This is a genomic window from Luteococcus peritonei (assembly GCF_039526385.1).
Taxonomy (GTDB): Bacteria; Actinomycetota; Actinomycetes; order Propionibacteriales; family Propionibacteriaceae; genus Luteococcus; species Luteococcus peritonei.
The window spans coordinates 55,427-111,119 of the sequence record NZ_BAAAIX010000027.1 but is presented as its reverse complement, the minus strand read 5'-3'; the positions used below and the strand labels follow the sequence as shown (position 1 = coordinate 111,119).

Annotated in this window: 53 protein-coding genes, 4 tRNA genes and 1 riboswitch (2 of these 58 cut by a window edge); of the genes, 38 read left to right on the top strand and 19 right to left on the bottom strand. The window is 70.9% G+C overall.

Annotated features, from left to right (window positions below; all coding sequences use genetic code 11):
* The 5 genes from ABD073_RS11565 to ABD073_RS11545 all read left to right on the top strand — a co-directional run.
* Positions 1-970 carry the 3' portion of an AAA family ATPase gene (locus ABD073_RS11565; protein WP_343874772.1) on the top strand. It extends 152 nt beyond the left edge of the window, so the window shows 970 of its 1,122 coding nt (coding positions 153-1,122); the start codon falls outside the window, past its left edge; its stop codon occupies positions 968-970.
* A 4-nt stretch (positions 971-974) separates the two neighbouring features.
* On the top strand, positions 975-2,045 hold the full coding sequence (locus tag ABD073_RS11560; RefSeq protein ID WP_343874771.1) for a DUF58 domain-containing protein: 1,071 nt from the start codon (positions 975-977) through the stop codon (positions 2,043-2,045).
* A 5-nt stretch (positions 2,046-2,050) separates the two neighbouring features.
* Positions 2,051-3,016 carry a VWA domain-containing protein gene (locus ABD073_RS11555; RefSeq protein ID WP_343874821.1) on the top strand — a complete coding sequence of 322 codons (966 nt, stop codon included), beginning with the start codon at positions 2,051-2,053 and terminating at the stop codon, positions 3,014-3,016.
* Between the two features lie 5 nt (positions 3,017-3,021).
* Positions 3,022-3,984: a VWA domain-containing protein gene (locus ABD073_RS11550; protein WP_386751683.1), complete on the top strand. Its 963-nt coding sequence runs from the start codon at positions 3,022-3,024 to the stop codon at positions 3,982-3,984.
* 94 nt (positions 3,985-4,078) lie between these two features.
* Positions 4,079-4,783: a YggS family pyridoxal phosphate-dependent enzyme gene (locus ABD073_RS11545; protein WP_343874769.1), complete on the top strand. Its 705-nt coding sequence runs from the start codon at positions 4,079-4,081 to the stop codon at positions 4,781-4,783.
* 18 nt (positions 4,784-4,801) lie between these two features.
* Here ABD073_RS11545 and ABD073_RS11540 read toward each other — a convergent pair whose 3' ends face one another.
* Positions 4,802-5,599 carry a carbon-nitrogen hydrolase family protein gene (locus ABD073_RS11540; protein WP_343874767.1) on the bottom strand — a complete coding sequence of 266 codons (798 nt, stop codon included), beginning with the start codon at positions 5,597-5,599 and terminating at the stop codon, positions 4,802-4,804.
* A gap of 31 nt (positions 5,600-5,630) precedes the next feature.
* Here ABD073_RS11540 and ABD073_RS11535 point away from each other — a divergent pair, with 31 nt between their 5' ends.
* The gene (locus tag ABD073_RS11535; RefSeq protein ID WP_343874765.1) at positions 5,631-6,281 is read left to right on the top strand and encodes a GntR family transcriptional regulator; all 651 of its coding nucleotides are present in this window, start codon (positions 5,631-5,633) and stop codon (positions 6,279-6,281) included.
* Positions 6,282-6,316: 35 nt separating this feature from the next.
* On the opposite strand, the gene ABD073_RS11530 is transcribed toward ABD073_RS11535, so the two are convergent.
* Positions 6,317-7,639, bottom strand: coding sequence for an MFS transporter (locus ABD073_RS11530; RefSeq protein ID WP_343874763.1), 1,323 nt, complete (start codon positions 7,637-7,639; stop codon positions 6,317-6,319).
* Between the two features lie 139 nt (positions 7,640-7,778).
* On the opposite strand from ABD073_RS11530, the gene ABD073_RS11525 reads away from it, so the two are divergent.
* Entirely contained in the window at positions 7,779-8,462 is a 684-nt protein-coding gene (locus ABD073_RS11525; RefSeq protein WP_343874762.1) for a DUF2848 domain-containing protein, read from the top strand.
* 124 nt (positions 8,463-8,586) lie between these two features.
* On the opposite strand, the gene ABD073_RS11520 is transcribed toward ABD073_RS11525, so the two are convergent.
* Positions 8,587-10,500, bottom strand: coding sequence for an alpha/beta hydrolase family protein (locus tag ABD073_RS11520; RefSeq protein ID WP_343874761.1), 1,914 nt, complete (start codon positions 10,498-10,500; stop codon positions 8,587-8,589).
* Between the two features lie 119 nt (positions 10,501-10,619).
* Between ABD073_RS11520 and ABD073_RS11515 the strand changes: the two genes are divergently transcribed.
* Positions 10,620-11,117, top strand: coding sequence for a DUF3145 domain-containing protein (locus ABD073_RS11515; RefSeq protein ID WP_343874759.1), 498 nt, complete (start codon positions 10,620-10,622; stop codon positions 11,115-11,117).
* A 3-nt stretch (positions 11,118-11,120) separates the two neighbouring features.
* Here the strand turns inward: ABD073_RS11515 and ABD073_RS11510 are convergent, their stop codons facing one another.
* The 7 genes from ABD073_RS11510 to ABD073_RS11480 all read right to left on the bottom strand — a co-directional run bounded on the left by ABD073_RS11510 (position 11,121) and on the right by ABD073_RS11480 (position 17,370).
* Positions 11,121-11,843, bottom strand: a complete 723-nt coding sequence (locus tag ABD073_RS11510) for a phosphotransferase (protein WP_343874758.1) — start codon at positions 11,841-11,843, stop codon at positions 11,121-11,123.
* On the bottom strand, positions 11,840-12,361 hold the full coding sequence (locus tag ABD073_RS11505; protein ID WP_343874757.1) for a GNAT family N-acetyltransferase: 522 nt from the start codon (positions 12,359-12,361) through the stop codon (positions 11,840-11,842). Before ABD073_RS11505 ends, ABD073_RS11510 begins: the two co-directional genes overlap by 4 nt.
* Before the next feature lie 101 nt (positions 12,362-12,462).
* Complete coding sequence (locus tag ABD073_RS11500; protein WP_343874755.1) at positions 12,463-13,734, bottom strand: beta-ketoacyl-[acyl-carrier-protein] synthase family protein; 1,272 nt, start codon at positions 13,732-13,734, stop codon at positions 12,463-12,465.
* A gap of 90 nt (positions 13,735-13,824) precedes the next feature.
* The gene (locus tag ABD073_RS11495; RefSeq protein WP_343874753.1) at positions 13,825-14,070 is read right to left on the bottom strand and encodes an acyl carrier protein; all 246 of its coding nucleotides are present in this window, start codon (positions 14,068-14,070) and stop codon (positions 13,825-13,827) included.
* Between the two features lie 78 nt (positions 14,071-14,148).
* Entirely contained in the window at positions 14,149-15,135 is a 987-nt protein-coding gene (locus ABD073_RS11490) for a beta-ketoacyl-ACP synthase III (RefSeq protein WP_343874752.1), read from the bottom strand.
* 1 nt (position 15,136) lies between these two features.
* Positions 15,137-16,087, bottom strand: coding sequence for an ACP S-malonyltransferase (locus tag ABD073_RS11485; RefSeq protein ID WP_343874751.1), 951 nt, complete (start codon positions 16,085-16,087; stop codon positions 15,137-15,139).
* Positions 16,088-16,257: 170 nt separating this feature from the next.
* Entirely contained in the window at positions 16,258-17,370 is a 1,113-nt protein-coding gene (locus tag ABD073_RS11480) for a PucR family transcriptional regulator (RefSeq protein WP_343874820.1), read from the bottom strand.
* Between the two features lie 166 nt (positions 17,371-17,536).
* Here ABD073_RS11480 and ABD073_RS11475 point away from each other — a divergent pair, with 166 nt between their 5' ends.
* Positions 17,537-18,571, top strand: a complete 1,035-nt coding sequence (locus tag ABD073_RS11475) for a PHP domain-containing protein (RefSeq protein ID WP_343874750.1) — start codon at positions 17,537-17,539, stop codon at positions 18,569-18,571.
* On the top strand, positions 18,568-19,281 hold the full coding sequence (locus tag ABD073_RS11470) for a ThuA domain-containing protein (protein ID WP_343874748.1): 714 nt from the start codon (positions 18,568-18,570) through the stop codon (positions 19,279-19,281). Before ABD073_RS11475 ends, ABD073_RS11470 begins: the two co-directional genes overlap by 4 nt.
* A gap of 30 nt (positions 19,282-19,311) precedes the next feature.
* Here ABD073_RS11470 and sepH read toward each other — a convergent pair whose 3' ends face one another.
* Positions 19,312-21,084 carry a septation protein SepH gene (sepH, locus tag ABD073_RS11465; RefSeq protein WP_343874746.1) on the bottom strand — a complete coding sequence of 591 codons (1,773 nt, stop codon included), beginning with the start codon at positions 21,082-21,084 and terminating at the stop codon, positions 19,312-19,314.
* A 168-nt stretch (positions 21,085-21,252) separates the two neighbouring features.
* Between sepH and hemH the strand changes: the two genes are divergently transcribed.
* From hemH to ABD073_RS11450, 3 genes are all read left to right on the top strand, one after another.
* On the top strand, positions 21,253-22,302 hold the full coding sequence (hemH, locus tag ABD073_RS11460; RefSeq protein ID WP_343874744.1) for a ferrochelatase: 1,050 nt from the start codon (positions 21,253-21,255) through the stop codon (positions 22,300-22,302).
* 37 nt (positions 22,303-22,339) lie between these two features.
* Complete coding sequence (locus tag ABD073_RS11455; protein ID WP_343874742.1) at positions 22,340-24,421, top strand: S9 family peptidase; 2,082 nt, start codon at positions 22,340-22,342, stop codon at positions 24,419-24,421.
* Positions 24,422-24,669: 248 nt separating this feature from the next.
* Positions 24,670-24,966: a DUF4193 domain-containing protein gene (locus ABD073_RS11450; RefSeq protein WP_343874741.1), complete on the top strand. Its 297-nt coding sequence runs from the start codon at positions 24,670-24,672 to the stop codon at positions 24,964-24,966.
* A gap of 94 nt (positions 24,967-25,060) precedes the next feature.
* Here the strand turns inward: ABD073_RS11450 and ABD073_RS11445 are convergent, their stop codons facing one another.
* The gene (locus ABD073_RS11445) at positions 25,061-25,357 is read right to left on the bottom strand and encodes a DUF4235 domain-containing protein (RefSeq protein WP_343874739.1); all 297 of its coding nucleotides are present in this window, start codon (positions 25,355-25,357) and stop codon (positions 25,061-25,063) included.
* A 116-nt stretch (positions 25,358-25,473) separates the two neighbouring features.
* On the opposite strand from ABD073_RS11445, the gene ABD073_RS11440 reads away from it, so the two are divergent.
* The 4 genes from ABD073_RS11440 (at position 25,474) to ABD073_RS11425 (ending at position 27,643) form a co-directional block, all read left to right on the top strand.
* On the top strand, positions 25,474-25,941 hold the full coding sequence (locus ABD073_RS11440) for a DUF3093 domain-containing protein (RefSeq protein ID WP_343874738.1): 468 nt from the start codon (positions 25,474-25,476) through the stop codon (positions 25,939-25,941).
* Positions 25,938-26,414 carry a dUTP diphosphatase gene (gene dut, locus ABD073_RS11435; protein WP_343874737.1) on the top strand — a complete coding sequence of 159 codons (477 nt, stop codon included), beginning with the start codon at positions 25,938-25,940 and terminating at the stop codon, positions 26,412-26,414. Before ABD073_RS11440 ends, dut begins: the two co-directional genes overlap by 4 nt.
* A 99-nt stretch (positions 26,415-26,513) precedes the next feature.
* Positions 26,514-27,245, top strand: coding sequence for a DUF3710 domain-containing protein (locus ABD073_RS11430; protein WP_343874735.1), 732 nt, complete (start codon positions 26,514-26,516; stop codon positions 27,243-27,245).
* Positions 27,245-27,643, top strand: a complete 399-nt coding sequence (locus tag ABD073_RS11425; protein ID WP_343874733.1) for an OB-fold nucleic acid binding domain-containing protein — start codon at positions 27,245-27,247, stop codon at positions 27,641-27,643. The genes ABD073_RS11430 and ABD073_RS11425 overlap by 1 nt, the downstream gene beginning before the upstream one ends.
* A gap of 36 nt (positions 27,644-27,679) precedes the next feature.
* Here the strand turns inward: ABD073_RS11425 and ABD073_RS11420 are convergent, their stop codons facing one another.
* A complete protein-coding gene (locus ABD073_RS11420; RefSeq protein ID WP_343874732.1) occupies positions 27,680-28,342 on the bottom strand; it encodes a potassium channel family protein in 663 nt (220 codons plus the stop codon).
* A gap of 21 nt (positions 28,343-28,363) precedes the next feature.
* Positions 28,364-29,011, bottom strand: a complete 648-nt coding sequence (locus ABD073_RS11415; RefSeq protein WP_343874819.1) for a potassium channel family protein — start codon at positions 29,009-29,011, stop codon at positions 28,364-28,366.
* A 138-nt stretch (positions 29,012-29,149) separates the two neighbouring features.
* On the opposite strand from ABD073_RS11415, the gene ABD073_RS11410 reads away from it, so the two are divergent.
* The 6 genes from ABD073_RS11410 (at position 29,150) to dxs (ending at position 38,391) form a co-directional block, all read left to right on the top strand.
* Positions 29,150-31,156, top strand: coding sequence for an APC family permease (locus ABD073_RS11410; RefSeq protein ID WP_386751681.1), 2,007 nt, complete (start codon positions 29,150-29,152; stop codon positions 31,154-31,156).
* Between the two features lie 47 nt (positions 31,157-31,203).
* Positions 31,204-32,403, top strand: coding sequence for a class I SAM-dependent RNA methyltransferase (locus ABD073_RS11405; protein ID WP_343874731.1), 1,200 nt, complete (start codon positions 31,204-31,206; stop codon positions 32,401-32,403).
* Positions 32,404-32,470: 67 nt separating this feature from the next.
* On the top strand, positions 32,471-32,665 hold the full coding sequence (locus tag ABD073_RS11400; RefSeq protein ID WP_343874730.1) for a DUF6767 domain-containing protein: 195 nt from the start codon (positions 32,471-32,473) through the stop codon (positions 32,663-32,665).
* Positions 32,666-32,860: 195 nt separating this feature from the next.
* Positions 32,861-35,677, top strand: coding sequence for an aconitate hydratase AcnA (acnA, locus tag ABD073_RS11395; protein WP_343874729.1), 2,817 nt, complete (start codon positions 32,861-32,863; stop codon positions 35,675-35,677).
* 183 nt (positions 35,678-35,860) lie between these two features.
* On the top strand, positions 35,861-36,340 hold the full coding sequence (locus ABD073_RS11390) for a hypothetical protein (protein WP_343874727.1): 480 nt from the start codon (positions 35,861-35,863) through the stop codon (positions 36,338-36,340).
* A 146-nt stretch (positions 36,341-36,486) separates the two neighbouring features.
* The gene (gene dxs / locus ABD073_RS11385) at positions 36,487-38,391 is read left to right on the top strand and encodes a 1-deoxy-D-xylulose-5-phosphate synthase (protein WP_343874725.1); all 1,905 of its coding nucleotides are present in this window, start codon (positions 36,487-36,489) and stop codon (positions 38,389-38,391) included.
* A 4-nt stretch (positions 38,392-38,395) separates the two neighbouring features.
* Here dxs and ABD073_RS11380 read toward each other — a convergent pair whose 3' ends face one another.
* Both ABD073_RS11380 and ABD073_RS11375 read right to left on the bottom strand, forming a co-directional pair.
* The gene (locus ABD073_RS11380; RefSeq protein WP_343874724.1) at positions 38,396-39,685 is read right to left on the bottom strand and encodes an HRDC domain-containing protein; all 1,290 of its coding nucleotides are present in this window, start codon (positions 39,683-39,685) and stop codon (positions 38,396-38,398) included.
* The gene (locus tag ABD073_RS11375; RefSeq protein WP_343874722.1) at positions 39,682-40,272 is read right to left on the bottom strand and encodes a DUF3000 domain-containing protein; all 591 of its coding nucleotides are present in this window, start codon (positions 40,270-40,272) and stop codon (positions 39,682-39,684) included. Before ABD073_RS11375 ends, ABD073_RS11380 begins: the two co-directional genes overlap by 4 nt.
* Positions 40,273-40,393: 121 nt before the next feature.
* Here ABD073_RS11375 and hemE point away from each other — a divergent pair, with 121 nt between their 5' ends.
* The 4 genes from hemE (at position 40,394) to ABD073_RS11355 (ending at position 44,359) form a co-directional block, all read left to right on the top strand.
* Positions 40,394-41,437: a uroporphyrinogen decarboxylase gene (gene hemE, locus ABD073_RS11370; protein ID WP_343874816.1), complete on the top strand. Its 1,044-nt coding sequence runs from the start codon at positions 40,394-40,396 to the stop codon at positions 41,435-41,437.
* Between the two features lie 29 nt (positions 41,438-41,466).
* On the top strand, positions 41,467-42,207 hold the full coding sequence (gene hemQ / locus ABD073_RS11365; protein ID WP_343874720.1) for a hydrogen peroxide-dependent heme synthase: 741 nt from the start codon (positions 41,467-41,469) through the stop codon (positions 42,205-42,207).
* A gap of 79 nt (positions 42,208-42,286) precedes the next feature.
* Positions 42,287-42,418: riboswitch (FMN riboswitch) on the top strand.
* Between the two features lie 83 nt (positions 42,419-42,501).
* Positions 42,502-43,299, top strand: a complete 798-nt coding sequence (locus tag ABD073_RS11360) for an ABC transporter permease (RefSeq protein WP_343874717.1) — start codon at positions 42,502-42,504, stop codon at positions 43,297-43,299.
* A 22-nt stretch (positions 43,300-43,321) separates the two neighbouring features.
* The gene (locus tag ABD073_RS11355) at positions 43,322-44,359 is read left to right on the top strand and encodes an ABC transporter substrate-binding protein (RefSeq protein WP_343874715.1); all 1,038 of its coding nucleotides are present in this window, start codon (positions 43,322-43,324) and stop codon (positions 44,357-44,359) included.
* A 49-nt stretch (positions 44,360-44,408) separates the two neighbouring features.
* On the opposite strand, the gene msrB is transcribed toward ABD073_RS11355, so the two are convergent.
* Entirely contained in the window at positions 44,409-44,864 is a 456-nt protein-coding gene (gene msrB, locus ABD073_RS11350) for a peptide-methionine (R)-S-oxide reductase MsrB (protein WP_343874713.1), read from the bottom strand.
* Between the two features lie 43 nt (positions 44,865-44,907).
* Here msrB and ABD073_RS11345 point away from each other — a divergent pair, with 43 nt between their 5' ends.
* On the top strand, positions 44,908-45,972 hold the full coding sequence (locus ABD073_RS11345; RefSeq protein WP_343874710.1) for a DNA polymerase domain-containing protein: 1,065 nt from the start codon (positions 44,908-44,910) through the stop codon (positions 45,970-45,972).
* 126 nt (positions 45,973-46,098) lie between these two features.
* Complete coding sequence (locus ABD073_RS11340) at positions 46,099-46,953, top strand: PPK2 family polyphosphate kinase (RefSeq protein ID WP_386778151.1); 855 nt, start codon at positions 46,099-46,101, stop codon at positions 46,951-46,953.
* Between the two features lie 58 nt (positions 46,954-47,011).
* On the opposite strand, the gene ABD073_RS11335 is transcribed toward ABD073_RS11340, so the two are convergent.
* Both ABD073_RS11335 and ABD073_RS11330 read right to left on the bottom strand, forming a co-directional pair.
* Entirely contained in the window at positions 47,012-47,815 is an 804-nt protein-coding gene (locus ABD073_RS11335; RefSeq protein WP_343874705.1) for a sirohydrochlorin chelatase, read from the bottom strand.
* A 438-nt stretch (positions 47,816-48,253) separates the two neighbouring features.
* A tRNA-Val gene (locus tag ABD073_RS11330) sits at positions 48,254-48,325 on the bottom strand.
* Between the two features lie 608 nt (positions 48,326-48,933).
* Here ABD073_RS11330 and ABD073_RS11325 point away from each other — a divergent pair.
* From ABD073_RS11325 to ABD073_RS11285, 9 genes are all read left to right on the top strand, one after another.
* Positions 48,934-49,006 (top strand) — tRNA-Gly (locus tag ABD073_RS11325).
* Positions 49,007-49,049: 43 nt separating this feature from the next.
* Positions 49,050-49,120: transfer RNA gene (locus ABD073_RS11320), tRNA-Cys, on the top strand.
* Position 49,121: 1 nt separating this feature from the next.
* Positions 49,122-49,196, top strand: a tRNA-Val gene (locus ABD073_RS11315).
* Positions 49,197-49,356: 160 nt separating this feature from the next.
* The gene (locus tag ABD073_RS11310; protein ID WP_343874703.1) at positions 49,357-50,463 is read left to right on the top strand and encodes an ATP-grasp domain-containing protein; all 1,107 of its coding nucleotides are present in this window, start codon (positions 49,357-49,359) and stop codon (positions 50,461-50,463) included.
* A 122-nt stretch (positions 50,464-50,585) separates the two neighbouring features.
* Complete coding sequence (thrS, locus tag ABD073_RS11305) at positions 50,586-52,607, top strand: threonine--tRNA ligase (protein WP_343874701.1); 2,022 nt, start codon at positions 50,586-50,588, stop codon at positions 52,605-52,607.
* 51 nt (positions 52,608-52,658) lie between these two features.
* Positions 52,659-53,216 (top strand): HIT family protein, encoded by a 558-nt coding sequence (locus ABD073_RS11300; protein WP_343874814.1) that lies wholly within the window; start codon positions 52,659-52,661, stop codon positions 53,214-53,216.
* Entirely contained in the window at positions 53,216-53,884 is a 669-nt protein-coding gene (gene pgsA / locus ABD073_RS11295) for a phosphatidylinositol phosphate synthase (protein WP_343874699.1), read from the top strand. Before ABD073_RS11300 ends, pgsA begins: the two co-directional genes overlap by 1 nt.
* Entirely contained in the window at positions 53,881-54,735 is an 855-nt protein-coding gene (locus tag ABD073_RS11290; protein ID WP_343874697.1) for an LpxL/LpxP family acyltransferase, read from the top strand. The genes pgsA and ABD073_RS11290 overlap by 4 nt, the downstream gene beginning before the upstream one ends.
* A protein-coding gene (locus tag ABD073_RS11285; RefSeq protein WP_343874694.1) for a glycosyltransferase family 4 protein crosses the window boundary here: on the top strand, positions 54,732-55,693 show its 5' portion. Its footprint extends 151 nt past the window's final position; the window shows 962 of its 1,113 coding nt (coding positions 1-962); the start codon lies at positions 54,732-54,734; its stop codon lies off the right edge, out of view. The genes ABD073_RS11290 and ABD073_RS11285 overlap by 4 nt, the downstream gene beginning before the upstream one ends.

Here is a 55,693-nt window from a genome sequence, read left to right as displayed (position 1 = left end):
CAAGGGCCACATCCTGCTGGAGGGTGTGCCCGGCGTCGCCAAGACCTTGGCGGTGCGCTCCTTCGCGACGGTGGTGGGCGGCGAGTTCGCCCGCGTCCAGTTCACCCCCGACCTGGTGCCCTCCGACATCGTCGGCACCCGGATCTACTCCGCCTCCAAGGAGGAGTTCGACATCGAGCTGGGCCCGGTCTTCGTGAACTTCGTGCTGGCCGACGAGATCAACCGCGCGCCCGCCAAGGTGCAGTCCGCGATGCTCGAGCTGATGGCCGAGAAGCAGGTCTCCATCGCCGGCCACACGTACCCGGCCAAGAAGCCCTTCATCGTGATCGCCACCCAGAACCCGGTGGAGTCCGAGGGCGTCTACCCGCTGCCCGAGGCCCAGCGCGACCGCTTCCTGCTCAAGGTGGACGTGCCCTACCCGCGCGGCAACGAGGAGTTCGAGATCCTGCGCCGGATGTCGGTCACCCCGCCGGAGCCGGTCAACGTGCTCAACCCGGACACCGTGATCCAGCTGCAGGACATGGCCAGCAATGTCTTCGTGCACAACCTGGTGGCCGAGTACATCGTGCGCCTGGTGCTCGCCACCCGCACCCCGGCCGAGTTCGGCATGCCGGATCTCACCAATGTGATCCAGATCGGCTGCTCGCCGCGCGCCACGCTCGGCCTGGTGGCCGCCGCCCGCGCGCTGGCCCTGATTCACGGCCGCGACTACGTGCTGCCCACCGACGTGCAGGCCGTCGCCCCCGACGTCATGGCCCACCGCCTGGTGCTGGGCTTCGACGCCGTCGCCGACAACATCGCGCCGGCGCAGGTGGTGGAGCGCATCCTGGCCATGGTGCCGCCGCCCACCCCGGTCTGGAACGAGCAGACCCGCCAGGCCTCCCACCAGCAGCACTCGGTGCAGCCCCCCGCCTCCGCCCCGCAGGTGCCGCAGGCGCCGGCACCGCAGGTCCAGAACGAGCAGTCCTGAGCCGATGTCGCTCCCGTCCTCCAAGCCCGGCTTCGCGGCCCCGGCCCGTCGCACCGACCTCGACGTCGGTGCCGCGGGCAGCGTGCTCGCGCCGCCCACCGGAGCCACCCTGCCGCTCGGCAAGCTGGCCCCCGAGGCGGCCCTGCGTCGCCTGGAGCTCACCATCGTGCGTCGTCTGGAGGGCTTCCTGCACGGCGACCACCAGGGCCTGCTGCCCGGCCCCGGCTCGGACAGCAATGACGCGCGACCCTACGTGCCTGGCCAGGACGACGTGCGCCGGATGGACTGGGCGGTCACCGCCCGCACCACCGTGCCGCACGTGCGCGACACCATCGCAGACCGTGAGCTCGAGGTCTGGGCGCTGCTCGACGTCACCCCGTCGATGAACTGGGGCACCGAGGGTGTCACCAAGCGTGACCTGGGCATCGCCGCCATCGCCACCATCGGCTTCCTGTCCCAGCGGATGGGGGATCGGTTCGGCGGCATGGTCATGCGCCAGGACTCGGTCAAGCGGCTGCCGGCCAGCAGCGGGCGCACCGCCCTGTACGGGCTGCTGCGCACCATGCTCACCGAGCCGATCGTGCCGGATCATGCACCGGGTGACATGACGCTGGCCAGGGGTATCGAGCAGATGGTGCGCACCCAGCGCCGCCGCGGCATGCGCGTGGTGGTCAGCGACTTCCTCACCCCCGGCGACGCCGAGCTGGACCCCGACGTGGAGCCGGAGTGGGAGCGGGCGCTGCGTCGTCTGGCAGTGCGCAACCAGGTGCTCTGCGTCGAGGTGGTGGACTCCCACGAGATCAGCTTCCCCGACGTCGGCGAGATCCTGATCAAGGATCCGGAGACCGACTTCGCCCGCTACGTGAACACCTCGGATGCCGGGGCGCGGGCCCGGATGGACGAGGCCTCCGCGGCGCAGCGCGAGCGGATCCGGATGGCGATGCGCCGTGCCGGCGTGGGCCACATCCAGCTGCGCACGGACCGTGACTGGGTGCAGGACATCGCCCGCTTCGTGCTGGCCTACCGCCGTACCGCCTCGATGCTGCACCAGCCGCCGCAGGGGGTGAGCCGGTGAACCTCGTGACGCTGCTCACCCTGCCGGAGTTCAAGGCGCCGCTGCGGCTGTGGTCGCTGCTGCTGCTCCCGCTGCTGGTGCTGGCCTACCTGGTGCTGCTGCGCCTCAAGGGCCGCACAGGCATCCGCTACACCAATACCGGCGTGCTGGGCGCGGTGCTGCCGCGCCAGTCGCAGTGGCGACGCCACGTGGCCGTGGCGATGAGCCTGTGCTCGCTGGTGGCGCTCAGCCTCGCCTGGGCCCGCCCGATGGGCCTGGAGAAGGTGCCGCGGGAGCGCGCCACCATCGTGGTGGCCATCGACTCCAGCCGCTCCATGATGGCCACCGACGTGAAGCCCAACCGGCTCGACGCGGCCAAGCAGGCCGCCAAGGACTTCGTGAACTCACTTCCCGAGAGCTACAACGTGGCCGTCGTCTCGCTCTCCGGCAGCCCCTCGGTGCGGATGCCGCCCAGCGTGGACCGCGCCGCCACGCTGCGCGCCATCGACGGCATCGACCTGGCCGACGGCACCGCCATCGGCGATGCGATCACCGTCTCGCTCAATGCCGTGAAACAGGCCCCGCTGGGCGAGGACAAGAAGCCCGCGCCCGGCCTGGTGGTGCTGCTCAGCGACGGCACGAACACCCAGGGCAGCGACCCTGCTTCGGGCGCCGCGGCGGCGAAGGCCGCCAAGGTGCCGGTCTACACGATCAGCTACGGCACCTCCACCGGCTACGTCGATCTCGACGGCAAGCGTGAGCGCGTGCCCCCGGATGCCGCCACCCTGAAGCAGGTGGCCCAGGCCACCGGCGGGCAGGCCTGGAGCGCCGGCAGCGCCGACAAGCTCAAGGACGTCTACAAGGACGTGCGCAGCGTGGTGGGCTACGAGGAGGTCCGCAAGGAGCGCACCGCGCAGTACGCGCTCTATGCCCTGGCCTTCGCGACGGTGGCCGCCCTGGGCGCGGTCTCGATGGCAGCGAGGTGGCCGTGATGCCGATGATCCCGATGGCCCTGGAGTTCATGCGGCCTGGGCGGCTGTGGTGGCTGGCGCTGCCGGCCCTGCTCGGCCTGGCCTACCTGCTGCTGGCCAGCCGGCTGCGGCCCACCGGGGCGCGCCAGCGCACCCGGCTCGACCTGGTGATCCCCAAGGACAAGGCCTGGAAGCGCCACGGGGCCGTGGCCCTGGCGCTGCTCAGCCTGTGCTCGCTGGTGGTGGCCTGGGCCATGCCCAAGGCCTACACCGACGTCCCCCGCGACCGCGCCACCGTGGTGATCGCCATCGACGTCTCGCGCTCCATGGTGGCCACCGACGTGAAGCCCAACCGGCTGCGGGCCGCCCAGGACGCCGCGGTGCAGTTCACCCACCAGCTCCCGGAGCGCTTCAACGTGGCCGTGGTGAGCTTCGCCGCCACTGCCCAGGTGGTGGTCCCGCCCACCACCGACCGGGGTGCGGTGGACCGTGCCATCCAGAACCTCGAGGTGGCCCCGTCGACCGCGATCGGTGAGGGCGTCTACTCCTCGCTGGACGCGCTCAAGCTGGTGCCCACGGACCCGAAGCACCCCAAGGAGAAGACTCCCGCCGCCATCGTGCTGCTCTCCGACGGCGCCACCAACATCGGCCGCAACTCCGTCGACGCGGCCATGGAGTCCAAGAAGCAGGAGGTGCCGGTCTACACGATCGCCTACGGCACCGCGGACGGCTACGTGATGGAGGGTGGGCAGCGCCAGCGGGTCCCGGTGAACCACGCGGAGCTGAGCGCCGTGGCGAAGGCCTCCGGGGGCAAGAAGTTCGCGGCCGCCAGCGACTCCGAGCTGAAGGCGGTGTACCAGACCATCGCCCATTCCATCGGCTACGAGAAGGTCTACACCGAGGTCACCGACAAGTACGCCGGACTGGCCTTGCTCTTCGCCGCCCTGGCCGCGCTGGGCGTCATCTCGCTGGGCGCCCGCTGGCCCTGAGCGAGCACCGGTGCTGAGCGCCAGCTGATGGCGTGCCCGGGCGCGGGCAAGCAGCTGGACAGACCACCCTGCCGAGGATGGTTGACTGGTGGGCATGGCTTCCATCCGTGACAACCTCACCACCATCCAGCAGCGCATCGAGACGGCCGCCGCAGCGAACGGTCGCCAGGCCTCCGAGATCCGGCTGCTGCCGGTGAGCAAGACCCACCCGATGGAGATGCTGCGCGAGGCGGCCGCCGCCGGGTACACCCAGCTGGCCGAGAACAAGGTGCAGGAGCTGGTCTCCAAGTCCGCGGCCCTGGAGCCGGGGGAGAGGATCGGTTTCTCCTTCATCGGGCACCTGCAGACCAACAAGGCCCGCCAGGTGGCCGAGCTGGCCGACGAGTTCCAGTGCCTGGACTCGGCGCGCGTCGCCAAGGAGCTGGACAAGCGGCTGCAGCCGCTGGGCAAGCGACTGCCGGTGCTGGTTCAGGTCAACTCCTCCGGCGAGGAGCAGAAGTTCGGCGTCGCCCCCGACCAGGCCGTCGACCTGGTACGCGAGCTGGCCGCCTTCGACGCGCTCGACGTGCGCGGCCTGATGACCGTCGCGGTCAAGGGCCACGAGCAGCAGGTGGCCGCCTGCTTCGAGCGGATGCGCGAGCTGCAGGACCGGCTGCGCCAGGCCCAGGCGCTGGGCTCGGCCTGGGACGAGCTGAGCATGGGCATGTCCGCTGACCTGGAGCTGGCCATCGCGCACGGCTCCACCTGTGTGCGGGTGGGCACCGCCATCTTCGGCGCGCGCGACTGCTCCCAGGCCTGAGCCGCCCGGCCCGGCGGCTCAGGACAGCCGGGCGTTGGCCAGCACCGGCAGGGTCTGGCGTACCTGCTCCACCTCGCCCAGGTCGATCTCGGCCACCAGCAGCTCGGGCGCCTCACCGGCCTCGGCCAGCACCTCGCCCAAGGGGGAGACCACCATGCTGTGGCCCACGCCCGTGGGCGCGCCCTCGACGGCGTCGACGCCGGAGGCCGCCGGCTCGGCCTGGCCGCAGGCGAGCACGAAGCAGGTGGAGTCCACGGCGCGTGCGCGGCAGACCAGCTGCCACTGCTCCACCTTGCCCGGCCCGGCACCCCAGCTGGCGCAGACCAGCTGCACCGTGGCCCCCGCACGGGCGTTGTGCACGAAGAGCTGGCTGAAGCGCACGTCGTAGCAGATCGCCGCCCCCAGCCGGGTGCTGCCCAGCGGGAAGCAGACCGGTTCGGAGCCCGGCTCCACGGTGCGCGACTCCTGGAAGCCGAAGGCGTCGTAGAGGTGGATCTTGTCATAGCCGAAGCGGCCCGAGGGCCCGGCCATCAGCAGGGTGTTGCGCACCCGCGAGCCGTCCTGCGAGGGGGTGAACATGCCCAGCACGACGTGGATGTCGTGCTCGCGGCCCAACTGCTCCACGCGACGGGCGAAGCCACCGTCCAGCGGCTCGGCGATCCCGCCCAGCGGGTGGCCGAAGGCGCACATCGTGGCCTCCGGGAAGACCACCAGCTCGGCGCCCCGGGCGGCGGCCTCGGCCACCCGGGCGGCCACCTGCTCGAGGTTGGCGGCGACGTCGTCAGTGGTGCAGATCTGGGCGAGGGCGACCTTCATGGCTTCTCCTGGGGTGGGGTATACATGGGGGATGGATCACGCTGGCGAACCGCGGCTCACCAGCCGGTTGAGGGCCTACGAGTACCTGCGTGACCGGGTGCTCACCGATGCCGGCCGACGGGGCACCTTCCTGAACGAGGCCGAGCTGGCCGCCGAGATCGGCGTCTCCCGCACACCCGTGCGCGAGGCCTTCCTGCTGCTGGCCGCCGACGGCCTGGTCGAGATGATCCCGCAGCGCGGGGCCTTCATCCCGCGGCTGACGCGACGTGCCGTCGCCGAACTCTTCGAGGTGCGCCAGATGGTGGAGTGCCATGCGGCCAGCACCACGATCGCCCGAGACGAGGTGCCCGGCGGCCGGATGGGTGCCCTGCTGGCCCAGCAGGAGGAGATGCCGGTGGACGCGGAGAACTCGCTGGCCTTCATCGAGCTGGACCGCGACTTCCACCAGGCCCTGGTGGATGCCGCCGGCAATGCCCTGCTCTGTCAGCTCTACGCCAAGCTGCGCTCCCGCCAGGTGCTGGTGGGCGTGGAGGCGGTGTTGCAGCCCACCCGGAGACGGGAGGTGGTCGTCGAGCACCAGCTGATCCTGGACGCCCTGCTCGACGGGGACGAGGAGCGCAGCCATGCCGCGATCATCGCGCACCTGGCCGCGAGCCATGAGCTGGTGCGCCCCTCGCACTGAGCACGAGGCCACGAGGGTGGCGGGCCAGCTGGCGCTCATGCCTGCGCGGCCTGGTCGACCTCGTCCACCACGGCCCGCCCCATGGCCAGGCCCACCAGGGTGACCAGGCAGGCGACCGCGATGTAGCCGGCGATCCAGTAGGCGTTGCCGGCATGGTTCTTCATGAACAGCGCGAACATGGTGGGGGCCAGGCCACCGGCGAAGATGCCGGCGAAGGTGTAGGCCAGCGAGGAGCCGGTGTAGCGCAGCCGGGCCGGGAACTGCTCGGCGATGTGGGCCGCCTGCGGGGCGTACATGAACGAGTGCGTCATCAGCCCGATCACCACGCCCACCAGGGCCAGGCCAAAGGAGCGGGTCTGCAGCATGGCCACGAAGACGAAGGACCACACCGCGCCCAGGGCGCAGGCCACGGCATAGAGCAGCCGCCGGTTGATCCGGTCCGACAGCCAACCGGCGAAGGGCATGGTGAAGACCTGGATCAGGCCTGCGGTCATGGTGCAGATCAGCGCCTGGGTGTTGCTGAGCCGGTTGGGGCCGGTCTGCAGCCAGGTGATGACGTAGACCGCGAAGAAGGCGTAGAGCACGTCGGGGCCGAAGCGGGTGAAGATGGCGCCGAGCAGCGCCCGGCCCTGGGTGCGGAAGACCTCCGTGACCGGTGCCTTGGGTGCCTCGCCCTGTTCGGCGAGCTTCTGGAAGACCGGCGTCTCCTCCAGGGTGCGTCGGATCCACAGCCCGAAGGCCACCAGCACCAGCGAGAGCATGAAGGCCAACCGCCAGCCCCAGGCCAGGAAGGCCTGCTGGGACATCGAGGCGGTCATCACCACCAGCAGCAGGTTCGCCAGGAAGGAGCCCAGCGGGACACCGGTCTGCGCCGCCGAGGCCCACAGCCCCCGCGTGCCGGGCCGCGCGAACTCGCTGGACAGCAGCACCGCGCCGCCCCACTCGCCGCCCACGCCCACTCCCTGCAGGAAGCGCATCAGCACCAGCAGGATCGGCGCCCAGACCCCCGCGCTGGCATAGGTGGGCAGCAGGCCGATCGCGAAGGTGGCCACACCGATCAGGCTCAGCGTCCACACCAGCACCTTCTTGCGGCCCACCACGTCGCCCAGCCGGCCGAAGAAGATGCCACCGATGGGACGGGCCACGTAGCCGGCGCCATAGGTCATGAAGGCCTTGATGGTGTCCATGGCGGGGTCCGCGCCGTGGAAGAAGAGCTTGCTGAAGACGGTGCCGGTGACGGCGCCGAACAGGGCGAAGTCGTACCACTCCAGGGAGGTGCCGGACAGGGAGGCGATGAAGGCCTTGCGCAGGTTGCGCCGTTCCTCCGGTGTCTGTTCCGGCATGACCGCTGCGGACATGGGGTCCCCTTCACTGAGCATCGTTGCCATTGTCCCCGGGTGGGGGCTGTCCCCGAATCGGGGTGTTGTATACATTAGGCATACCAAGCGCGGCCTTCCTAGGGCCTCGCCGAAGAATTCTCGTCGACAGGGGACCAGCATGGACCAGCTCGTTTTCAGCCTTCCCGACGGCAGCACCACCACCGTCGACGTGCGTCGCACCCTGAACGCCGGCTACGCCGGGCGCAACACCGAGGAGGTCCGGGCCCACATCGAGGAGCTGGCGGCGCTCGGCGTGCCCGGTCCCAGCACCGTGCCCACCCTGTACCCGGTCTCCACCTACCTGGCCCAGCAGACCGAGCTGGTGGAGGTGCAGCACGACCGGACCTCCGGCGAGGCCGAGTGGGCGCTGGTCATCACCGAGCAGGGTGTGCTGCTGACCGCCGCCTGCGACCACACCGACCGCGAGCTGGAGGTGCACGGCGTGGCCTGGTCCAAGAATGCCTCGCCCGACGTGCTGGCCCGCGAGGCCTGGTGGCTCGACGAGGTGCGCGACCACCTGGACCAGATCACGCTCAAGGCGTGGGTGACCAGCGACGGCCGCGAGGAGCTGCTGCAGGACTCCTCCTGCGCTGCGCTGCTGACCCCGGACCACTGGCTGGGCGTGCTGCGCGAGATGGGCCTGGACCAGCCCGGGACGGTGCTGGTCTCCGGCACCGTGCTGATGACCGAAGGCGTGGACCAGTTCGCCGACCGCTGGCGCGTCGAGCTGGCGGACCCGCAGACCGGTCGGCGCATCGAGCTCGCCTACGACGTCGAGATGCTCCCCGCACCGGTTGGATGAACCGGTACGGCCCCGCAGCCAGGCCATCCCCCGAGGCCTGGACCGACGACGTGGGCGAGAACGGCCCCGGATCCCTTCCTGGATCCGGGGCCGTTCTGCCGTTCGGGGGGCCTGCCGAAGCGGCTCAGAGGTTCTCGATCTCCAGCCGCGGCACCTCGTCGGCGGGCGTGAAGCCGAAGAGCTGGCTGAAGAAGGACAGCTGGGCCTCCACCACCGCGCGACGGGTGGACAGTTTGCGGAAGCCGTGGCCCTCGCCCTCGAAGAGCACCAGGGCCACCGGCAGCTGCTTGGCGCGCACCGCCTCGGCCATCGCCTCGGCCTGGTTGGGGGGCACCACCTTGTCGTCCAGCCCCTGCAGGATCAGCATCGGGGAGCTGAGCCGCTCGACGTGGTGGATCGGGGAGCGCTCCCGGTAGAGCTCGCGGGCCTCGGGGTAGGGGCCCACCAGGCCGAAGGGATAGCGCGACTCGAACTTGTGGGTGTCGGTGGCCAGCATCTCCAGGTCTCCGATGCCGTAACGGCTGACGCCCGCGGCGAAGACGTCGGAGCTGACCAGGGCCTGCAGCGTGGTGTAGCCACCGGCCGAGCCGCCCTGGATCACCACCCGGCGCTCGTCGGCCAGGCCGCGATCCACGAGGCTGCGCACGGCGTCGACGCAGTCGTCGATGTCGGCCACGCCCCAGCTGCCGCGCAGCCGGTTGCGGTACTCGCGACCGAAGCCGGCCGAGCCAGAGTAGTTCACGTCCAGCACGGCGAAACCGCGTGAGGTCCAGAACTGGAAGCCGGGATTCCACGAACTGGGCGCCATGCCGGTGGGCCCGCCATGGGTGTTGACGATCACCGGCGGCAGCTCACCGGCGGGCAGCTCGCTGTCCGGGCTGGTGGGCGGGTAGTACCAGGCCTGGCTGCGGCCGTGGCGGCCCTCGAACCAGATCGACTCCGGCCGCGAGACCCAGGCCGGGTCGGGCAGCTGCTGGTAGCTGCGCCGTACCACGGTGGCGGCCAGGCTCTCGGGGTCGATGCGCACCAGCTCGTCGCCGCGGTCGGCATGGCTCACCACGGCGAACAGGCCCGCCGGCCCGGCGGCGATCGAGTCGACGTCGGCGAAGCCCTGCTCCAGGCTGCGCAGCCGTCCGGTGGAGACCTCCAGCAGCCCGAGCCGCGCGGCGCCGTCCACATAGGTCATCAGCGCCAGGTGGTCGTCGTCGAGCACCGCCCAGGCCTGGTTGCCCAGCACCCACAGCGGGCGGCACATGTCGTGCGGGGCCACCAGCAGCTGGCGGCAGTCCTCGCCCTCGCAGACCCATGGGTTCCAGAAACCGGACTCGTCGCCCAGGAAGAAGAGCCGGCCGTCACTTCCCCACAGCGGGTGCACCACCGAGACCTGGTCGCCGCCGGCCACCTGCCGGGCCTCGCCCAGGCCGTCGGGGGCGAAGCGGGCCACCATCAGCCGGGTGCCGTCCCAGGGCATGTTGGGATGGCTCCACTCCACCCAGGCCAGCCGGTCGTCCTCGGAGAGCTCCGGGTGGGCGTAGAAGTCAGCGCCGTGGGCCAGCACCGTGCCGCCGTCGGCATTGTCCGAGTCCATGGACAGCGCCACGATCTCGGTGACCGCCTCGCCCTCGGCCCGCTGGTCCTCGCGCACCGCGAGCACCAGCCGGTGCCGGGGCACCACCCGCAGGTCGCCATGGACCAGGCCGGCATCCCCGGTGGTGATGGTGCGCACCTGGCCGGCCTCGGCCAGCTTGACCGTACGGTCGGCGTCGTCGCACCAGGCGATGGTGCCGCCGGCCGCGTGCCAGGCACCGCCGCCGTATTCCTGCACCCGCGAGCGCACGGTCATCGGCGCCGGGGTGATCTCCTGCAGCTCGTCGCCCTGCAGGTGCACCAGCGTGGTGCGCCCGTCCTCCTGGGGCCGGGACTCGAGCCAGAGCACCTGGTCGCCGTCCACGTCCAGGCTGGACAGCGAGGTGGCGGCGCCCAGCAGGGCGTCGACGGTGACGGGGGAGGGCCAGCTTCCGGCGGTCAGGGTGGTCATGGCCCCGACCCTACCCAGTCGGACGTTGGCTTTGCCGGCCGCCGTGATGCACAATCGGGGCATCACCCGTTCCGATCGGCCAGTGTGCAGGGGAAGGCACCACCGACCAGGAGGAATGCATGGTGACGACGACTGGTGGACTGCTCTTCGTCCACTCGACGCCTTCGGCCCTGTGCCCGCACATCGAATGGGCAGTCGGAGGCGTCCTTGGCATGCCCACTCACCTGGACTGGCAGCCGCAGCCGGTGCAGCCCGGCAGCTACCGCGCCGAGCTGGCCTGGCAGGGCCCGGAGGGCACCGGGGCGAAGCTGGCCAGCGCCTTCCTGCACTGGTCCAAGCTGCGCTTCGAGGTGACCGAGCAGGCGCCTGCCGGTGGTGAGGGCAGCCGTTGGAGCTACACCCCCTCGCTCGGCATCTTCCATGCCACCACCGGGGTGCACGGCGACATCCTGGTGCCCGAGGAGCGGATCCGCGCCGCCATCCTGGCCGACGCGGACGGCAGCAAGCCGATCCGGATCGCCCTCGACGAGCTGCTGGGTGTGGCCTGGGACGAGGAGCTGGACATCTTCCGCCAGGCCGAGGCCGACGGGGTGCGGTGGATGCACCGCGCCGGCTGAGCCCTACTCGGCCTGCCAGAGCCAGGTGTAGAAGGCCAGCCGCTCCTGGTCGACCGGGTGGCCGTAGGCCTTGAGGAAGGGCAGCATCCAGCCCGGACCGTAGTTCCAGCCCAGGCTGAGCACGGCGGGGGCCAGGTCGGCATGCCGGTCCGCGAGGCCGAGGCGGCCCAGGTCCACGTAGCCGACGCACTCGGCGTCGGGCCCCAGCAGGAAGTTGGGGCTGCAGGCATCGCCGTGGCAGACCACCAGGTCACCGCGGGCCACCGCCGGCACCGGACGCCGCTCGGTACCGGAGAGCGACGCCAGCCGGTCGTCCACGTCCCAGGTGAAGGGGCAGTCGCGCACCGGCAGGCTGTCGTGGAGGCGACGCAGCGCCCGCCCCAGGGCGGGCACCACCACCTCGGGCCGGGCCCGGTTCGTGGGACTCACGGCATTCTCACCACCCAGGGAGCGGGTGCGCAGCCACTCCAGCTCGCCGTCGCCGCCGTAGGAGACCACCCGGGGCGTGGGCAGCAGACCCGCCACCCAGTCCAGCCGGGCCAGTTCTCCGCGCAGGTCGAACTCGCGGTGCTCCGGCTGCACCTTGAGGTAGTCGGCGGCCTCGCCGCGGCCGATCCGCCAGGTGGTGCCGCCGATCTCGTTGACCCAGACCGCCTCCACCGGGGCGCCGTCGGCCTCCTCGGTGACGATCCAGGGCGCCTCGGGCTGCTCGGTGGGGATGCTCATGCGGTGGCCACCCAGTAGCGACGCTTGGCCTCGACCACGTCCTGCAGCACGCCGCCGGCCTGCTCGATGACCGCGATGGAACCGGTGTTGTCCTCGTCGCAGGTGACCAGGGCGCGTTCGACGCCCAGCGCGGCCAGGTGGTCCAGGCCGGCGCGCATCAGGGCGGAGGCGATGCCACGGCGTCGGGCCGTGGGCCGGACCGCGTAGCCGATGTGGCCGCCGACATGCGCCAGATGCTCGTTGAGCTCGTGGCGGATCGATACCCGGCCCAGCCACTCGTCGTCCTCGACGGCCCAGAGCATGGTGGCCGGGACGAGGCCCTCGGCCGGGTTCGTGGCCTCCTGGCGGCGGGTGCGGCACATCGCCGCGAAGCCCTCCTCGCTGGACACCTGCTCACGCGAGAGCCCGAAACAGCCGGTCCAGTTCCCGCCGCCACCGTCCACGGCGTCGAACTCGTCCCAGGCGGCGAGCAGGGACTCCCGGAAGCCGGGGTCGGGCGGCACGATCTGCACACTCATGGCTGCATTGTGCTGCCTGGCGGGGACCCTGTCGCCTCGACACCCGTGGGACGCAACAGGGCCCCGCACCGCAGTGCGAGGCCCTGCCGGTCGTCCAGCGGTCAGCGGCTCTGGTTCCGGTTGGTGACCACGACGGCCACGTTGTGCCCGCCGAAGCCGAAGGAGTTGTTCACCGCGGCCAGGTCACCGGCCGGCAGCTCGCGCACCGTGGTGGCGATGTCGACGCCCAGACCGGGCTCCAAGTTCTCGACGTTGATGGTGGCCGGCACCTGGCGGGTGTTGAGGGCCATCACCGTGGCGAAGGTCTCGATCGCACCGGCACCGCCCAGCAGGTGGCCGGTCATCGACTTGGTGGAGGTCACCACGATGTCCTCCGCGGCCGAGCCCAGCGCCTTCTTGATCGAGCCGATCTCGGTGAGGTCGCCCTTGGGGGTGGAGGTGCCGTGCGCGTTGACGTGGCGGATGTCGGCCGGGGAGAGGTTGGCCTCCTTGAGACCGCGCACCATGGCGGCGGCCTGGCCGCGACCCGAGGGATCCGGCTCGACGAAGTCGTGGTTGTCGGCGCTGATGCCGGCTCCGGCCAGGGTGCCGTAGATCTTCGCGCCGCGGGCCTTCGCGTGCTCCAGGCTCTCCAGCACCAGGCAGACCGACCCCTCACCCATCACGAAGCCGTCACGACCCGTGTCCCAGGGGCGGCTGGCTGCCTCGGGGGCCTCGTTGCGGCGACTCAGCGCCTGCATCTGGGCGAAGGCGTTGATCGGCAGCGGGTGGATCACGGCCTCGGTGCCGCCGGCCAGCACCACGTCGGCGCGGCCCAGGCGGATCATGTCGATGCCCAGGCTGATCGCCTCGTTGGAGGAGGCACAGGCGCTGACCGGGGTGTGCACACCGGCGCGGGCGCCGATCCTGAGCCCGATGTTCGCGGCGGGCGCGTTCGAGATCAGCATCGGGATGGTGAACGGGCTCACCCGGCGCAGGCCCTTGTCCTTCTGGATGTCCCACTGGGCCACCAAGGTGTTCAGGCCGCCGATGCCGCTGGCGACGCTGACGCCGACGCGGTCCTCGTCGAGGCCGTCGGTGCGCTCGGTGCCGGGCTCGGTCTGCCAGGCGAAACCGGCATCGGTCCAGGCCTCCTCGCCGGCGACCAGGGCGAGCTGGGTGGAGCGGTCCAGGCGACGGGCCTGCACCCGGTCGAGCTTGGCGGCGGGATCACTGATCGCCTCGGCCGCGAAGGTGACGGGCAGGTCCTGGGCCCAGTCGTGCTGCAGGGTGTGGGCGCCGCTGACCCCGTCGAGCATCGCCTGCCAGGTGGAGGGGGCATCTTCGCCGAGCGGCGTGAAGGCGCCGAAACCGGTGATGACAACGGTGGTCATGGTGACTCCAGACAAATGTGGGGTGGGTGGTGGTCGCGGGCGCGGCGCCAGGGCCGCGCCCGCGGTGCCGGTGGTGACCGGCTGCCCGGCTCAGGCCTGGGCGCGCTCGATGAAGGCGACGGCGTCGCCGACGGTCTTCAGGTTCTTGGCGTCCTCATCGGGGATGGAGACGCCGAACTTCTCCTCGCAGGCGTAGATGATCTCCACCATCGACAGCGAGTCGACGTCGAGGTCGTCGGTGAAGGACTTGTCGAGCTGGACGTCCTCGGTGGCCACGCCGGCCACGTCGTTGACGATCTCGGCGAGGTCGGTGCGAATCTCTTCGGTGCTGGCCATGGGGCCCTCCTTGCGTGGTTGGTGTGGTGCTGCTTCAGGTGGCTGCCGGGTGGCGGCCACCGGAACTCGTGGGCTCCCTCAGGGGAGCGTGACCACCTGACCGGCCCAGGCCAGGCCTGCGCCGAAGCCGATCAGCAGTGCGGTCTGTCCGCTGCGCGCCTCACCGGAGGCGAGCAGGGCGTCCATCGCCAGCGGCACCGAGGCCGCCGACGAATTGCCCATGTGGGTGATGTCGCGCGAGACCACGACATCGGCGGGCAGCTTGAGGTGGCGCAACATCGAATCGGTGATCCGGTTGTTCGCCTGGTGGGGGATGAAGGCGTCGAGCTCCTCGGGCGCCAGGCCGGAGGCCTCGAGCACCTCGCGGGTGCGGTCCGCGATGTAGGTGGTGGCCCAGCGGAAGACCTTGGCGCCGTCCATCCGGATGTAGGGGATCTGGCCGGAGTCCAGCGTGGACCAGTCGTCGATGGTGATCACGTCGGCCTGCGCGGGGTCCGAGCCCCACAGGGTGGCGGAGATGCCCGGCTCCTCGGCCGGGCCGACGACCGATGCCCCTGCACCATCACTGAACAGGAAGGCGGTGCCACGGTCGGCCTTGTCCAGCACATGGCTCATGGCCTCCGCACCCACCACCAGCACGTGGCGGGCGGTGCCGGCGCGCACCATCGCGTCTGCCACGCCGAGGCCGTAGCAGTAGCCGGCGCAGGCTGCCGACAGGTCCATCACGGCGGGGCGCGACAGGCCCAGCTGCTGGGCCACCAGGGCGGCCATCGAGGGGGTCTGCTGGGTCCAGGAGATGGAGGCGAGCAGCACGGCATCGATCTGGTCGGGCTGCAGCCCGGAGCGCTCGACGGCGATCCGACTCGCGTCGACGGCCAGGCTCAGCGCATCCTCGCCCTCGGCGGCCCAGCGGCGCTCGACGATGCCGGTGCGCTGCTGGATCCACTCGTCGGAGGAGTCGATCATGGTGCACATCTCGGCGTTGTCCACCACGCGGGAGCCGCGGGCCGAGCCGACGCTCATCACGCGGGAGAAGCGACGCGGCTCACTGGTGCGCAGCGCCATCTCAGGCCTCCGTGGCGGGAGCGCCGGTGGCGCCGTGGCGGGTGACGAAGTCGCGGGCCTCGTCGAGCTGGTCGGGGCTGTTCAGGTTGAACAGCTCGACGCCCTTGAGGTTGCGCTTGGCGATGCCGGTCAGGGTGCCGGCGGGCTGCAGTTCCAGCAGGCCGGTGATGCCCAGGCCCGCCATGGTCTCCATGCAGAGGTCCCAGCGCACCGGGTTGGCCACCTGGTCGACGATCCGGTCCAGGTAGTCGCGGCCGGAGGTCACCGACTGGCCGTCCCGGTTGCTGAGCAGTCGGGTGGCAGGATCGGCGGTCTCCACCTCGGCAGCCAGGCTGCGCAGATGGTCCACGGCGGGCTCCATGTGGACGGTGTGGAAGGCGCCGGCGACGCTGAGCGGGATCAGCCGCGCGCGCTTCGGGGCGTTCTCGGCCAGCTGCTCCAGCTGCTCCACGGTGCCGGCCGCGACGATCTGGCCGGAACCGTTGTTGTTGGCGGGGGTCAGCCCGACGGCCTCGATGGCAGCCAGCACCTCGTCCCGGTCACCACCGATCACGGCCGTCATCGAGGTGGGACGCACCGCGGAGGCCTCGGCCATCGCCCGGCCGCGCTCACGCACCAGCACCATGGCTGCCTCGGGGCCCATCACGCCCACGGCGGCAGCCGCGGTGAGCTCGCCCACCGAGTGCCCGGCGACCACGCCGACCTGCTCGGGAGCAGCACCGTGGTCGAAGAGCTCCTGGTGGGTGGCCAGCCCGGCGGCCACCAGCAGCGGCTGGGCCACCGCGGTGTCGCGGATCGTCTCGGCGTCGGCCGTGGTGCCGTAGCCGGCCAGGTCGAGGCCGCTCACCTCGGCCAGCGCGGCGAGACGCGTGGCGAAGCTGTCCAGCTCCAGCCACGGGGCGAGGAAGCCAGGGGTCTGGGCGCCCTGTCCGGGCGCGACGATTGCAAGCACAGGTCCACCCTGCCGTCTCGGGGCCCACGGTGCAGCGGATGAGGCCACGAAATCGGGCGGGCCGGTGTTGTGAGATCCCCACAAGCGCTGCACGGATCCCCGCGGGGACCGCAGGGCGAGGTTGTGGGAGGCACTGAATCACGCCGGTGGGATTCCCGCCGGCAGGCGGTTCAGACGCCGCGCTGCGCCAGCCGGCCGAGCGTGATGGCGAGCCGCAGCACATAGGCGTCGCGCGCATCGGTGGGGGAGTAGCCGGTGACGTCCTGGATCCGCTTGAGCCGGTAGCGCACCGTGTTGGCGTGCACGAACAGGTCGCGCGCCGTGGCCTCCACCGAGCAGCCGTGGTCCAGGAAGCCCACGCAGGTCTCCAGCAGGTCACCCCCGGCCTCGGCCAGTGGCTGGTAGATCTCACGGGCGAGCTCGCGGCGCGCGTGGCCATCACCGTTCAGCGCCCGTTCCGGCAGCAGCTCGGCCGCGGGCAGGGCGCGGGCGCCCTCGGGCCAGGCCACCGAGGCGCGCAGCCCGCTCACGGCGGCGCGGGCGGAGCGGGGGCTGTCCACCAGGTCGGCCACCAGGGGACCCACCACCACGTGGCCCTCGCCGAAGAACTCCTGCAGCCGGTCCACCATGGCGATCGCGGACTGCTCGTCGTCCACCTGGGGGCTGGAGCCCACCACCACCAGGCTGTCGCCCTGCACGGCGGTGAGCACGTCGAGCCCCAGCTTCCCGGCGGCATGGCGCAGCGAGCTGGTGGAGTCCTCACCGGTGGTCAGTGTCTGGCCCACCGCGACGAAGACCTTGCTGCCGGAGGTCCAACCCAGCGTGGAGGCCCGCGAGACCATCGCCTCGTCGGCCTCGGCGCGCACGATGGAGTCCACCACCAGCGCCTCCATCCGGGCGTCCCAGGCGCCCCGGACCTCCGCCGCGCGGGCGTAGACCTCGGCCGCGGCGAAGGCGACCTCGCGGGAGTAGTGCAGCACCGCGTCCTCCAGCACCGGTCGGTCCTCGGCCGGCAGCAGGCAGAGCTGTTCCTCGACCACCGCGATCGTGGTGCGCATCAGGTCGACGGTCTGGTGCAGCGTGATCTGCCGGGTCAGGGCACGCGGCGCAGCCGCGAAGACGCGGGAGGGCTCGAAGTCGGCCTCCGGGTCGTCGGCCACCCACTGCACGAAGCCGTCGATGCCGCTGCGCGCCACCACCCCGATCCAGGAGCGATGCTCCGCGTCGAGCTCACCGAACCAGGGATGGCGCTCGTCCATGGCCGCCAGCGTCGCGGTGGTCATCCGGGAGGTGGTGGCCGACAGGCGGCCGACCAGCTGGCGACGCTGGGCAGCGTCGGGCACCAGGGCGCGACCGGTACCGGGGGCGGGCTTGCTCGCGGCCTTCTGCTGGACGGTGGGGGTGCTTGGCATGTTGTCCCTCCTTGGCGGACCAGCCTAGTGTGGCCGGATGGGCCACCAGATCGACCACAGCGTGCCGGACTCCCCGCAGCAGGCCTTGCGGGAGATCGGTTTCTGGCTGGAACGCTCTCGCGCCGACACCTACCGGGTCAAGGCCTACCGCCGTGCCGCGGATGCGCTCGACGCCCTGCAGCCCGACGAGCGCGAGGCGCTGGCCCAGGCCGATGCCTGGGGCCAGGTTCCCGGCCTGGGACCCCGCACCGTGCAGGTGATCCGCGAGAGCCTGGCCGGGACCGTGCCCCAGACGCTGGCCGGCCTGCGCCAGGCGGGCGCACCACCACTGGCGAGCTCCGAGCTGCGGACCCTGGTGCGCGGGGACCTGCACAGCCACACCACCTGGTCCGACGGCGGCTCGCCGTTGCCCGAGATGGTGGCCACCGCAGAGTCGCTGGGCCACGACTACCTGGCGGTCACCGACCACTCGCCCCGCCTGACGGTGGCCCACGGTCTGGACGCCGAGCGGCTGGCGGCGCAGTGGCGCGAGATCGACGAGCTGCAGCCGCAGGTGGGGATCCGCGTCCTCAAGGGCATCGAGGTGGACATCCTGGACGACGGCTCGCTGGACCAGTCGGAGCAGATGCTCAGCGTGCTCGACGTCGTGGTGGCCTCGGTGCACTCCAAGCTCCGGGGCGACCGCGAGTTCATGACCACGCGGATGGTGGGAGCGGTGGCCAACCGGCACACCACCGTGCTGGGCCACTGCACCGGTCGCCTGGTGGAGGGGGGACGTGGCACCCGGCCGCCCTCCGACTTCGACGCCGAGGTGGTCTTCGAGGCCTGCCGCCAGTTCGGCGTCGCGGTGGAGATCAACTCCCGGCCCGAGCGGCAGGACCCACCCGACGAACTGCTCGCCCTGGCCCGTGACATCGGCTGCCTGTTCAGCATCGACACCGACGCCCACGCGCCCGGCCAGCTCGACTTCCTCTCCCTGGGCTGCGCCCGCGCCGAGGCGGCCGGCATCGCACCGGAGCGGATCATCACCACCTGGCCGGTCGACGAGCTGCTCGACTTCGCCTCCCGATGAGCACCACGGCGAAGCACTGCCTGGTGCTGTGCGGCGCCGGTCGGTATGCCGACCCCTGGCACGACTTCGCCCGCACCTCCGCCTGCCTGGCCGAGCTCCTGCAGGACTCCCGGACAGCCGGCCAGCGGCTGGTGGTGCGCGTCGTGGCGAGCGATGGGACTGACTGGCTGGCACGGCTCGCGGACGCAGACCTGCTGATGGTCAACACCGGCACCGGCCTCGACCCGGCCGCAGAACTCGCCGAGGACCCGCGCTGGGAGCAGGCCTTCGACCAGCTCGGTACGTGGATGGATGCCGGCGGGGCCGTGCTGGGCTGCCACACCGCGGTGGCGAGCTTCCGCGACTGGCCCGACTGGCCGCGTCGGCTGGGCGGGCGTTGGGTGCGCGGGGTCTCCGGCCACCCGCCCCTCGACGAGGCTGTCTTCCGCGCCGCCCGCGGTGCCGAGGAGCACCCTTTCTGGGACGGACTGGCGACGTCGCCCGGACAGGCTCCTGAGCTGCGGGTGGTGGACGAGCGCTACAGCAACCTGGAGATCGCTCCGGGAGTGGTCCCGGTGCTCTGCCACGGAGAGCCGCGGAGACCGCAGGTGATGGGCTGGACGCACGGCGAGCGCCTGGCCTACGACGGCCTGGGGCATGACCAGCGGTCCTTCGCCACGGCCGCGCGTCGACGTCACCTGCTCAACCAGCTGCACTGGCTGCTGCGCTGAGGCGGATGAGCGGTCCGGGTCGGCCGGCTGTCAGTCCTTCTTCGGTGCAGGGCCGCCGAACATGATCTCGTCCCAGCTGGGCACCGAGGCACGCTTCTTGCGGCTGCGCGGCTTGGCCTTGGGCTTGGCAGCGGGCTCGGGGGAGTCGACCAGGGCATCCTGCTCAGGCATCGCAGCCGCTGGCTGCTCAGCGCCGGGGTCGGGCTCCACCACAGGATCAGGCGCCGCGGCAGGCTCCGCAGCAGGCGCGAGCTCGGCCTGCTCCGCGGCGGCCGCAGCACGCGCCACGGCGCGGGGATCACTGGCCGTGGCCCTGTCGCTCGAGGACTGCACCTTGACCGGCTCCGGCTCGACCACCGGCTCCGGCTCGACCACCGGCTCGGGCTCGGTGACCGCCTGCTGCAGCCCGGCGCGATCCAGTGCCTCGGTGTTCTCCGGCAGGGCATCCTGCTCGGGAACCAGATCGGCCCGCTCGCCGGTGATGGCCACCTGCTCCTCGACGGCCAGGTCCTCCACCACCATGTCGTCCAGCTCCTCGTCCACCGGCTCGGCCAGCGCAACGTCCTCGACGGCCAGGTCCTCGACGACAGTCGGCTCCGGCTCGACAGGGCTCGCGGGGGAGGCCGGCGACGCGGGGGAGTCCGGGGACTCCGGGGAGTCCGGGGACCCTGGGGAGTCAGGCGTGAGGGGAGCGATCGGCTCGTCCTCGGCCACCGGGCCAGCCGGCTCCTCGTCGGCCGCCTGCTGCGGCTCGCGGGACTCCTGCTGGGGGACCTCGTCGGTCTGCTGGGAGGCTGCCGTGGCCTGCTGGTCCTCACTGACCTCGAGCGGCGGCTCGGTCTCGCCCACGGGGGTCCACTCGGCGGCCGCCGGCTCCACCGGGGTGGGCTGCTCCTCGGCCTGGTCCGCCTCCACCCAGTCGAGCTCGGCCACGCCGGGATCCGTCTGCGGGTCGATCACCCTGGGCTCGGAGGTGGGGTCGGCGGGGGCCACGGGATCGGCCAGTCCCGCGTAGATGTTCACCGAGTCCTCGTTGAAGGCGCTCAGCATCTCGTAGAGGGTGTCCATGTCGGAGGTGTTGCCGGGGACGAAGTCGTAGACCCCGTCCACCTGCTCCAGTTCCGGTTCCTGGTAGTCGGTGACGTCCTCGGTCTCCACCACCCGGGCCACCGGCTGGGACTGCGAGGCGGCAGCTTCCTGCGGATCCCCGCCCTGCGGTTCCTGGTCCTGCGGCTCGGAGTGCTGGGCGGCCGGCTGGGGCACCTCCACCAGCGGCACCGAGCCCTGCACCGCTCGCACCAGGGCGAGCTCGTCGTTCAGGTCGATGGTGGGCTCGGCATCGGTGTCGGCCGGCGGGCGGTGGGCGGCCTGCGGGCTCGCGGTCGCCTCGCCGATCAGCCAGCGCGCGTCGTCATTGGCGGCCACGGAGAAGCGGGCCCGCGGGTCGAAGGTGAAGCGCGCCTCGGTCTGCTCGTCGTCGATGCTCCAGCGGCCCACCAGGGTCCAGCGTCGGTCCTCGTTGCGCCAGGCGTCCCAGGTGACGTCCTGCTCCACGTCCAGCCCCAGCGGCTGCAGTCGCTCGGTGGCCACCGCGCGCATCGCCCGGACCGAGCCCGTCTCGCCCCGGCGTCGCACCGGTGACTGCAGCGCGGTGCCGGCCACGTGCTCGCGCTCGGCCAGCACCGGCGCCGCGAAGGGCTCCACCTTGTCCACCGGGACTCCGGCGTCGCGCGCCACGTCCTCCAGCGACTCACCGGACCGGATGCGGGTCTGGATGTCGCGGGGGCTGAGGGCGCTCGTCATGGTGTCTCCAAGGCTGGACTGCGGGACAGGCTGGGCTGTTGGCAGCGGCGTTCGGGGACGACGAGGACGCCTCTGCTCGCCCAAACCTACCGTGCCGGGGCGGGTGGGCGCCCGCAAGCCCGACCGGGGGTGTCAGGACTGTCGGTGGCATCTGGAAAGATCGGTGCCATGAGCGAGAACACCACCGACAGCCACGACGCCATCCTGCTGGTCTCCTTCGGCGGTCCCGAGAAGCCCGACGAGGTCATCGACTTCCTGGAGAACGTGACCCGCGGTTCCGGCATCCCGCGTGAGCGGCTGGCCACGGTGGGGGAGCACTACTACCTCTTCGGCGGCCGCAGCCCGATCAACGACCAGAACAAGGCCCTGATGGCGGCCCTGGAGGCCGAGCTGGTCTCCCGCGGTCACCAGGTGCCGGTCTACTGGGGCAACCGCAACTGGCACCCCTTCATCGACGAGGCGTTGGACCAGCTGGTGGCCGACGGCCGCCGGCAGGTGTTGATGCTGTCCACCTCGGCCTATCCCTCCTACTCCGGCTGCCGCTCCTACCGGGAGGCGCTCGCCGAGTCACTGGCCCGGCTGCCCGATCCGCCCCAGGTGGAGCGGATCGGCCACTACGGGCTGGACGACGGCTTCGTCGCGGCCAATGCCGCTGCCCTGCAGGCTGCCGCCGCGCAGCTTCCCGGCGCGCGCGTGGTCTTCGTGACGCACTCGATCCCCACGCCCATGGAGGACAGCGCCGGCCCCGACGGCCAGGCCTACACCGCCTGGCACCGTGAGGTGGCCGAGCGCGTCTTCGCCCGGGCGGGCCTCGAGGGCGAGTGGGACTTCGCCTACTGCTCGCGCTCCGGGCGTCCCACCGATCCCTGGTTGGAGCCCGACGTGAACGACCACCTGGAGCAGCTGCACGAGCAGGGCATCAACTCCGTGGTGCTGGCGCCGATCGGCTTCATCAGTGACCACATGGAGGTCATCTACGACCTGGACACCGAGGCCCGCAAGACCTGCGAGCGCCTGGGCATCGAGATGGTGCGGGCCGCGACCGCCGGCACCCACGAGGCCTTCGTCCGTGGCCTGGCGGACCGCATCGAGTGGGCCATGGGCGCCCGGGGCCCCGAGGGCCTGTCCGAGCAGGGCAACCAGCTGGGCCGGGCCCGCTGCGGCGGCGAGGGCTGCTGCCGCAACCTGCGCCGGCCCGAGACACCCGCCATCGACTGACCCGGCCAAACCCCGCCCCGCCGTACGAGAGGAAGCCATGACCACCGCACCTGCCGACCTGGACCAGAACCGCGAGAACCGGGCGGAGCCAGAGCTGGGATCGCCCTGGCAGGACCTGCGGGCCTACGTCGCCCTGCCCCGTCTGGTGAGCCTGCACCTGTCTCCCGCGGGCGACCGGCTGCTCGCCGGGGTGCAGACCCTCGACGTCGACCGCACGGCCTACACCACGGCGCTGTGGAGCGTCGACCCCACCGGCGAGCGGCGACCGCGGCGGCTCACCCGGGGCGTGGAGGGGGAGACCGTCGCCGCCTTCCTGCGTGACGGCTCGGTGGTCTTCACCTCCCGGCGGCCCGTGCCCAAGCAGGACGAGGAGTCCAGCGACCAGGACGGCGCCGTGTGGTGCCTGCCCGCCCAGGGCGGTGAGGCCTATGTTCTCGCGCGACGCACCGGCGGTTTCCAGGGCGTGCTGGCGGCCCGTGGGACCGACCGGATGGTGTGCAGCATCGGCATGCGCGCCGGGATCGACGACCTCGCCGAGGACGCCCGTCGGGCCAAGCAGCGCCGCAGCCGCAAGGTGGAGGCCATCCTCCACGAGGGCGTCGGGGTGCGCTACTGGGACCACGACCTGGGCAGTGAGACCACCCGCTTCCTGGCGGCCGACCTGGATGCCGACAGCGAGCCCGAGCTCACCGCCGATGACCTGCGCCTGGTCCACGAGGACCTGGGCCGGGGTCTCGACGACGGTGCCACCCTGAGCTCCGCCGGCGACTTCCTGGTCACCGGCTGGGCGCAGGACCTGCCGCGCGGCGACCGGCGCGACAGCCTGGTGCGCCTCGACCTGGCCGACGGCCGGCTCACCCACCTGATGGCCGACGACCAGGAGGGTGAGTACGAGGGTGCGGTGCTCAGCGATGACGACCAGCTGCTGGCCTGTGTGCGCTCCGTCCCCTCCACCCCCAGCGAGGCCCCGCACGCCTTCCTGCACCTGCTGGACCTGACCACCGGCGAGCACCGCGACCTGGCGCCCGACTGGAAGCGCTGGGGCCACCCACTGGCCTTCAGCCCGGACACCAGCACGCTCTACGTGAGCGCCGACGAGGACGGCGAGCACCCGGTCTTCGCGGTCGACGTGGCCGACGGCCAGGTGCGTCGGCTGACCGACCACGGTGCCTTCAGCAGTGTGCAGCTGTCGCGCGACGGACGCTTCCTGTTCGCCCTGCGCAGCGCCTGGGACGATCCCGGCAGCATCGTGCGGATCGACACCGCCTCGGGCGAGACCGTCGAGCTGTCCGCGCCGGTGGAGTACCCGGAGCTGCCCGGTCGCCTGGAACGGGTGGAGACCACCGCCGCCGACGGCACCCGCGTCCCGGGCTGGCTCGCCCTCCCGGCCGAGGCATCGGCCTCGCAGCCCGCACCCCTGGCCTTGTGGATCCACGGCGGCCCGCTCAATTCCTGGAATGCCTGGAGCTGGCGCTGGTGCCCCTGGCTGCTGGTGAGCCAGGGCTATGCCGTGCTGCTGCCCGATCCCGCACTGAGCACCGGCTACGGCCACGAGATGATCCAGCGCGGCTGGGGACGCTGGGGCGAGGAGCCCTACACCGACCTGATGGCGGCCACCGATGCCGTGGTGGCCCGAGAGGACATCGACGAGCAGCGCACGGTGGCGATGGGCGGCTCCTTCGGCGGCTACATGGCCAACTGGGTGGCCGGGCAGACCGACCGCTTCCGCTGCATCGTGAGCCATGCCAGCCTGTGGAATCTCACCAGCTTCGGTCCCACCACCGATGCCCCCTGGTTCTGGGGCCGCGAACTCAGCCCCGAGATGATCCGGGCCAACTCGCCCCACCAGTTCGCCGACCGGATCACCACCCCGATGCTGGTGGTCCACGGCGACAAGGACTACCGGGTGCCGATCGGCGAAGGACTGTCGCTGTGGTGGGCCCTGGTGCACCATTTCGACGGCCACCCGGCCGAGCTGCCGCACAAGTTCCTCTACTTTCCCGACGAGAACCACTGGGTGCTGAGCCCTCAGCACGCGATCATCTGGTACGAGACCGTGCGGGCCTTCCTGGCCACCCACGTCGAGGGAGCCGAGTTCATACGTTCGGAGGTTCTCTGAGCGGGTGCACGAGACCGGTCGGACCCCTTCTCGTGCCCAAAGCAGGACCGGCCTGCACCCGACTTCCGACCATGTGGTACACATGTGCCTGCCGTCGACGGCCGGCCGGTTTCTGCACACGGGAACAAATGCCGTCTCGACGGTGTTGTGGGGCACGCCGGGGGCCACGGCACCGAGCACCAGGGCACCACGCAGGACCACCAGACTCAGGGCCGCCGGCCATCGGAACGACACTTGGAGGACAAGACATGGCGACTGACTACGACGCGCCTCGCAAGACCGACGAGGAGATGAAGGAAGACTCCATCGAGGAGCTCAAGACTCGTCGCAACGACGCCCAGTCGGGCAAGGTCGACGAGGACGAGGTCGAGGCTGCCGAGAGCTTCGAGCTCCCGGGCGCCGACCTGTCCCACGAGGAGCTCACCGTCCGGGTGCTCCCGCGACAGGCCGACGAGTTCACCTGCGCCTCCTGCTTCCTCGTGAAGTCGGGCAGCCAGGAGGCCGAGCGCAAGGGCAACCTCGTCTACTGCATCGACTGCGTCTGAGCACACCCGGGCGCGCCAGCATGGCGCCTGGACGAGACAAGAGGCCGCACCCCACGGGTGCGGCCTCTCGTCGTCTCCGAGCGGTACGGACGGCTCAGATCTTGATCTTGCTCTTCGAGGCGGTGTCCAGGCGCTCGCCGGTCAGGGCCTCGAAGCGACGGCCCATGAAGCGGTTGAGCACGATCTGGCTGACGCCGAGGCCCAGTCCGCTGGCCAGAGCCCAGATGGCGGCCTCGGTGGCGGGGACGTCGGGATCGTTCGGGTCCGGCGGGTTGTCGCCGGTGGCCACCTTCCAGGCGGCCTTGACGAGCTTCTGCGTGGCGATCGTGGTCACCGCGCCGAGCACCCCGGCGTAGACACGGAATGCGATGTTCTGGCTTGCTGCGGCCATGCGGGCCTCCTCGTGAGTGGGCTGACACCGCCATCGTAGGGCCGTGGTGGGAGCGCGGGCAGCACCGGCCAGGCCGCTGTTCGCCCTGCGCACAACGGGCCGGGTAGTTTTGGCCCATGGCCGAGCAGAGCACCCCCGTCCGACATCGTGAACGCCTGCACGCACCGCTGGGCTGGTGGCTGGTGGCGATCCTGGTGGCCCTCACCCTGGTGGTGGCGGTCTGGGCATACCTGAACATCTGGTTCGGTGCGGCCACCGCGCTCGTCTGCCTGCTGGTGATCGCGGTCGGTCTGCTGGGGTACGGCCACTCGGTCGTCGCCGTCGACGAGCACGGCATCCAGGCCGGGCTGGCGCACGTCGAGTGGCCCTGGGTGGGCCAGATCGAGGTGCTCAACGCCAAGCAGTCGCAGGCCGCACTGGTCTCGCACGCCGAGGCCCGCAACTACCTGCTCACCAGGCCCTACGTGAAGCAGATGGTGCGCATCACCTTGGCCGACCCGGCCGACCCCCACCCGGCCTGGCTGGTCAGCACCCGTCACCCCGCCCGCTTCGCCCGCGTCGCGGAGCAGGTGCGGCCCCGATGAGCGGCGAGCGACCGGTGGACCAGCTGCGCGTCCACCGTCTCGACCCCGGTCTCCCGCTGCCCCGACGGGCGCATCCCGGCGACGCCGGGCTCGACCTGATGTGCACCGAGGACGTCCGGCTGGCGCCAGGGGAGCGATGTCTGGTGGGCACCGGCCTCGCCGTCGCGCTGCCGCACGGCACCGTCGGCCTGGTGCACCCCCGCTCCGGTCTGGCCGCCCGCCACGGGCTGACCGTGGTCAACGCCCCGGGCACCGTGGATGCCGGCTACCGCGGCGAGATCAAGGTCTGCCTGCTCAACACCGACGCCACCGCGGAGGTGGTGCTGCACCGCGGCGACCGGATCGCGCAGCTGCTGGTGCAGCGTGTCGAGCTGCCCGAGCTGGTGGAGGTGGCGGATCTGGACGAGACCGGCCGAGGCACCGGCGGGCACGGCTCCAGCGGCGGCGTGGAGGCCTGGCGCAGCGGTCGGTGAGCCGACGCGGCCCGTGTCCGGCCTGCCCCGGGGTTGGTTGTAGGCTTCCCACTGGCCCCGCGGCGAAGGTCGTCGCGGCCGACGAAGGGGACAAGACCCGTGAACCTTGAGCGCAACGACGACGAGATCGGCACCGACGAGATCGTCGAGGACGAGCAGAGCGCGGCCACCGAGGAGCAGTCCGACGAGCTGCAGGTCGACGACGCCTTCTGGGACGAGCTGGATGCGCGCGACTGGCGCGAGGACGGCCCCTTCGACCTGGACGAGGTGGACCTGGACGCCGACGAGGTCGAGCGCCTCGACTTCGGCAGCCTGGTCATGACCCCCTTCGAGAACATGCAGCTCCAGCTGCAGATCGAGGAGAGCACCCAGCAGGTGCAGGCGGCTCTGGTGATGCACGGCAACTCCGCCATGGAGGTGGCCGTCTTCGCCGCCCCCGCCAGCAGCTCCATGGCTCCCGAGATCCGCCGCGAGATGGTCCAGATGACCGCCGAGCAGGGGGGCGACGCCCAGCTGGCCGAGGGTCCCTTCGGCACCGAGATCCGCCGCGTCATCCCGCTCACCAATGAGGACGGCGAGCAGATGTACCACGTCTCACGCACCTGGTTCGCGCACGGCCCCCGCTGGCTGCTGCGTGCCGTGGTGATGGGCGAGGCCGGCATGACCGAGGGCGTCGACGGCCCCACCGCCGTGCTCTACGAGTTCTTCCGCAACCTGGTGGTGCGTCGCGACGACTCGCCGCGCGTGCCCGGCGACCTGATCCCGATGGATATCCCCGCCGAGCTGGTGGCGCAGGGCGAGCCGCTCCCGCCGGCCGACGACCAGGCCTGATGGCACCGCAGACGGTGACCACCGGCCCGGGGCGTGGCCCCGGGCCGCTTCGCCGTGCCCTGGCACGGCTCACCCGCGAGGACTCACAGATCCAGGCGGAGGGCCTGCGCGAGCAGGCCAGCCGTGCAGGATGCCAGTGCATCGCCCAGGCGCCGCTGCGGCGTCCGGTGCGGATCCGCGGCACCATCACCCAGGTCGCCATCAACCCCCGGGGCGTGAACCGCTGGCTGGAGGCCATCCTGGACGACGGCTCCGGCGAGGTGACCCTGGTCTGGATGGGGCGGCGCCTGGTGCGCGGGATCGAGGCCGGCCGGCTGCTCGAGGTCGACGGTCCGATCAGCATGGTGCGCGGTCGTCGCACCGTCTACAACCCCCGCTACACCCTGCTGGGGCACTGAGGCCCCAGGCCGCTGCGCGCGGGGTCGTCGTCCGAATCAGAAGCGGGGGGAGAGCAGCTCCGCCAGCTCCTCCTCGTGCTCGGTGGCCACCACGAAGAGCAGCTCGTCACCACCCTCCAGAGCTCCCTCGCCCTGCGGGGCCATCGCCCGGCCGTCGCGGATGATCGCCACCAGCACGCAGTCACCGGGCCAAGAGATGTCGCGGATCATGGTGCCCACCACCGGGCTCTGGGCCGGCAGGGTCATCTCCACCAGGTTCGCCTGGCCCTGCTGGAAGGTGAAGATCCGCACCAGGTCGCCGACGCTGACGGCCTCCTCGACCAGGGCAGAGATCAGCCGCGGCGTGGAGACGGCCACGTCGACACCCCAGACCTCGTCGAACATCCACTCGTTGCCCGGATGGTTCACCCGTCCCACGGTGCGCGGCACGCCAAACTCCGTCTTGGCCAGCAGCGAGTGCACCAGGTTGGCCTTGTCGTCACCGGTGGCGGCGATGCAGACGTCACAGGTGTCCAGCCGGGCCTCGGTGAGGGTGTCCATCTCGCAGGCGTCGGCCAGCAGCCATTCCGCCTGCGGCACCGAGTCCGGCTTGATGGCCTTGGGGTCACGGTCCACCAGCAGCACCTGGTGTCCGTTGGCGATCAGCTCGCGGGCGATGGAGCGGCCCACGTTGCCTGCTCCGGCGATGACGACGCGCATCTGTCTCTCCTGGGTTGCCGGTCAGTGCCGGGTGGGGGGCTCGGCGAGGATCTGCTCCACCTCGTCGGTACGGTCCAGCTCGACGGCCGCGTAGAGCAGGTCGCCCTCCTGCAGGATGGTCTCCTCGGTGGGCACCAGGCCGGTGCCGAAGCGCACGATGAAGGGCAGCGGGGTGCGCACGGCACGGCCGATCTGGCCCACCGTGTGACCCACCCAGTCCTCGTGGGCATGCACCTGGACCAGGCGGGCCTGCCCCGAGGGATCACGCCAGACCGGCTCGGAGCCCTCCGGCAGCAGCCCGCGCAGCACCTGGTTGGCCGCCCAGCGCACGGTGGCCACGGTGGGGATGCCGAGCCGCTCGTAGACCTCGGCGCGGCCCTGGTCGTAGATCCGGGCCACCACGTTGAGCACCCCGAACTCCTCACGCACCACACGGGCAGCCAGGATGTTGGAGTTGTCGCCGCTGGAGACCGCGGCGAAGCCGTCGGCCTCATGGATGCCGGCCTTCTCGAGCACCTCGCGGTCGAAGCCGACGCCCTTGACGGTGCGTCCGGTGAAGTCGGGGCCGAGGCGGCGGAAGGCGTCGACATTGGAGTCGATCACGCTGACGCTGTGGCCCCGCTTCTCCAGGCTGCGCGCCAGGCTGGAGCCGACACGGCCGCAGCCCATGATCACGATGTGCACTGTTCCTCCTGGTGCGCACTGCGGACCCTGCTGCCCGCTGGCGAAACGCTATCGCACGGCCGCGGCCGCACCCGCGCGGCACCGGGTGCCGGGGGCCGGGCTGGACAGGTCTATTGTCGGCGCGTGAGTTTTTCGCATGCCGTGAAGCGGATGCTGGTGGGCCGCAAGCTGGCCAGCACCCAGCTGGGGGAGACCCTGCTGCCCAAGCGCATCGCCCTGCCGGTCTTCGCCTCCGACGCCCTGAGCTCGGTGGCCTATGCGCCCGACGAGATCCTGCTGACCCTGTCGCTGGCCGGCATGGCGGGCTTCGCCTTCAGCTGGTGGATCGGCCTGCTGGTGGCCGTGGTGATGGCCGTGGTGGTGCTGAGCTACCGCCAGACGGTGCACGCCTACCCCTCCGGCGGAGGCGACTACGAGGTGGCCACGGTCAACATCGGCCCCACCGCCGGGCTCGTGGTGGCCAGCGCCCTGTTGGTGGACTACGTGCTCACCGTGGCGGTCTCGGTCTCCTCGGGCGTGCAGAATGCCGAGGCGATGCTGCCCTTCCTGGCCGGCCACGAGGGCCCGGTGGCGGCGCTGGTGATCCTGCTGCTGATGGCCATGAACCTGCGCGGTGTGCGGGAGTCGGGCACCGCCTTCGCCGTCCCCACCTACCTGTTCATGGTGGCCATCATCGGGATGACGCTGTGGGGGCTGTTCCGGATCCTGGTGCTGGGCCACGAGCTGCGCGCCGAGACCGCGGACTGGGTGGTGCACTCCAGTGCCCCCTACGCCCAGAACTTCACCGGCCTGCTGATGGTGGCGCTGCTGGCGCGCGCCTTCTCCTCGGGTTGCGCGGCGCTGACCGGCGTCGAGGCGATCAGCAACGGCGTCCCTGCCTTCCGCAAGCCGAAGAGCCGCAATGCCGCCACCACGCTGGGCCTGCTGGGTCTGATCGCGATCACCATGCTGGGTGGCATCATCACGCTGGCCAACCTCACCCGGGTGCACATGCTCGACGTGCGCGGTGGTGCCTGGTTCGTGAAGCCGGACGGCACGGAGGTGCACCACGAGGCCACCACGGTGGTGGGCCAGCTGGCCCGCGTGGTCTTCCAGGACAGCTTCCTGCCGGGCTTCTACCTGGTGGTGCTGCTCACCATGCTGATCCTCTTCCTGGCCGCCAACACCGCCTTCAACGGCTTCCCGACGCTCGGCTCGATCCTGGCCCGCGACGGCTACCTGCCGCGCCAGCTGCACACCCGCGGCGACCGGCTGGCCTATTCCAACGGCATCATCTCGCTGGCCTTCGCGGCCGTCGCCCTGGTGCTCATCTTCAACGCCTCGGTCACCGCCCTGATCCAGCTCTACGTGGTGGGCGTCTTCGTCAGCTTCACCGTGAGCCAGTTCGGCATGCTGCGCCACTGGACCCGCGCGCTGCGCACCGAGACCAGCGCGCCGGCGCGGCAACGGATGCAGCGCTCACGGCTGATCAATGCCGTCGGGCTCACCCTCACCGGCATCGTGCTGCTGGTGGTGCTGGCCAGCAAGCTGCTGCACGGCGCCTATCTGGCGATCATCGCCATGGTGGTGACCTTCCTGGTGATGAAGGCGATCCACCGCCACTACGCGCGGGTGGCCAAGGAGGTCGCGCTCAGCGGGCCGTCGGACCGCGCCCTGCCCAGCCGGGTACGGGCCGTGCTCTTCGTCGGGCAGGTCAACAAGCCGACCATGCGCGCACTCGCCTTCGCCAAGGCCACCCGACCCTCCAGCCTGGAGGCGGTGACCGTGGCCGTCGACGACGAACAGACCCGGGCCCTGCTGGAGGTCTGGGACGACAACCAGGTGGACGTGCCGCTGAAGGTGATCGCCTCGCCCTACCGGGAGGTGACGGGACCCTTCATCGAGCACGTGCGCCGGATTCGTACCGACAACCCGCGCGACGTGGTCAGCGTCTACATCCCGGAGTACGTCGTGGGCCACTGGTGGGAGCAGCTGCTGCACAACCAGACCGCGCTGGTGATCCGCACCCGGCTGCACTTCATGCCGGGCGTGATGACCATCTCCGTGCCCTACCAGCTGCGCTCCTCCCAGGAGGCCGAACAGCGCTACGAGGCCGATGACCCGTCGGCCTGGCGGATGGTGGGCCAGTAGGCTGGGGCGCCCGGCCACCCGGCCGGTGACGAGACGAAGGACCTGCCGTGCCCGATCCCGCTTCCCCCACGCCGCTGCCCGGCAGCGTCGTCGGCCCGCTCGAGGTGGGTCCCGTCGCGCACGGCGGCCACTGCGTGGCACGCCATGAGGGACGCGTGGTCTTCGTGCGGCACGCCCTGCCCGGCGAGCGGGTCATGGTGCGGCTCACCGATGTCTCCCGTCCTTCCTTCTGGCGCGCCGACGCCGTCGAGGTGCTCCAGGCCGACCCGGAGCGCGTCCAGCCGCCCTGTCCGGTGGCCGGTCCCGGTGGCTGCGGTGGCTGTGACTTCCAGCACGTCTCGCCGACCGGCCAGCGCGCGCTCAAGACCGCGGTGGTGCGCGAGCAGTTGCAGCGCCTGGCCGGGATCGACTGGACCGGCTCCGTGGAGGCCGTCGAGCCCATCGAGGGCTGGCGCACCCGGGCGCGCTTCGCGGTGGACCACGACGAGCTGCAGGAGCTGGCGGTGGTGGGCATGCGCGAGCACCGCTCCCACGCCATGGTGCCGCTGCCGGAGCAGGGCTGCATGATCGCCAGCCCCGCCGTGCCCGAGGTGGCGGCGCTGCGGCAGCTGGCGAGCGATGCCACCGGCGACGAGATCCGCGTCGTGGTGCCCACCGACGGCGAGCCGCGCGTGGTGACCGGACGCGAGCAGGGCGCCCAGGTCGTGGTGCAGCGGGTGGGCGGCCGCGACTACCGGGTGCGTGCCGACGGCTTCTGGCAGGTGCACCCGCGTGCCGCCGAGACCCTGCAGCAGGTGGTGCTCTCTCTGCTGCAGCCCCGAGGCGGCGAGCAGGCATTGGACCTGTACTGCGGTGTCGGCCTGTTCGCGGGCGGGCTGAGTGATGCCGGCACCCGTGTGGTGGGGGTGGAGCAGGCGCCGAAGGCGGTCCAGCTGGCCCGCGGCAATGTCCCCGAGGCACGCTTCATCGCCGCTCCGCTGGCCCGTGCGCTGCGCCAGCTGCCCCGGCAGGTGGACCTGGTGGTGCTCGACCCGCCACGCACCGGCGCCGGGGCGCAGGTGGTCACCCACCTGGCGGGCCTGGGTGCCCGGGCGATCGCCTACGTGGCCTGCGATCCCGCGGCCCTGGCCCGCGATCTCAAGACCTTCGCCGAGCAGGGCTACCAGGCGGCCGAGATCCGCGCCTTCGACCTGTTCCCGATGACCCACCACGTGGAGTGCGTCGCCCTGCTCCTGCCAGCGGGCTGAGGCCGGGTCCCGGCCCCAAGGGGACCCCGGCCGAGGGCGGGGGAGCGGGCCGCGCCAGAATGGGTCCATGAGCAAGCCGCAACCCCGGTGCCCGATCCGCGACCAGGAACCCTGCACGCTGTGCCACATGGGTGTGTCCGGACCGCAGGACTGCGGCCTGGTCTACCTGGTGATGGACGATCCCGAGATGCGCGAGCTGTGGCAGGCCAACCGGCTGGCACACCGCCGGGAGCAGGCCGCCGGGGCGGCGCGAACGGCCTAGTCAGCGCCTCACCAATAGGGCACGAAATGGGCACGTAATTCGGCCCTCGCCGCGCTGGAAGCCGACTGGTGGCTGTAGCAGACTGGGCGGTGCACGGATTCGGTCGAATCCATGGTCACGGGAGTTCCACCGTGATATCTTGATGTCAAGAGACTTTGGCGCAGGCGCCAGAGCTAGTCCGATCAGGAGTGATGCATGAGCGTCAACAGTTTTGGAGCCAAGTCCACCCTCGAGGTGAACGGCCAGTCCTACGAGATCTTCCGGCTCGACGCCGTCGAGGGTCACGAGAAGCTCCCGTACAGCCTCAAGGTCCTGCTGGAGAACCTGCTGCGCACCGAGGACGGGGCCAACATCACCGCGGAGGACATCAAGGCGCTGGCCGCCGGTGCCCCCACCGGTGAGCCGGACAAGGAGATCCAGTTCACCCCGGCCCGCGTGATCATGCAGGACTTCACCGGCGTGGCCTGCGTCGTGGACCTCGCCACCATGCGCCAGGCCGTCGCCGACCTGGGCGGCGACCCCGACAAGGTCAACCCGCTGGCCCCGGCCGAGCTGGTCATCGACCACTCCGTCATCGCCGAGTACTTCGGCACGCCGGACGCGCTGCAGCTGAACACCGACGTGGAGTACCAGCGCAACCTGGAGCGCTACAAGCTGCTGCGCTGGGCCCAGGGCGCCTTCGACGAGTTCAAGGTGGTGCCCCCGGGCACCGGCATCGTGCACCAGGTCAACATCGAGAACCTGGCCCGCGTGATCTTCCCGCGCACCGTCGACGGCGTGCTGCAGGCCTACCCGGACAGCTGCGTGGGCACCGACTCCCACACCACCATGGTCAACGGCCTGGGCGTCGTGGGCTGGGGCGTGGGCGGCATCGAGGCCGAGGCCGCCATGCTGGGCCAGCCGATCAGCATGCTGATCCCCAAGGTGGTGGGCTTCAAGCTCTCCGGCAAGCTCAACGACGGCGTCACCGCCACCGACATGGTGCTCACCATCACCGAGATGCTGCGCGCCCACAAGGTGGTCGGCAAGTTCGTCGAGTTCTACGGCCCCGGCGTCTCCGAGGTGCCGCTGGCCAACCGCGCCACCATCGGCAACATGTCGCCCGAGTACGGCTCCACCATCGCCGTCTGGCCGATCGACGACAAGACCGTCGACTACATGCGCCTGACCGGTCGCGACGAGGACCAGCTGGCCCTGGTCGAGGCCTACGCCAAGGAGCAGGGCCTGTGGCACGAGGCCGACAACGAGCCCGTCTACAGCGAGTACATCGAGCTGGACCTGTCCACCGTGGTGCCCTCCATCGCCGGCCCCAAGCGCCCGCAGGACCGCATCGAGCTGTCGCAGTCCAAGTCCGCCTTCCGCGAGGCCCTCACCGCCTACGCCGGCGAGCCGGATCCCGCCCAGCAGGGCAGCCTGGACCGCGCCGTGGAGTCCACCATGGCCGGCTCCGACCCGATCGAGAGCACCCCCGGTGACGTCGACACCTCCGAGCCGCCCGCCGAACTGGGCTCCGAGAGCGTGCCGCAGCGCGCCAGCAAGAAGATCCCCGTGACGCTGTCCGACGGCACCAGCTTCGAGCTGGACCACGGCGCGGTCACCGTCGCCTCCATCACCTCCTGCACCAACACCTCGAACCCGAGCGTGATGCTGGGCGCCGCGCTGGTGGCCAAGAAGGCCGCGGAGAAGGGCCTCAAGCCCAAGCCGTGGGTCAAGACCACCGTCGCCCCCGGCTCCCAGGTGGTCAGCGACTACTACGAGAAGTCCGGCCTGCAGACCTACCTCGACCAGCTCGGCTTCAACACCGTCGGCTACGGCTGCGTCACCTGCATCGGCAACACCGGTCCGCTGATCCCCGAGGTCTCCAAGGCGATCAACGACAACGACCTGGCCGTCACCGCGGTGCTCTCCGGCAACCGCAACTTCGAGGGCCGGATCAGCCCCGACGTGAAGATGAACTACCTGGCCAGCCCGCCGCTGGTGATCGTCTACGCGCTCGCCGGCACCATGGACATCGACCTGGCCAAGGACCCGATCGGCCAGGATGCCGAGGGCAAGGACGTCTTCATGGCGGACATCTGGCCCACCACCCAGGAGATCGAGGACGTGATCGGCGGCTCGATCAGCGCCGACATGTACAAGTCGCGCTATGCCGACGTCTTCACCGGCGACGAGCGCTGGCAGAACCTCGACACCCCCGAGGGCAACCTGTACGAGTGGGAGGACGCCTCGACCTACATCCGTCGCGCCCCCTACTTCGACGGCATGCCTGCCGAGCCCACCGCCGTGGAGGACATCAACGGCGCCCGGGTGCTGCTGAAGCTGGGCGACTCGGTCACCACCGACCACATCTCCCCGGCCGGTTCGATCAAGTCCGACAGCCCTGCCGGCCAGTACCTGACCGAGCACGGCGTGGAGCGCCAGGACTACAACTCCCTGGGCTCGCGGCGCGGCAACCACGAGGTGATGATCCGCGGCACCTTCGCCAACATCCGTCTGCGCAACCAGATCGCGCCCGGCACCGAGGGTGGCTTCACCCGCGACTTCAGCCAGGCCGATGCCCCGGTGACCACGGTCTACGAGGCCTCGCAGAACTACCAGGCCGCCGGCACCCCGCTGGTCATCCTGGCGGGCAAGGAGTACGGCTCCGGCTCCTCGCGCGACTGGGCCGCCAAGGGCACCACGCTGCTGGGCGTCAAGGTGGTCATCGCCGAGAGCTACGAGCGGATCCACCGCTCCAACCTGATCGGCATGGGCGTCATCCCGCTGCAGTTCCCGGAGGGCGAGAATGCCGAGTCGCTGGGCCTGGACGGTACCGAGACCTTCGACGTGACCGGTGTCACCGAGCTCAACCAGGGCGTCACCCCGAAGACCATGAAGGTGAAGGCCACCAAGGCCGACGGCACCGTCGTGGAGTTCGACGGCGTGGTCCGCATCGACACCCCCGGAGAGCGTGCCTACTACCTCAACGGAGGCATCCTGCAGTACGTGCTGCGCCAGCTGATGAAGGGCTGAGCCAGACCGGTTCCACGACAGGGCCGCATCCCGCTTCGACGGGGTGCGGCCCTGCCGCATCTCCTGGCTCGCACAGGCTTTCGAAAAACTGTCAGTGCCGACCTGCAGGCTGGTGGTCGTCGGCGGGGATTGCCCATCGTCCGACCCCGACCTAGTATCGAACATGTATTCGAAGGAGGCGTCATGTCCGCCATGGCATTCAGGCAGTACCCCCAGCAGCAGGGCTCGGGGGAGTTCCATGCCGGTGGCTCCTTGCGCTCTGTGCCTCGCGACGCCCGCCCCGGGGACCGCGGCCAGCAGGTCTACGTGCCGCCGGGCTGGCCGCAGGAGGTGCTGCCGCCCGGCGTGCCGGACTGGGAGCAGAGCGCGGTGGCCTGGCTGCTGGACCAGTGCCCGGCGGACTACCGCGGCTACCCGGTGCTGCGGCGCCATCCGGTGGTGCTGGCCCGCTTCGCGGCCGAATTCGTCGAGGGCCAGATCCGCTCCTCGCGTGAGGCGCTGGCCACGGCCCGCGCCAGCCTGGGGGAGTACGTGGACAATGACGTGCTGGACCGTGCCACCGAGGCCATCCAGTCGGAGGGCGCCCGCCTGGTGCGGGTCCGCCGGGCGGTGATGCTGGTGGAGGAGACGCTGCGCGGCCGCATCTTCCTGCCCCGGCTGTGACGGCCTGCAGCGCCGCACCGGGGTCGCAGCCGACTGCCTCCACGGGGGCGCCCGGAGCCCGGTCGGTCTGCGATTCTGGGCAACACTTGTGCGCGGTCAGCGGAGATGGGCATGGGGCAGGTGTCCACGGACCTAGGATGGTCCCCATGGCTTTGTTGGACCAGATCAAGCAGCCCTCCGACCTGCGAGGGCTGTCGCGCAGCGAACTCGACGACCTCGCACGGGAGATCCGCGCCTTCCTGGTGACCAATGTCAGCCGCACCGGCGGCCACCTGGGCCCCAACCTGGGCGTCGTCGAGCTGACCATGGCCATCCACCGCGTCTTCGACTCCCCGAGCGACCCGGTGATCTTCGACACCGGGCACCAGAGCTATGTGCACAAGATCCTCACCGGCCGCGCCGAGGCCTTCACCGGCCTGCGCCAGCAGGGTGGCCTGTCCGGCTACCCCTCGCGCGCCGAGAGCGAGCACGACTGGGTGGAGAACTCCCACGCCTCCACCTCGCTGAGTTGGGGCGAGGGCCTGGCCAAGGCCTTCCGGCTGCAGGGCGAGCAGCGCACCGTGGTCTCGGTGATCGGCGACGGTGCCCTCACCGGTGGCATGGCCTGGGAGGCCCTGAACAACCTGGCCGTGCAGGACGACCTGCGCATGGTGGTGGTGGTCAACGACAACGGCCGCTCCTACACCCCGACGGTCGGTGGCCTGGCCGCCCACCTGGCGGGCCTGCGCACCGACCGCCGCTACGAGCAGACCCTCGAGGTGGCCAAGCGGGCGATCAACAACGCCCCGCTCTTCGGTCGCCAGGCCTACGACCTGCTGCACGGCATGAAGACCGGCCTCAAGGACGTGCTGGCCCCGCAGGGCATGTTCTCCGACCTGGGGCTGAAGTACGTCGGCCCGGTGGACGGCCACGACCTGGAGGCGCTGGAGCGCAGCCTGGAGGCCGCCAAGAACTTCGGCGGCCCGGTGATCGTGCACTGCATCACCCAGAAGGGCCGCGGCTTCAAGGCCGCCGAGGACAACGAGCAGGACCGCTTCCACGCCGTCGGCAAGATCGACGAGCACACCGGCGAGCCGCTCTCCGCCGCGGTCCAGGCCACCTGGACCGATGCCTTCAGCGACCACATGGTGCGCCTGGGGGAGAAGTTCCCCACCATGGTGGCCATCACCGCCGCCATGCTGCACCCGGTGGGTCTGGGGCGTTTCAGCCAGGTCTACCCGGACCGCGTCTTCGACGTCGGCATCGCCGAGCAGCACGCCGTCACCTCGGCCGCCGGCCTGGCCGCGGGCGGGCTGCACCCCGTCGTGGCGGTCTACTCCACCTTCCTGAACCGCGCCTTCGACCAGATGCTGATGGACGTGGCCATGCACCGTCAGGGCGTCACCTTCTGCCTGGACCGTGCCGGCGTCACGGGACCGGACGGCGCCAGCCACAACGGCATGTGGGACGTGGGCATCTGCGGCCTCGTGCCCGGCCTGCGGCTGTCCAGCCCCCGTGACCGGCAGCGCATGGAGGAGGCGCTGGAGACCGCACTGGGCGTCGACGACGCCCCCACCGTGGTGCGCTGGTCCAAGGAGAAGCTGCCCGACCCGATCGAGGCGCTACGCCACACCGAGGGCATGGACCTGGTGGCCTACGACGAGCAGGCGGAGGTGCTGCTGGTGGGCCACGGACAGTTCGTGGGCCTGGCGCTCGAGGTGGCCGCGCTGCTGGACAAGCAGGGCGTGCGCGCCACCGTCGTCGACCCGCTGTGGTCGCTGCCGGTGAACCCCGCCCTGGTGGACATGGCCGCCCGCCACCAGCTGGTGGTCAACATCGAGGACTCGATGGTGGCCGGCGGCGTGGGTGCCCGCCTCTCGCACGAGATGCGACGGGTGCGGGTGGACACCCCGCTGATGTGCTTCGGCATCCCGCAGCGCTTCCTGGACCACGCCAGCCGTGGCCAGGTGTTGGCCGAGTGCGGCCTCACCGGGCCGGACATCGCCCGAGAGGTGCTGGGCTGCTGGCTCTCGCAGCAGGCGGGACAGCCCGCCGAGCAGCACCAGGCCTGAGCTCTCAGTCCTGCTGGTCGGCCAGCAGCTCGGTGAGCACCGGCACCAGGAAGCCGCGCTGCCAGGCCCGGGCCCCCAGTTCGGCCAGCCGGGCGTCGACGCCGGCCTCGTCGAGCGGGCTGGGCGGAGTGAAGGCGATCCGACGCAGGGTGTCGGGGCTCACCAGGTTCTCCGGCGGCATGCCCAGCTCCTCGGCCATCTCCTGGGTGCGGGGGCGCACGCGGTTCCAGCGGGCGAAGGCCTCGGGATGGCGGCGTTCCCAGCTGCGCGGCGGGGGAGGACCGTCCGGCGTCACGTGCATCGAGGGGTACTGCTTGGGTCCCATCTGCTCGACGCGGGCCAGCGCCTGCAGCCAGTTGTTCTCGTACTGGCGGGCGGTGCGGCGCTTGAAGCCGTTGACGGCGCGCAGCTCGTCCTTGGTGGGCACGTGGGCGGGTCGGGTGGAGGCGGCGCGGGCGGCCAGCTCACAGATCGCGGCGTCCTGCACCAGCCGTCCAGGGGCCTTGTCCAGCTTGACGGCCAGCTCGTCGCGCACGGTCCACAGCTCGCGCACCACGGCCAGCGCCAGCGGGGTGCGCACCTGGTGCATGCCATTGGTGCGGCGCCAGCGCTCGGGGCGGGGCGCCACCTCGTCGGTGCAGTGCTGCACCAGGTGGGCGAACTCCTGGCGGGCCCAGTCCAGCTTGCCCGCAGCCTCGAGCTCGTCGGCCATCTGGTTGCGCAGCTCCACCAGCAGCTCCACGTCGAGGGCGGCGTAGTTCAGCCACTCCTCGGGCAGCGGGCGGCGCGACCAGTCGGCGGCCGAGTGCTCCTTGAGCAGCCGGACCCCGAAGTACTGCTCGATCATCGCGCCCAGGCCCACCCGCGGCAGGCCGAGCAGACGCCCGGCGAGCTCGGTGTCGAAGACGGTGCGCGGCACCATGCCGGCCTCCACCAGGCAGGGCAGGTCCTGGGAGGCGGCGTGGATGATCCACTCGGCGTCGGCCAGGGCCTCGCCGAAGCCGCCCAGCTGGGCCACCTGCTGGCCCTGCTCGAAGGCAGTGGGGTCGACGATGAAGCTGCCAGCACCCTCACGGCGGAACTGGAAGAGGTAGGCCTTGGCGGAGTAGCGGAAACCCTGCGCCCGCTCGGCGTCCACCGCCAGCGGACCGCTGCCGGCCACCAGCGCGGCCTGGGCCGCGGCCAAGGCCTCGGGGCTGTCCACCACCACCGGCAGGCCGTCGCGGGGACGGTCCAGCACCGGCAGCTCGACGGTCTCCTGCGAGTCCTCCTGCGGTACCGTCGTCCCGCTCATCGGGTGCGCCCCTGGCGCGAGCCCAGCATCACGATGCCCTGCGGCAGGCTGGGCAGCCCGGCCGTCATGCACAGCAGGTCCTGCCAGGCGGCCAGGTGCGGGGTCAGACCGGTGGGGCCGTCGATCACCGGGGTCCAGGAGGCGCGGATCTCCACCTCGGCACGGTCCGGCTCGTCCTGCATGCCGCCGAAGCACCGGCTGGAGACGGCGGTCACCGTGCCGGAGGCGGCCAGGTAGTCGGCCCCGTGGTCGGCCAGGGCATCGGTGAGCCAGGACCAGCCCACCTCGGCCAGCAGCGGATCGGTGACCATCTCCAGGTCCACCTCGGCACGCGCGAAGGTGACACAGCGGTGGGTTCCCTGCCAGGCCTCGTTCCCGGCGGGATCGTGCAGCAGCACCAGCCGGCCGTTGCCGACATCCTCGCCGCCGCTCACCACGTCCGCGGCCACCGCCACCGAATGGGGGGCGATGCGTTGCGGGGAAGGAATCTGCTCGATCTCCACCTCGGGACGCCAGGTGAATCCCTCCAGCTCCCGGGTCAGGGCACCAAAGTCTGCATCGGCATCGGGCGGAAAGGGTGAGCTCACAGCCACGAGGTTATGCAACGGGCGCTCCACAACGGGAGAGACTCGCCGCAGTGTGACCCCTTGGACCGGGTGTGGGAAGATCGAACCCGTGACCGCACCCGTAGACCCGACCCCGTCGTCCATGCCGGCCCTGGTGGCCGCGGCCCGAGGCCGGCAGGGCACCCGGCTGCCCGTCTGGTTCATGCGTCAGGCCGGCCGTTCCTTGCCGGAGTACCGCGAGCTGCGCGTCGGCACCCGGATGCTCGACGCCTGCAGCGATCCCGGGATGATCCACGAGATCACCATGCAGCCGGTGCGCCGGCATCGGGTGGACGCGGCCATCTTCTTCTCCGACATCGTGCTGCCGCTCAAGGCCATGGGCGTCGACCTCGACATCGTGGCCGGCACCGGACCGGTGATCGCCCGCCCGGTGCGCACCCGCGCCGACCTGGACCAGCTCGGCGAACTGGACCCCTCACAGGTGGGCTTCGTCACCGAGGCGATCACCAGCCTGGTGGGCGAGCTGGGTGCCACGCCGCTGATCGGCTTCGCCGGCGCACCCTTCACCCTGGCCAGCTACATGGTCGAGGGCGGCCCCAGCAAGGACCACGCGCTCACCAAGTCCATGATGGCCGGCGATCCCGAGCTGTGGGACGAGCTGTGCCGCCGGCTGGCGCAGGTCTCGCGCACCTTCCTGCAGGTCCAGGTCGACGCCGGGGCCCAGGCGGTGCAGCTCTTCGACTCCTGGGCCGGCGCGCTGGCGGAAGAGGACTACCGGGCCCGCGTGCTGCCGCACAGCCAGGCGGTGCTGGGTGGCCTGGAGCGCGAGGTGCCACGGATCCACTTCGGCGTCGGCACCGCCGAGCTGCTGCCCGCGATGGCCGAGGCCGGCACCGAGGTGGTGGGCGTCGACTGGCGCACCCCGCTGGACGTCGCAAGCCGTCGCATCGGGCCCGGGCACGCCGTGCAGGGCAACCTGGACCCGGCCCTGCTGCTGGCGCCCTGGGAGGTGCTGGCGGAGCGCCTGCGCGAGGTGATCCGTCGCGGCGCCGTCGCCCCGGGCCACATCGTCAACCTGGGCCATGGCGTGCCCCCCAGCACCGACCCCGACGTGCTGACCCGCATCGTCGAGCTGGTCCACACCGAGGGCCCGGCACTGCGCGCCGAGGCCGGACACACCGACTGACACCCATCCCGATCCGAGGAGAGAAGAGCATGACAGCAAGCCCCCAGAGCGACCCGCAGGCCGGCATCGACGCCGAGGTCATCAACTCCGACATCAACTACACGATGTACTCGGTCTTCGCGCGCACCAGCGCGGTCTCCGAGACCGCCGCCGCCGACGCGCTGGCCGCCATCGAGCAGGCCACCGAGGGCAAGGGCCTGGTGATCCGGGGCTGGTACGACGTGGCCGGTTTCCGTGCCGACGCCGACCTGATGGTCTGGTGGCACGCCCCGAGCTCCGAGACCCTGCAGGACGCCTACCTCGCGCTGCGCGCCACCGAGCTGGGGGAGAGCCTGGTGCCGGTCTGGTCCCAGGTGGGCCTGCACCGCGCCGCCGAGTTCAACCGCGCCCACATCCCGGCCTTCCTGGCCGGCGAGAAGGCACTGGGCAACATCTGCGTGTACCCCTTCGTTCGCTCCACCGAGTGGTACCTGCTGCCCGACGAGGAGCGCAAGCAGATGCTGCGCGAGCACGGCATGATGGCCGCCCCCTACCCGGACGTGCGGGCCAACACGGTGGCCTCCTTCGCCCTGGGTGACTACGAGTGGCTGCTGAGCTTCGAGTGCGACGAGCTGCACCGCATCCTGGACCTGATGCGCGACCTGCGGGCCGCCGCCGCGCGTCGCCACATGCGCGAGGAGCAGCCCTTCTTCACCGGCCGTCGCCGCGAGCTGTCCGAGATCGTCGCCTCCTGGGGCACCGCCTCCCAGGCCGGCTGCGGCTGCTGCTGACAGCTGTCGGCACCACCCCGGCCACCACGAGCGCCGACGTCATCACGACGTCGGCGCTCGTGCCTATACTGGCCCTTGCTACGTGCTCCGGGGTCGGTGAAAATCCGAGCCGGCGGTGACAGTCCGCGACCCAGATCGAGGCAGCTCGAGATGGTTGATCCGGTGGAATTCCGGGACCGACGGTGAAAGTCCGGATGGGAGGAAGCACGGCGCCTGGCGACGCCCCACGAGTGCGTCCCGGGCCGCCTGCCGACATGCCGTCACCCCGCTCGCGCAGCGCAGCGGAAAGGAATCATGGCACCGGTGACCCAGCCCACCAGCAGGGCGATCTCCACACGCGCGATCATCGCGCCGCTGCTGCTCGCCCTGGTGCTGCTCGCCGCCTGGCAGCTCCTGGTCCAGCTCACCGACTGGCCCGGCTATGTGCTGCCCTCGCCGGGCACCGTGCTGCGACGCCTGGTCAGTGACCTGGCCGGGCCCACGCTGTGGCAGCACCTGGGCCTGACACTGCTGGAGGCGCTGGGAGGCTGCCTGGTCGGCTGTCTGGTGGGCCTGCCGCTCGCGGTGGCCATCCACGAGTCCCGCTGGTTCTCGGCCGCCGTCAACCCCTTCCTGGGCGCCACCCAGGCCGTCCCGGCCATCGCCCTGGCGCCGTTGCTGGTGCTCTGGGTGGGTTATGGGCTGGTGCCGGTCATGCTGCTGTGCGCCGTGATGGTCTTCTTCCCGATCCTGGTCTCCACGCTGGTGGGTCTGCGCCACGTCGACCCCGAGGTGGTCGACGCCTCTCGTGTCGACGGGGCGGGACGCTGGGCCCAGCTGTGCTTCATCGAGGGGCCGCTGGCGCTGCCCAACAGCCTCGCCGGGCTGCGCAATGGCTTCACACTGAGCATCACCGGCGCGGTGGTGGGGGAGATGGTGATGGGCGGCAAGGGCCTGGGCCAGGTGCTGACCGTGCAGCGCGAGGCCATCGACACCGCCGGCATGTTCTCCACCATCATCGTGCTCTGCGCCGTCGCCTCCCTGCTCTACTCCCTGATTCGTCTGGTCGAGCGGCGTTCCCGCGTGGTCAACGCCCAGCGACGCGAGTCCTGATCCCCACGAAAGGTTGACCCCCATGACCCAGCTCTCCCGCCGTGGCCTGGTCGCCGGCGCCCTCGGTGCGCTGGCCCTGTCCGGATGCAATGGCACCGCCGTGCGCCAGGCCGAGCAGTCCGCCAGCCCCAAGGTCTCCACCCCGGGCGCGGGTCTGCCGGCCTGCACCATCGGCCTGACCTACATCCCCAACATCCAGTTCGCGCCCTTCTACTGGGCGCAGGAGAAGGGCCTGTTCACCCGGCGCGGTGCCCGGGTCACGCTACGCCACCACGGCGCCGACGAGGGACTGTTCACCGCGCTCACCTCCGGCCAGGAGGACTTCGTGATCGCCGGCGGCGACGAGGTGGTCCAGGCCAATGCCGAGGGGATGGACCTGGTCACGGTGGCCGGCTACTACCAGCGCTACCCGATCGTGATGATCGTGCGCGAGGACTCCCCGATCACCTCGCTGGCGCAGCTCAAGGGCCGCACTGTCGGCATCCCGGGGGAGTACGGCGAGAGCTGGTTCGGCCTGCAGGTGGCGCTGCGCACCGCCGGCCTGGCGCGCACCGACCTGACCATCCAGTCCATCGGCTACACCCAGCAGGCGGCCCTGGCCACCCGCAAGGTGGACGCCATCGTCGGCTTCAGCAACAACGACGTGGTGCAGTTCGCGACCAACGGTGTGGCGGTCCGCCAGATCCCGCTCGCCGACGAGATCCCACTGGTGAGCTCCTCCATCGTCACCACCCGGGCCACCCTGGAGTCGCAGCCTGAGCTCGTGGAGCAGGTCTGCCGCGGCATCGTCGAGTCCGTGCAGGGGGTGGTCGCGGACCCGCAGGCGGCGATCACCACCAGCATCGCCCACATCCCGGGCCTGGACGCCGCCACCGCCCAGAAGAATGCGCTGACCACCCTGAAGGCGACGATCCCGCTGTGGAAGGGCGAGCAGGAGGTGCCCGAGCTGAAGCTGTCGGCCGACCGATTCGTCGAGATGGCCGACTTCATGCACCAGGCGGGGCTGATCAGCAGGAAGGTGGACGGCTCGAGGGCCGTCGACGCCTCGGTGCTGGCGTGAGCCCCTCCGGGCCGGCCGCACCGGCCCGGGGGGAGCGTGCTCAGGCTGCTCAGGTCTGGTCCGCGGGCTCCAGGGTCAGGCAGACCGAGTTGATGCAGTAGCGCAGATCGGTGGGGGTGTCATAGCCCTCGCCCTCGAAGACATGGCCCAGGTGCGACTCGCAGGCGGCGCAGCGCACCTCGATGCGGGGACGGCCCGGGATCGAGTCATCACGGACATAGCTGACCCGCTCCTCGGCCAGCGGCGCGAAGAAGCTGGGCCAGCCGCAGTGCGAGGAGAACTTCTGGTTGCTGCGGAAGAGCTCGGTGCCGCAGGCGCGGCAGCGGTAGACGCCCTCGGTGGTGGTGTCGGTGTACTCGCCGGTGAAGGGGCGCTCGGTGGCGGCCTGGCGCAGCACGGCGTACTCCAGGTCGTCGAGCTGGGCCCGCCACTCCGCCTCGCTCTTGACCACCTTGCCCACCGGGGCGAGGCCGGTGGTGGGGTCGATGCTGGGATCGCTGGTCATCATGTCCTCCAAGGTCGGGGTCTTTCAGCCTACCCTTGGCCCCATGCCGAAGACTGCCACGATGCTCAGCGTCGCAGACCGCGAGGTCCGCCTGTCCAGCCCTGACAAGGTCTACTTCCCCGAGCTGGGCCTCACCAAGCTCGACCTGGCGCACTACGTGATGGCCGTGGGCGAGGGCCTGCTGGCCGGCCTCTACCGTCGCCCCACCACCATGGAACGCTGGCCCGGCGGTGTCTTCGAGGGCGCCGTGATGGCCACCCGGGCCGACGGCCGTGGGGACGCCTTCTACCAGAAGAAGGCCCCCAAGGGGATGCCGGAGGGCGTCGAGGTGGCCACCGTCACCTATCCCTCGGGCCGCACCGCCGAACAGGTGACCCCGACCCATGTGGCGGACCTGGTCTGGATGCTGAACCTGGGCACCCTGCGCTTCCATCCCTGGCCGGTGACCGCACCGGACACCGAGCACGTGGACCAGCTCCGCATCGACCTGGACCCCCAGCCCGGCACCGGCTTCGCCGAGGTGGCGCGCGCCGCCCTCGAGCTGCGCGAGGTGCTGCAGGAGGCCGGACTCGAGCCGTGGGTCAAGACCAGCGGGGGCCGGGGCCTGCACGTCTTCAGCCGGGTGGAGCCGTGCGACTTCATCGACGCCCGCCACGCCGCCATCGCGGTGGGTCGTGAGCTGGCCCGACGGATGCCGGAGCAGGTGACGGTGAACTGGTGGAAGGAGGAGCGCGGCGAGCGCATCTTCGTGGACTTCAACCAGATGGCGCGCGACCGGCTGATGGCCTCGCCCTACTCGATCCGGCCGGTGCCCACCGCCCAGGTCTCGGCCCCGCTGCGCTGGGAGGAGGTGGAGGGCGTCGACCCCTCCTGGTTCACGGTGCAGACCATGCCGGAGCGCTTCGCCGAGCATGGCGACCTGTGGGCGGGCCTGTACACGGCCACGCCGCGCAGCCTGGCCACGGCCCTGTCCTGGTACGGGCGCGATGCGGAGGCCGGCGAGGGCGAGATGCCCTATCCGCCCGAGTACCCGAAGATGCCCGGTGAGCCGCCGCGGGTGCAGCCCAGCCGGGCCCGCCACCACGACGAGCCTGACGCCACCAGCTGAAATGGCGCCCGTCCGCTGACATCGAGGGTGGCCGTGGGCCATGATGTCTGGATGGCAAAGAAGTCATCGAAGAAGAAGTCGGACAAGTCCAAGGATTCCGGCGCGTCCAAGAAGTCGAAGCAGGGCGTGGTGGGCACCGACACCAGCCTGCGCGATCTGCTGCGGGTCCCCGCCGGCGCGGTCGACGTCGCCGCCCTGGACCCCTCGGCCACCCCGGGCTTCCCGGGCAAGGGGAAGCAGGACGCACCGGCCCAGGCCGAGCTGATCGAGCCGCGGCTGTCCGACCTGCAGGAGCGCCTCTACGCCGCCGGACGGGAGGACTCCAAGGCACCGCGCGTGCTGGTGATCCTGCAGGGCATGGACACCTCCGGCAAGGGTGGCGTGATCCGCCATGCCATCGGCATGGTGGACCCGCAGGGCATCCACCTGAAGGCCTTCAAGTCGCCCACCGCCGCCGAGCTGCGCCACGACTTCCTGTGGCGGATCCGCAAGGAGGTGCCGCAGGCCGGCATGATCGGCATCTTCGACCGCTCCCAGTACGAGGACGTGCTGATCGGGCGCGTCAACCAGCTGGTGCCGATCAAGGAGTGGAAGGCCCGCTACCAGCAGATCAACGACTTCGAGGCCGAACTCGTCTCCGGTGGCACCCGGGTCATCAAGTGCTTCCTGAACATCTCCGCCGACGAGCAGAAGGCCCGGCTGCTGGAGCGGCTGGACAACCCGGAGAAGTACTGGAAGTACAACCCGGGCGACGTGGACTCGCGCCAGAAGTGGGATGCCTACATGGAGGCCTACGGCGACCTGCTGGAGCGCTGCAATCCCGACTCCGCGCCTTGGTACCACATCCCGTCGGATCGCAAGTGGTACCGCAACTGGGCGGTGGCGCAGATCCTGCTGGAGACCCTGGAGCAGATGGACCTGGCCTGGCCCGAGGCCGACTTCGACGTGGCCGCCGAGCGTCGCCGCGTCGAGGACAGCTGACCGCCGGCATGACGAGAGGGCCGCACCCGGTGGGTGCGGCCCTCTCCTGCGTCCGGGATCAGAGCGAGATGGCGTCGAGCGGGATCTCGGCCGGCTCCTGGGGCTCCTGGGCCGTGGTGGCGGCATCCAGCAACTCCATCGCCGCATAGGCGTAACGGGCCATCACCAGGTCCAGGATGAACTCGTGGCCGCCCATCGGCGCGGAGACCGCCTCGGCGCCGGCCGCGATCGCCGCCTCGCGCTGGGTGCTGAAGCCCTCGTCACCGGCGATGAAGAAGCTGCCCACCGCGATGTGACGGCGACCCTGCGCTCGCAGCGAGGCCATGGCCTGCACCACACCGGGGCCGGCGCCGTCGGTGACGGCCACCAGCACCGGGAGGCGGTGGTGGGAGGCCCATTGGCGGGCGCGACGCGCCACCAGGGCGTTGCCGCGGGTGTCGCCGCTGGTGGAGGTGGACAGCACCAACGCGTCGACCTCGGTGGCGTGGCTCTGGCGCAGCGCCTCGCGGAGCCGGACGTCGAGCACGTTCAGCAGGTCCGTGGCCGGGCCGAGCGGCCGCGACATGGTGAAGGCGATCTCGGGATGCGCGATGCGGACGCGCTGCAGCAACTCGTGGGCCTGCTCGTCGGCCTCGACCGCGTGGGTCAGGTCGAGCGGCACGAAGACCATCTCCCGCACGCCGCGGCTGGCCAGGGCCTGCACCACGGCCGGGCCCGAGGGGGGACAGCGGTCGATGAAGGCGAGGTTGACGTTGAGCTCGGGACGGGCCTGCTGCATCTGCACGCGGAGCTGGTGCAGGGCAGCATTCTGGTGGGGCTCGGTGGAGCCGTGGGCCAACAAGATCAACGCCGGGGCAGTCATCTGAGTGCCTTTCCGCTGGGGGACTGGAAGGCGGCTCCGTTGCCGTTGCTCGAACTCTTTCCCGCAAAAGTCCTTGCCTGCAAGCGAAATTCCACATAGTGAGATTACGTATCATCATGCGGTCAGATTCCGGGATGGCCGAGACAGGCGATCCCATGAGAGATTTTACGGTTTTCGACTAAATGGGGCGTCAGTGGCCCAGATCGAGCCACGCTTCGTGGGCGGGATGCGGCAGCGCCGAAGATTTCACAGCTTTCAACTTTCTTCCACACCGGCGCGCACCGGCCCGTTCGTCACGGCGGGGCACAGTCTGACCTGCGGACCTGACATCGCGATGAACATCCACCGTGCGAGACGGCCCACCACCACGCGGGCTGCGGGCGCACCGGCCGGAACGACGAAGGACCCCGGCCGCCTGGCCGGGGTCCTTCGCAAGGGTGGGCGATACTGGGTTCGAACCAGTGACCTCTTCGGTGTGAACGAAGCGCGCTACCACTGCGCCAATCGCCCTTGCGAAGAGAAACACTAGGGCACATCGTCGCAGCCCTGCAAATCGGGGCGGACCCATCGGGCCGGGCTCACAGTGACAACGCACCTGCCCCATCTGCACGGGACCGACTCCTGGCACCAGGGGCCCGTCGCCCCCCGCGGAGGCGGCCACACCCCGCATCACGGCACGACGTGCACGATCGCCCCTGGTGCAGCAGGGGCGATGAGGCGCCATCAGCCGCGATCGCGGACCCGGCGGATGGGGAGTGAGCCGAGCGCCACCTGACTGCAGGTGATGAGGGACCACCACCAGGACGCGAGCACAGGATGACCCCAGCTCAGGACAGGGCGCGGTGCACGTCCCCAGGAGCGCAGTACCGGCCCGTCACCCGGTGCGGTCGCGAACACCACCACAGGCGGCAGTCAGCGCCGCAGGGGTCCCGTCGACGCCCTCCCGGAACTTTTTCTGGCGAACGAAGCACCTTGTCAGATGAACTTTGAACGAGTCATCGAGGGACTGGAAGTGACAGTGGTGTGACTTCGATTTGCAAAGTCCGCGAAGGCTTGGTTAATGTTCTCTACGCACCGCAACGCGGCAGCCGGAAACGGAAGCCCTGAACTGGTGCAGTGCGGACGTGGCTCAGTTGGTAGAGCATCACCTTGCCAAGGTGAGGGTCGCGGGTTCGAATCCCGTCGTCCGCTCGGAGAGGCTCTCGCCCCATCCAGATCGGTGAGGTCTTCACCTGGTGGAGTGGCCGAGAGGCGAGGCAACGGACTGCAAATCCGTGTACACGGGTTCAAATCCCGTCTCCACCTCGGGCGATTGGCGCAGCGGTAGCGCGCTTCCCTGACACGGAAGAGGTCACTGGTTCAAACCCAGTATCGCCCACCAGCACCTGAAAGCCCCGGAGCCCATGGCCCGGGGCTTTCTGCTGTCCTCGCCACCCCTCGTCCGCCCCTCCCGCTGGTTCGGGCTGAAGATCGGTGCAAACTTGCCGTCCCCGCCGACGGGCTCGGCAAGAGTTGGTCCGCGAGGGACATAAGCTCTAGTCATGGCCCTTTCCCGTGCACATCGACCGATCGTGGTCTTCGTGGACCTGGGGACCATGCTCAGCTTCGAGCAGCTCGCCTCGGTGCTGCGCAGCCGCGGCGTCGAGGTGGCCCACCTGACCGTCGCGAGCAATCCGCTGGCGCGCCTGGCCTCGCGCGCCCTGTTCCACTCCACCAGCTTCTTCGCCACGCAGGAGGAACTGCTGGCCGCCCTGCGCCGGCTCGACGTGAGCCGCGTGGTGGACATCCAGTGCCCTGAATTCCTGCTGGACGACGTGGTCCACGCCGCCCGCGAGGCCGGGGTCCCTCGCGCCGTGCTGACAGAACTGGAACTGCGCTTCGCCTGGCGTGACAAGTTCGCCGTCGCCCGCTCGCTGCAGCAGGCCGGCCTGGCCGCGCCCCGGGTGCGCGACCTGGAGGACTGCCGGCGCGAGGACTTGCTGACCGACTTCGGCCTGCCCCTGGTGATCAAGGACCGCGTCGGTTCCGGCGGGGAAGGCGTGCGGATCGTGCGCCGGGCCGAGGAGCTGGGAGAGGCCGTGGAGGCGCTGGGAGGCGAGAAGGCGCACCTCTATGCGGAGGAATTCCTGCCCGGCGCGACCATGTGCTACGCCACGGCGATCGTGCACGGCCGCCCGGTCCAGGGCGTGGTGTACCACACGCTCCAGGGACGAGAGGCGGAAGGACCGTCGTCGCTGATCGAGGTGGTGCGCGACAACCAGGTGCTGGCGATCGGGCAGCGGGTGGCCGAGCTGGTGGGCGGCTCAGGCCTGCTCAACCTTGACCTGGTGCGCGACGAGCACGGCGATCCCCGTGTGGTGGACGTCAACCTGCGCAGCTGGCACTCGGTGGTGGCCCTGGGGCAGCTGGGCTTCGACTACCCGCAGGCCTACCTGCAGGGGCTCGACCTCGGACGCGCCGAGCACGGCGTGGTGACCTCCATCGGCCTGGTGCACGTCTTCCCCGACCACGAGGAGACGGGGGAGGGCTGCAGCGAGGGCCTGCGCCGTTTTCTCGACGGGTTGTGGCGCCACCGCCGGATCCTGCCGGTGCGCTACCTGGCCCTGCAGGTGCTGCTCTTCGCCCGGCGCAGCACCGGTCGCGGCTGAGCCGCCACCGCCTGCGATCGGTGCCGTGTCCGTCACCGGCACGGAAGTCGGGCAGAATGGGAGCCGACCGCGGGGCCCAGCAAGGGCCCCGTCAGCGCGTCCCCTGTCTGGGCGTGCACCCGATGAAAGGAATACCCGTGAGCCTCACCATCACCGTCGTGCGAGCAGACGAGCGAGCCGAACAGGTGGTGGAGGAGACCACCACCGGCCTGGACCTGTTCGGCGAGGACCGCAGCGTCGTCGCGATGCACATCAACGGTGAGACCCGCGACCTGCAGGCAGAGCTGCACGACGGCGACGTCGTCGAGCCGGTCGCGATGGCCAGCGACGAGGGGCTGTCGATCCTGCGCCACTCCGCGGCCCACGTCGCCGCCCAGGCGGTGCAGAACCTGTTCACCGAGGCCAAGCTGGGTATCGGCCCGCCCATCACCGACGGTTTCTACTACGACTTCCAGACCGAGCCGCTGACCCCCGAGGACCTCAAGGCCGTCGAGAAGCAGATGCAGCGCATCATCAAGGAGCGCCAGCGCTTCGTGCGCCGCGTGGTCACCGAGCAGGAGGCCCTGGCCGAGGAGGCCACGGAGCCCTTCAAGCTGGAGCTGATCAGCGACAAGGGCGGCTCGAATGCCGAGGACGGCTCCTCGGTGGAGGTGGGCGGCGCCGAGCTGACCATCTACGACAACGTGCGTCGCGACGGCAGCGTGGCCTGGAAGGACCTGTGCCGCGGCCCGCACGTGCCGCACACCGGCTACATCAACGCCTTCGCCATCACCAAGAGCTCGGCCGCCTACTGGCGCGGGGACCAGTCCAAGGCCCACCTGCAGCGCGTCTACGGCACCGCCTGGGCCACCCGCGAGGACCTCAAGGCCCACCAGCTGCGCCTCGAGGAGGCCGCCAAGCGAGACCACCGCAAGCTCGGTGCCGAGCTGGACCTGTACTCCTTCCCTGAGACCCTGGGCACCGGCCTGCCGGTCTTCCACCCCAAGGGCGGCGTCATCAAGCGGGAGATGGAGGACTACGTCCGCAAGGCGCACATCGACCACGGCTTCCTGTACGTGGGCACCCCCCACATCAGCAAGGAGGACCTCTTCTACACCTCCGGCCACCTGCCCTACTACGCCGACGGCATGTTCCCCGCCATCGACGACGAGGGCACCCTGTACCGGCTGAAGGCCATGAACTGCCCGATGCACAACGAGATCTTCCGCAGCCGCGGGCGCTCCTACCGCGAGCTGCCGCTGCGCTTCTTCGAGTTCGGCACGGTCTACCGCAACGAGAAGTCGGGCGTGCTGCAGGGCCTGACCCGGGTGCGTTCCATCACCCAGGACGACTCGCACTCCTATGTCACCCCGGAGCAGGCGCCCGGCGAGATCAAGCACCTGCTGGACTTCGTGCTCAAGCTGCTGCGCGACTTCGGCCTGGACGACTTCTACCTGGAGCTGTCCACCCGCGACGAGGACGGCAAGAAGAAGGACAAGTTCATCGGCTCCGACGAGCAGTGGGCCACCGCCACCGAGATCCTGCGCATCTGCGCGGAGGAGTCCGGCCTGGAGTGCGTGCCCGATCCGGGCGGCGCCGCCTTCTACGGCCCCAAGATCTCGATCCAGGCCAAGGACGCCATCGGCCGCACCTGGCAGATGTCGACCATCCAGTACGACTTCAACCAGCCCGAGCGCTTCGGCCTGCAGTACACCGCACCGGACGGCAGCCACCAGCAGCCGGTGATGATCCATTCGGCCAAGTTCGGCTCGATCGAGCGCTTCCTGGGGGTGCTGGTGGAGCACTATGCCGGCGCCTTCCCGGCCTGGCTCAGCCCGGTGCAGGTGCTCGGCATCCCGGTGGCCGGCGAGTTCAACGACTACCTCGACGAGGTGCTGGGCCGGCTGCGCGCCGCAGACGTCCGCGTGGAGATGGACGACTCCGACGACCGCTTCCCGAAGAAGATCCGCAATGCCACCAAGCAGAAGGTGCCCTTCATGCTGATCGCCGGCGGGGAGGACCGCGACGCCGGAGCCGTCTCCTTCCGCTTCCGCGACGGCTCACAGCTCAACGGCGTGACCGTCGAGCGGGCCGTGCAGATGGTGACCGACTGGGTGGCCTCGCGCAGCAACCAGAACCCCACCGCCGAGAACTTCGGGGCCTGAGCCGTGACCGGCCCCCAGGAGCGCACTCCGCAGCAGGAGCAGGAGCAGGAGCTGCTGGAGCAGGCCCGCCTCGAGTTCTCCGACTCGATGGCGGGCGTGCCGGACAGCTTCCAAAGGTTGTGGACCCCGCACCGGATGGCCTACATCCAGGGCGAGTCCAAGCCGGCCGACGACAGCGACGCCGAGTGCCCCTTCTGTCGCGCCCCCGGCAAGGACGACGCCGAGGGCCTGGTGGTGCACCGCGGTGAGACCTGCTTCGTCGTGATGAACCTGTTCCCCTACTCGCCGGGGCACCTGCTGGTCTGCCCCTACCGCCACATCAGCTGGTACACCGACGCGAACCAGGCGGAGGTGGCCGAGATGGCCGCGCTGACCCGCACGGCCATGCACGTGCTGATGGAGCAGTCCCACCCGGCCGGCTTCAACCTCGGGATGAACCAGGGCGAGGTGGCCGGGGCCGGGATCGCCGCCCACCTGCACCAGCACGTGGTGCCGCGCTGGCGCGGGGATGCGAACTTCCTGCCGATCATCGCCCAGACCAAAGCGGTCCCCGAGCTGCTCGACGACGCCCGCGCGCGGCTGGCCGCCGCCTGGCCCCAGGAGGACTGATGGTCGAACGCTTCCGCAAGCTCTACGCGGACCTGATGACGCCGGGGGCACGGCTGGCGATCGCGCTGCGGATGACGCCGGACATGGTCACCTGGTTCGGGACCCTGTTGGTGATCGTGGCCGCCCTGGTCATGGTGCCGCGTGGCTGGCTGTGGCAGGCCGCGCTGGTGATCACCTTCTGCGTGCTCACCGATGGCGTCGACGGCCAGATGGCTCGGATGACCGGCCAGGGCTCCAGCTACGGTGCCTTCCTGGACTCGACGCTGGACCGGGTGGCCGACGGCGCGATCTTCGGTGCCGTGGCCCTCTACTACGCAGGCCTGGGCAACTCGGTGCTCTGGGCCGGGGTGGCCATCGGCGCCCTGGTGATGGGCCAGGTCACCAGCTATGCCAAGGCCCGCGGCCTGGCCCTGGGCTTCAAGGTCTGGGGTGGCCTGGCCGCGCGTGGCGACCGGTTGCTGGCCCTGCTGGTGGGCATGCTGCTGGCCGGGCTGGGGCTGCACTGGGCGCTGCCGGTGGCCCTGGTCTACCTGCTGTGCGCCAGCAGCTTCACGGTGCTGCAGCGCATGGGGCAGGTGAAGCAGCAGGCCGTCGAGGCCGAGGCGGCCGGGATCACCGTGGTGGACCCGCAGGCCACCGTCGCGGCGGAGCACCAGAAGAAGCCGTGAGCCGCTACTACCGCGCATTGCGCGTGGCCGAGCGGGTCCCGCCCGCGCTGTGGCGTCCTGGCCTGCGGGCCGCCTCCTGGCTGGTGGCGATCCGCCCGCCCCGGCCGGTGCGGCAGTGGCAGCTCAATGCGGCCACCGCCACCGGCCGCGAGCCCGGCCGGGCCCTGACCGCTCGCGCCGTCGCCTCCTGGGGCCGCAACCTGTTCGAGTCGGTGCAGCTGGGCCGGTGGAGCCCCCAGCAGGTGGAGCGCTCCGTGCTCATCGACCAGGCCGGCCGGGAGCGGCTCTTCGGGGCGCACCGCGACGGGGGAGTGGTGGTGGCGCTGCCGCACATGGGCTCCTGGGACCTGGCCGGCGCCTGGGCCTGCCAGAACGGCCTGATGGTCTCCACCGTCGCCGAGCAGCTGGGCGAGCAGGAGTTCGCCTTCTTCGTGCGGGTCCGCGAGGAGCTCGGCATGAGGGTCTACGGCCACCGCGAGCCCATGGTGCTGGCCCGGCTGGAAGGCGACCAGCGCGAGGGACGGATGGTCTGCCTGCTCGCGGACCGGATGTTCGCCCGGCGCGGCACACCGGTGGCCTGGCCGGTGGCCGGCGGCGAGCAGCAGGTACGGATGCCGGGCGGGCCGGCCCACTTGGCGCTGGCCACCGGCTCCACGCTGCTGGGGATCGCCTGCCACTACGAGGGCAGCCGGATGCGCCTGGTGGTCTCCGAACCGATCGTCGCCCAGGATGACGACCCGGTCACCACGATGAACCAGCAGCTGGCCTGCTTCTTCGCGCGCCAGGTCCGGACCCACGTCGAGGACTGGCACATGCTGCAGCCCTTCTTCTCCAACGTGGTGGCCCGGTGAGCCTGCGCGTCGGCCTGGTCTGCCCCTACTCCTTCAGCCGTCCCGGCGGGGTGCAGAACCATGTCATCGGGTTGGCCGGCTGGCTGCGAGGCCAGGGTCACAGCGTCTCGATCCTGGCCCCGGGCGAGCCGCCGCGCGGCCTGCTGGAGGAGGCCGGTGTGCGGGTCGAGGACTTCCGCAGTGCCGGGGCGGCCGTGCCGGTGGCCTACAACGGTTCCGTGGCCCGGATCACCTTCGGGCTGGCGTCGGCGCTACGGGTGCGCGAGTGGCTCGACGAAGGCTACCTGGACCTCGTGCACCTGCACGAGCCGATGACGCCGTCGGTCTCCCTGCTGGCCCTGGGCCAGACCCACCTGCCGGTGGTGGCCACCTTCCACACCGCCACGCCGCAGTCGCGCAGCATGGAGCTGGCCTACCAGTTGATGCCGCAGGCCGCCTCCCGGATCGACCGTTCGATCGCGGTCTCCGGGGTCGCCGCCGAGGTGGCACAGCGTTATGCCGGTCTGGATGCGCAGGTGATCGGCAACGGGATCAGCCTGGCCGACCACCCGTACCCGCCCTGCCGCGGTCGCTGGCGGGCCGGCGAGCATCCGCGTCTCACCTTCATCGGCCGCTACGACGAGCCCCGCAAGGGCCTGCAGGTGCTGCTCGAGGCGCTGCCGGCCGTGCGCGAGTACCACCCGGACCTCGAGCTCGACGTGGTGGGCCATGGTCGGCCCCGCACCGATCCAGGGGTGCGCTACCGCGGCAACCTGACCGACCGGCAGCGCAATGAGCTGCTGGCCGCCAGCGATGCCTACGTCGCGCCCCAGACCGGCCGGGAGAGCTTCGGCATCGTGCTGCTCGAGGCGTTGGCCTCCGGGGCACCGGTGGTGGCCTCCGACCTGCCTGCCTTCCGGGAGGTGGCCAGCGACGAGCACGGCCCGCTGGGCGAGCTCTTCACCGTGGGGGAGCCCCG

Bases quoted from the DNA above. Each gene is read 5' to 3' on its own strand.
- ABD073_RS11560 (WP_343874771.1), top strand. From the start codon at position 975: ATGTCGCTCCCGTCCTCCAAGCCCGGCTTCGCGGCCCCGGCCCGTCGC.
- ABD073_RS11550 (WP_386751683.1), top strand. From the start codon at position 3,022: ATGATCCCGATGGCCCTGGAGTTCATGCGGCCTGGGCGGCTGTGGTGG.
- ABD073_RS11545 (WP_343874769.1), top strand. From the start codon at position 4,079: ATGGCTTCCATCCGTGACAACCTCACCACCATCCAGCAGCGCATCGAG.
- ABD073_RS11540 (WP_343874767.1), bottom strand. From the start codon at position 5,599: ATGAAGGTCGCCCTCGCCCAGATCTGCACCACTGACGACGTCGCCGCC.
- ABD073_RS11535 (WP_343874765.1), top strand. From the start codon at position 5,631: ATGGATCACGCTGGCGAACCGCGGCTCACCAGCCGGTTGAGGGCCTAC.
- ABD073_RS11530 (WP_343874763.1), bottom strand. From the start codon at position 7,639: ATGTCCGCAGCGGTCATGCCGGAACAGACACCGGAGGAACGGCGCAAC.
- ABD073_RS11525 (WP_343874762.1), top strand. From the start codon at position 7,779: ATGGACCAGCTCGTTTTCAGCCTTCCCGACGGCAGCACCACCACCGTC.
- ABD073_RS11520 (WP_343874761.1), bottom strand. From the start codon at position 10,500: ATGACCACCCTGACCGCCGGAAGCTGGCCCTCCCCCGTCACCGTCGAC.
- ABD073_RS11515 (WP_343874759.1), top strand. From the start codon at position 10,620: ATGGTGACGACGACTGGTGGACTGCTCTTCGTCCACTCGACGCCTTCG.
- ABD073_RS11510 (WP_343874758.1), bottom strand. From the start codon at position 11,843: ATGAGCATCCCCACCGAGCAGCCCGAGGCGCCCTGGATCGTCACCGAG.
- ABD073_RS11505 (WP_343874757.1), bottom strand. From the start codon at position 12,361: ATGAGTGTGCAGATCGTGCCGCCCGACCCCGGCTTCCGGGAGTCCCTG.
- ABD073_RS11500 (WP_343874755.1), bottom strand. From the start codon at position 13,734: ATGACCACCGTTGTCATCACCGGTTTCGGCGCCTTCACGCCGCTCGGC.
- ABD073_RS11495 (WP_343874753.1), bottom strand. From the start codon at position 14,070: ATGGCCAGCACCGAAGAGATTCGCACCGACCTCGCCGAGATCGTCAAC.
- ABD073_RS11490 (WP_343874752.1), bottom strand. From the start codon at position 15,135: ATGGCGCTGCGCACCAGTGAGCCGCGTCGCTTCTCCCGCGTGATGAGC.
- ABD073_RS11480 (WP_343874820.1), bottom strand. From the start codon at position 17,370: ATGACCACCGCGACGCTGGCGGCCATGGACGAGCGCCATCCCTGGTTC.
- ABD073_RS11475 (WP_343874750.1), top strand. From the start codon at position 17,537: ATGGGCCACCAGATCGACCACAGCGTGCCGGACTCCCCGCAGCAGGCC.
- ABD073_RS11470 (WP_343874748.1), top strand. From the start codon at position 18,568: ATGAGCACCACGGCGAAGCACTGCCTGGTGCTGTGCGGCGCCGGTCGG.
- sepH (WP_343874746.1), bottom strand. From the start codon at position 21,084: ATGACGAGCGCCCTCAGCCCCCGCGACATCCAGACCCGCATCCGGTCC.
- hemH (WP_343874744.1), top strand. From the start codon at position 21,253: ATGAGCGAGAACACCACCGACAGCCACGACGCCATCCTGCTGGTCTCC.
- ABD073_RS11455 (WP_343874742.1), top strand. From the start codon at position 22,340: ATGACCACCGCACCTGCCGACCTGGACCAGAACCGCGAGAACCGGGCG.
- ABD073_RS11450 (WP_343874741.1), top strand. From the start codon at position 24,670: ATGGCGACTGACTACGACGCGCCTCGCAAGACCGACGAGGAGATGAAG.
- ABD073_RS11445 (WP_343874739.1), bottom strand. From the start codon at position 25,357: ATGGCCGCAGCAAGCCAGAACATCGCATTCCGTGTCTACGCCGGGGTG.
- ABD073_RS11440 (WP_343874738.1), top strand. From the start codon at position 25,474: ATGGCCGAGCAGAGCACCCCCGTCCGACATCGTGAACGCCTGCACGCA.
- dut (WP_343874737.1), top strand. From the start codon at position 25,938: ATGAGCGGCGAGCGACCGGTGGACCAGCTGCGCGTCCACCGTCTCGAC.
- ABD073_RS11425 (WP_343874733.1), top strand. From the start codon at position 27,245: ATGGCACCGCAGACGGTGACCACCGGCCCGGGGCGTGGCCCCGGGCCG.
- ABD073_RS11420 (WP_343874732.1), bottom strand. From the start codon at position 28,342: ATGCGCGTCGTCATCGCCGGAGCAGGCAACGTGGGCCGCTCCATCGCC.
- ABD073_RS11415 (WP_343874819.1), bottom strand. From the start codon at position 29,011: ATGGGCTGCGGCCGTGTCGGCTCCAGCCTGGCGCGCAGCCTGGAGAAG.
- ABD073_RS11400 (WP_343874730.1), top strand. From the start codon at position 32,471: ATGAGCAAGCCGCAACCCCGGTGCCCGATCCGCGACCAGGAACCCTGC.
- acnA (WP_343874729.1), top strand. From the start codon at position 32,861: ATGAGCGTCAACAGTTTTGGAGCCAAGTCCACCCTCGAGGTGAACGGC.
- ABD073_RS11390 (WP_343874727.1), top strand. From the start codon at position 35,861: ATGTCCGCCATGGCATTCAGGCAGTACCCCCAGCAGCAGGGCTCGGGG.
- dxs (WP_343874725.1), top strand. From the start codon at position 36,487: ATGGCTTTGTTGGACCAGATCAAGCAGCCCTCCGACCTGCGAGGGCTG.
- ABD073_RS11380 (WP_343874724.1), bottom strand. From the start codon at position 39,685: ATGAGCGGGACGACGGTACCGCAGGAGGACTCGCAGGAGACCGTCGAG.
- hemE (WP_343874816.1), top strand. From the start codon at position 40,394: ATGCCGGCCCTGGTGGCCGCGGCCCGAGGCCGGCAGGGCACCCGGCTG.
- hemQ (WP_343874720.1), top strand. From the start codon at position 41,467: ATGACAGCAAGCCCCCAGAGCGACCCGCAGGCCGGCATCGACGCCGAG.
- ABD073_RS11360 (WP_343874717.1), top strand. From the start codon at position 42,502: ATGGCACCGGTGACCCAGCCCACCAGCAGGGCGATCTCCACACGCGCG.
- ABD073_RS11355 (WP_343874715.1), top strand. From the start codon at position 43,322: ATGACCCAGCTCTCCCGCCGTGGCCTGGTCGCCGGCGCCCTCGGTGCG.
- msrB (WP_343874713.1), bottom strand. From the start codon at position 44,864: ATGACCAGCGATCCCAGCATCGACCCCACCACCGGCCTCGCCCCGGTG.
- ABD073_RS11345 (WP_343874710.1), top strand. From the start codon at position 44,908: ATGCCGAAGACTGCCACGATGCTCAGCGTCGCAGACCGCGAGGTCCGC.
- ABD073_RS11335 (WP_343874705.1), bottom strand. From the start codon at position 47,815: ATGACTGCCCCGGCGTTGATCTTGTTGGCCCACGGCTCCACCGAGCCC.
- ABD073_RS11310 (WP_343874703.1), top strand. From the start codon at position 49,357: ATGGCCCTTTCCCGTGCACATCGACCGATCGTGGTCTTCGTGGACCTG.
- thrS (WP_343874701.1), top strand. From the start codon at position 50,586: ATGAAAGGAATACCCGTGAGCCTCACCATCACCGTCGTGCGAGCAGAC.
- pgsA (WP_343874699.1), top strand. From the start codon at position 53,216: ATGGTCGAACGCTTCCGCAAGCTCTACGCGGACCTGATGACGCCGGGG.